A 57,066-nucleotide genomic window follows, 5' to 3' on the forward strand; every position below is an offset into this window, starting at 1 on the left:
CAATAAAAAGTTAATGAGGTTATTGAAATGGCGAAGGAAAAATTTGAGCGTAAAAAGCCACACGTAAATGTGGGGACGATTGGTCACGTAGATCATGGTAAAACAACTTTGACAGCTGCGATTACAACAATCATGGCGAAGAAGTATGGTGGTACTGCTAAAGCGTACGATCAGATTGATGCTGCGCCAGAAGAAAGAGAACGTGGAATCACCATTTCTACAGCACACGTAGAATATGAATCTGCTAACCGTCACTATGCGCACGTGGATTGCCCAGGACACGCTGACTATGTTAAAAACATGATTACCGGTGCTGCGCAGATGGACGGAGCAATATTGGTGGTATCAGCTGCTGATGGCCCTATGCCACAAACTAGAGAACACATTTTGTTGTCTCGTCAGGTTGGTGTACCCTATATCGTCGTATACATGAACAAAGCGGACATGGTAGACGATGCCGAATTATTAGAACTGGTTGAAATGGAAGTTCGTGATCTGTTAAGCAGTTACGAGTTCCCTGGTGATGATATTCCAATTGTTGTTGGTTCAGCATTGAAAGCATTGGAAGGCGACACGAGTGAAATTGGTGTACCTTCGATTGAAAAACTGGTTGAGACACTAGATTCATACATCCCAGAACCAGTACGTAATATTGATAAATCATTCCTGTTACCGATTGAAGACGTATTCTCTATCTCTGGACGTGGAACAGTTGTTACTGGTCGTGTTGAGAGTGGAATCATTAAAGTTGGTGAAGAAGTTGAGATTGTTGGTATCCATGATACTCAGAAGACAATCTGCACGGGTGTTGAAATGTTCCGTAAACTTCTTGATGAAGGACGTGCAGGGGATAACGTAGGTGTATTGCTACGTGGAACCAAACGTGACGAAGTGGAACGTGGACAAGTATTAGCTAAACCAGGTACAATCAAGCCGCACACCAAGTTTGAAGCTGAAGTGTACGTATTGTCAAAAGAAGAAGGTGGACGACATACACCATTTTTCAATGGATATCGTCCTCAGTTCTATTTCAGAACTACCGACGTAACAGGTACTTGTGATCTTCCATCTGGAATTGAAATGGTAATGCCAGGAGATAACGTACAATTAGTTATTAACCTGCATGCACCTATTGCGATGACAGAAGGTTTACGTTTCGCAATTCGGGAAGGTGGCCGTACAGTAGGCGCCGGTGTTGTCGCTAAAATAATCGAGTAATTATAATGAGTAGCAATCAAAACATTAAAATAAGATTAAAATCCTTTGATCATCGGTTGATTGACTTGTCAACTCGAGAAATCGTTGAGACAGCTAAGCGTACAGGTGCTCAAATTCGTGGCCCTATACCTTTGCCTATCAGAAAGGAAAAATTTACTGTATTGACTTCACCGCATGTGAATAAAGATGCACGAGATCAATATGAATTACGTACTCATAAACGCCTGGTCGTTATTGTTCATCCAACTGAAAAAACAGTAGATGCATTGATGAAATTGGATCTGGCTGCAGGGGTTGATGTTCAGATAAGCCTTGATGACTAAATGTTAGGGTGAAGGATATTAAAGAGGTGTTACAATGATGATCGGTTTATTAGGCCGTAAAATCGGTATGACGCGTGTCTTTACAGCGGAAGGAGTTTCAGTTCCTGTGTCTGTTGTAGAAGTACACCCAAATCGTGTTTCTCAAGTTAAAACTGCTGATGTAGATGGTTATTCAGCGGTTCAATTAACTGGCGGAACAAAAAAAGCAAGCAAAGTAAGTAAGCCTATGGCTGGTCATTTTGCTAAAGCTGAGATTGAAGCTGGTGATATGCAAATTGAATTTCATATTGACTCAGAAGATGCCTATGCACTTGGGCAGGTTATTTCTGTGGCTGATGTATTCAGCGCAGGTCAATATGTTGATGTTTCAGGTGTTAGTAAAGGTAAAGGGTTTGCTGGTACTGTTAAACGATATAATTTCAGAACACAGGATGCAACTCACGGTAACTCCAGATCGCATCGTGTACCAGGTTCTATAGGTCAAAACCAGACTCCAGGTCGTGTATTTAAAGGCAAGAAAATGGCAGGGCATATGGGTAATGTACGTTGTACAACTCAAAGCCTGGAACTTGTTCGTGTTGACACTGAAAGAAATTTACTACTGATTAAAGGTGCTATTCCTGGCGCTCCAGGTTCACGAGTAGAAATTAAGCCTGCGACCAAAAAGCAAGCAAGAGGTGAGTGATGGAAATTACTACTATAGATACAAAAGCTCAATTACAACTCAATAAAGATGTTTTTGCATATGCATATAATGAAGGTTTAGTGCATCAAGCAGTTGTAACATATATGAATAATGCGCGAAGTGGCAACAGCGCACAAAAAACACGCTCTGAAGTTAGAGGTGGTGGAAAGAAACCATGGAACCAAAAAGGTACTGGTCGTGCAAGAGCAGGAACCATAAGAAGTCCGATTTGGAGAAGTGGTGGAGTAACTTTCGCATCAAAAAAACGAGATTACTCACAAAAACTTAATAAAAAAATGTACAAACGTGCATTACGTAGTATAATCTCCGAACTTTGTCGTACAGGCAACCTGGTAGTCGTTAGTGATTTCCAATGTGAGAGCCATAAGACTAAAGATTTCATCACTAAAATGGCTCAGATGGATATTAAAAATGCTCTGATCATTATGAATGAAGTTGGTGAAAGTGAATATTTAGGTTCTAGAAATCTAATTGACTACGATATCTGTGATGTTACAACTATAGATCCTGTTTCCTTACTCAGATTTGAAAAAGTTGTTGTTACAGAAGCTGCAATTAAAAAAATTGAGGAACAGTTACAATGAATGCTGAGAGATTGATGATGGTTCTTCGCGAGCCACATACTTCTGAAAAGGCTACTGTCATGGCCGATAAGTTTAAGCAGTTCACTTTTAAAGTATTGAAAACTGCAACTAAAACTGAAATTAAAATGGCTGTTGAGCACATATTTAATGTAAAAGTTAAGCATGTATCTGTTATCAATGTTAAGGGTAAATCAAAACGCTTTAAACAAACCAGCGGTAAAAGAAGTGACTGGAAAAAAGCATTTGTATCCCTTCACGCTGATCAAGATATTGACTTTACAGTTACCGAATAAGGCAGATTAAGATGGCACTACTAAAATCGAAACCGACTTCGCCTGGTAAACGCGGCGAAATACGTGTTGTTCATCACAATATCCATAAAGGAAAACCCCACGCAGCATTAGTTGAAAAGCTAAAGAAAACTGGTGGAAGAAATAACCAGGGTCGAATAACAGTACGACATATTGGTGGTGGACAACGTCAGAAATATAGACTTGTGGATTTCAAACGTGATAAAGATGGAATTCCAGGCCGAGTGGAGCGATTAGAGTACGATCCTAATCGGACTGCACTAATTGCACTGATTGCATACAATGATGGTGAAAAAAGATATATAATCGCCCCATCAAATCTTGAAGTGGGATCTACTGTACTTAGTGGTGCGGATTCTCCAATCAGCGTAGGAAATTGCCTTCCGCTCAAAAATATTCCAGTTGGTACTACAATACACTGCGTAGAAATGAAAGCAGGTAAAGGTGCCCAAATGTTAAGAAGCGCTGGATGTAGTGGACAGATTGTAGCTAAAGAAGGTATATATGCTACTTTGAGATTGCGTTCTGGTGAAATGCGTAAAATACATGTTTTATGCCGAGCTGTAATTGGAGAAGTAAGTAATAGCGAACACAGTTTACGTTCTTTAGGTAAAGCAGGTGCAAAACGTTGGAGAGGTGTAAGACCAACTGTTCGTGGTGTAGCTATGAACCCTGTTGATCACCCACATGGTGGTGGTGAAGGTCGTACTTCTGGTGGACGTCATCCTGTTTCTCCCTGGGGTGTTCCAACTAAAGGTTATAAAACCAGAAGTAATAAGCGTACTGATGGCTTTATTGTCAGAAGACGTAAAAAGAAATAATTATTGAGAGGATATCAAGTGGCTCGTTCTATTAGAAAAGGTCCATTTATTGACCATCATTTGATCAGCAAAGTAGAAGCTGCAATCGAATCAAAATCAAAAAAACCAATTAAAACCTGGTCTAGACGTTCAACAATCGTTCCTGAAATGATTGATTTAACTATTGCTGTGCATAACGGCAAAGATCACGTACCTGTATATATTACAGATAATATGGTTGGTCACAAACTAGGTGAGTTTGCCATGACTCGTACATTCAAAGGCCACTCTGGAGACAGAAAGGCTAAAGGCAAGTAAGAGGATATGATGGAAGTTACAGCTAAGTTAAAAGGTGCTCCTTTATCCGCTCAGAAGGGCAGATTGGTAGCCGATATGATACGTAACATGAACGTATCTGGTGCACTTGATGTCCTCAAGTTTACACCAAAAAAAGGTGCTCAATTGATGTTGAAATTATTAGAATCAGCAATTGCTAATGCTGAAAATAATAATGGAGCAGATATTGATGATCTAAAAGTAGGTATGGTATGCGTTGATGAAGCGGCGACTTTAAAACGTATTAGTCCCAGAGCTAAGGGTCGTGCAAATAGAATTTGTAAACGTACCTGCCATATCACGATTAAAGTGTCTGACGAGGAATAGCAATGGGACAAAAAGTAAACCCGATAGGCATACGCCTTGGAATTATTAAAGATTGGAACTCTAAGTGGTTCGCTGGAAAACGCTATGCTGAGTTCTTAATTCAGGACATCAAGTTACGTACTGAACTTAAGAAAAAGCTGATGGCTGCGGCAGTGAGCAAGATTTTGATAGAGCGTCCTGCAAATAATGCTGTTGTTACAATACTAACTGCCAGACCAGGAATTATAATTGGTAAGAAAGGTGGTGGTATCGAAACATTGCGTAAAGAAATTTCTGCAAAACTTGGTGTACCAGTTCATTTGAATATTGAAGAAATCAAGAAACCAGAACTCGATTCAACTCTTGTTGCTGAAGGTATAGCTCAACAGTTGGAACAACGCGTTATGTTTCGAAGAGCAATGAAGAGAGCAGTTACATCAGCTCTTAAAGCTGGTGCTAAAGGTATTAAAATCTGCGTTAGCGGACGACTTGGTGGTGCTGAAATAGCTCGTTCTGAGTGGTATAGAGAAGGTCGTGTACCATTACATACATTTAGAGCTGACATCGATTACGGTACAGCAGAATCTAAAACCACCTACGGAATTATTGGTGTTAAAGTCTGGATCTTCAAAGGCGAAATATTGCCTCAAAAGAAAAGATTATCTGACAGCGCCCAGTGAGTGAGGAATAAGTATCATGTTGCAACCAAAGCGTACTAAATACCGCAAACAGATGAAAGGCCGTAATAGAGGTTTAGCTTTACGCGGTAGTAAAATTAGTTTCGGTGAGTTTGGTCTGAAGGCATTAGAGCGTGGACGTTTAACAGCTCGTCAAATTGAAGCTGCTCGTCGAGCGATGACTCGTCATATCAAACGTGGTGGTAAAATTTGGATAAGAGTATTTCCAGATAAGCCCATTACACAAAAACCTTTAGAAGTCAGACAAGGTAAAGGTAAAGGTAGTGTTGAATATTGGGTTGCTCAAATACAACCTGGTAAGGTTTTATTTGAAATGGAAGGTGTTTCAAGAGAGCTTGCAATGGAAGCTTTCGACCTTGCCAAAGCAAAACTTCCTTTCAAAGTAATATTTGAAGAACGGACGGTAATGTAATGAAAAAAATCGATGAATTGCGCAATTTGACTCTAGAAGAATTGCAAACTGAATTGCTTTCATTACGTAAAGAACAATTTAATTTACGAATGAAAAAAGCAAGTGGCTCACTAGATAAAACACATCTCATCACTCTGGTGCGTAAGTCAGTGGCAAAAGTTAAAACAATGTTGACTGAAAAGGCAGGTAAGTGAAATGTCTACTAATAGTGAATCGAACGCCAGAACAATGGTTGGAAAAGTAGTTAGTGACAAAATGGATAAAACAATCGTAGTAATGATTGAACGTACTGTGAAGCATCCTAAGTATGGTAAAATCATGAAACGCAGAACTAAATTACATGCGCACGATGAAAATCAAGTATGTCAAATAGGTAATACTGTGAAGATCCGTGAGTCAAGACCGCTCTCTAAAACGAAAAGCTGGGTATTAGTCGAAGTAATTTCTTAATCAACTCGGTTGATATACTTTTAAAACCCTAAAAGGCCTGATATAATCAGCAACCTTTTTCTGGTCGAAATTAGAGCTGGAGAATATAATGATCCAAATGCAGACAGTGCTCGAAGTTGCTGATAATAGCGGAGCACGAAAGGTAATGTGTATTAAAGTACTTGGCGGATCACACAGACGGTATGCCCGTGTAGGTGATGTTATCAAAGTAAGTATTAAAGATGCGATACCAAGAAGTAAAGTTAAAAAGGGTGCTGTAATGAAGGCTGTTGTTGTACGTACCGCTCAAGGCGTACGTCGAGATGACGGCTCTTTAATTCGATTTGATGGAAATGCAGCTGTACTTTTGAATAACCAAAACGAGCCCATTGGAACTCGTATATTTGGCCCTGTTACTCGCGAGCTACGAGAGAAATTTATGAAAATAATTTCTCTGGCTGCTGAAGTTTTGTGAGAAGGATTAAAGTATGAAACGTATTAGATCAGGCGATGAGGTAATAGTAATCGCCGGTAAAAGTAAAGGTCATGTGGGTAAAGTCCTACGAGTAATTGGTGACTCAGTTGTTGTTGAGGGTGGGAATTTAATTAAAAAACATGTTAAACCCAATCCTCAGAAACCAGAGAATAAAGGTGGAATTATTACACGTGAGGCTCCACTACACGTTTCAAACGTTGCTCTATACAACCCTGTTACTAAAAAAGCAGATAAAGTAGGCTTTAAGTATCTTGAGAATAGCGGCGTTAGTAAAAAAGTTAGATACTTCAAATCTAACGATGAAATAATTGACCGTGTTTAATTAGGTGATTGAAATGGCGAGACTTAAAGAGTTTTACAAGAAAGACGTCGTCACAATGATGATGAAACGGTTCAACTATTCAAGTGTTATGGAAGTTCCACGAATACTAAAAATCACTCTGAATATGGGAGTAGGTGAAGCTGTTGGTGATAAGAAAGTTATGAATCATGCTGTAGAAGATATGACTCTGATTTCTGGTCAAAAACCAGTGGTTACAAAAGCAAAAAAATCACTTGCTGGATTCAAAATCAGGGAAGGTTGGCCAATTGGATGTAAAGTAACTCTTAGACGCGAACGCATGTATGAGTTTCTTGACAGACTAATTTCTGTTACTTTACCACGTGTGAGAGATTTTCGCGGACTAAATCCAAAATCTTTTGATGGAACGGGTAACTACAGTATGGGAATACACGAGCAAATCGTATTTCCAGAAATTGATTATGATAAAACAGATGGTATAAGAGGTTTAGACATTTGTATTACTACAAGTGCTAAAACAAACGAAGAAGCTAAAGCTTTATTAGAAGCATTTAATCTTCCATTGAAAGATAGAGATAGAAAATAAAAGGGTGAAATTGTGGCTAAAAAATCAATGCTTGTGCGAGAGTTAAAGCGTGGAAAACTGGTAGCAAAATACAGACAACGCAGAAACGAATTAAAACAATTGATTAAATCATCTGATGATTTCCAAGTAATAATGGAGTGTCAGGCAAAACTAGCAAAATTACCAGTTAATTCAAATCCTGTTCGTCATAGTACTCGATGCCAATGTTGTGGAAGGCCACACGCAGTCTATCGTAAATTCAGTCTGTGTAGAATTTGCCTCAGACAACAGCTTATGGTTGGCAATGTACCCGGCGGAAGAAAATCGAGCTGGTAAATTATTTTGATTGGAGAACGATTGTGAGTATGCATGATCCAGTTGCTGATATGCTGACTAGAATAAGAAATGGTCAACAAGCTAAACATCAGCAGATAACATTAGTTTCTTCTAAGTTAAAAGAAGAAATTGCTCGTGTTTTAAAAGAGGAAGGATATATTGAGAACTTCTTCGTTGAAACATTGGACAATAATCTTAAGTCCATAACTGTAAAACTGAAGTATTATCATGGTAGACCAGTTATTGAGTTGATTAAAAGAATTAGCCGACCTGGACTAAGAGTTTATAAATCTTACAAAGATTTATCATCAATCCCTGGATTTGGTGTGGCTATATTATCTACATCTAAAGGTATAATGACTCATATATCTGCTAAATCAAAAGGTGTTGGTGGCGAAGTCATTTGTGAAGTGGCTTAATTCTTGCGAGGAATGATATGTCTAGAGTAGCAAAAGCCCCTGTTGTTCATCCTGCAAATGTTGAAGTTACATTTGTTGATGGAACAATCACTGTAAAAGGGCCTAAAGGAACACTAACCCAAAAAATTAACAGGTTAGTTAGTATTACTAAAAGCAAAGAGTCTAACCAATTAGAGTTTGCTCCAGCAGCAAATGATCCAAAGGCATGGGCTCAAGCTGGAACAGCTAGAGCATTGGTAAGCAATATGGTTCACGGTGTTACTGATGGTTTTACAGTAACTCTTGAATTGGTTGGTGTCGGTTATAGAGCACAGGCCAAAGATAAATCCATTACCTTATCTCTAGGATTTTCTCATCCTATTGAATACGATTTGCCAAAAGGTGTGAGTGTTGAGACGCCAAACAATACAACTATCGTGCTGAAAGGTGTTGATAAACAAATTTTGGGACAAGTAGCTTCTGAAATCAGAGCGTTCAGACCACCTGAGCCTTATAAAGGTAAAGGAGTACGGTACGCAGGTGAAGTAATTGCTCGAAAAGAAGCTAAAAAGAAATAAGGTATAAGTTATGAATAAGCAAAACTCGCGTGATAGACGTGGATTAAAAGCAAAAGCTTTAATCCGTAAATCGGGTAGAGCAAGATTAGTTGTTTATAGAAGCGGAACGCATATCTATTCTCAAATAGTTCAAGCTGATCAACTCGGTGATAAAGTATTGGTAGTATGTTCTACTAATGATAAAGAATTACGAGCCAGTTTATCTGGAAAATGCAAAGTAGAACAAGCTACTTTAGTTGGCAAGTTACTTGGTAAACGAGCCAAAGAACAAGGCATTAGCCAAGTTGCATTTGATCGTGCTGGTTACAAATATCATGGCCGAGTGAAAGCACTTGCAGAAGGTGCTCGCGAAGCTGGATTAGATTTTTAAGGAACGATTATGGCATTCGAAGAATCACCCAAGTCAGATGGATACCAAGAAAAATTGGTATCAGTAACACGTACCGCAAAAGTTGTTAAGGGTGGACGTGTTTTTGGCTTTGCTGTTTTGGTCGTTGTTGGTGACGGAAAGGGTAAAGTTGGTTTTGGTAGAGGTAAGGCACGAGAAGTTCCAATAGCGATTCAGAAAGCTATGGATCAAGCTAAGAAAAATATGGTTTATATTCCTCTTTCTGGAACTACAATATTCCATGAAATTACCTGGAACTATGGCGCATCTAAAGTATTTATGAAGCCAGCTAGTGAAGGTACCGGAATTATTGCCGGTGGCGCAATGAGAGCAGTACTTGAAGTATTAGGAGTTCAAAATATTCTTGCAAAAAGTATTGGTTCTACTAATCCAAGTAATATTGTCCGTGCGACTATTGGTGCTTTAACAAGCATTGGTACACCAGATTACGTTGCTGCCAAACGTGGTAAAACAGTTAATGAAGTAATGGCGGGCTAATTATGGAAAAGAAAATTAAAATAACTTTGGTTAAAAGTACCATAGGTAGAAAACCGAAGCATATTCATATTGCAAAGCAGTTAGGTTTAGGTAAAACAAATTCAAGTGTATGTCATAATGACACACCAGCAATACGTGGACTTGTAAATGCAATTAATTACCTGCTGCTAGTCGAGGAGAGTGTATAATGAATCTAAATTCACTATCACCAGATCCTGGTTCAAGACCTCCAAAGAAACGTTTAGGCAGAGGTATTGGTTCTGGTCTAGGTAAAACTAGTGGTAAAGGACACAAGGGTCAAAAGGCGAGAGCTGGCGGATTCCATAAAATTAATTTTGAAGGCGGTCAAATGCCAATTCAAAGACGTCTTCCTAAAATGGGATTTAAATCTCGTATAGGTCGTACTGTCGATGAAGTGTGCCTGAGCGAACTTGCCAAATTAACTGCTGAAGTTATTGATCTAAAAGTTTTGCGTGAAGCAGGATTAATTAATAGTTCAATAAAAGATGTTAAAGTTATTCTTTCAGGTGAGTTAACTACAGCCATCAAGCTTAAGGGTTTAAGAGTCACTAAAGGTGCTCGCCAAGCTATCGAAGGCCTGGGTGGCAGTATAGAAGAGTGACTATGAAAAACCAAAAACATAATGGTAGCCAATCACGTGGTGGATTGGCCGAACTAAAATCAAGATTGATATTTGTTATTCTCGGAATTCTAGTTTATCGGTTGGGTGCACACATTCCAGTTCCTGGATTGGATCCTACCAAGTTAGCTAATTTCTTTAATGAACAACAAAATACAATATTTGGCTTATTTAATATGTTTTCTGGTGGCGCATTATCTCGTGTAACGGTATTTGCTATTGGAATAATGCCTTATATTTCTGCCTCTATTATCATTCAGCTCTTTTCTGTTGTTTCTCCTAAGTTAGAACAATTGAAAAAGGAAGGTGAGTCAGGACGTAGGAAAATAAATCAGTACACAAGATACTTAACTCTGTTGTTATCAATTTTCCAATCATTAGGTATGGCTCGATGGCTGGCGGGACAACAGATAGCACTGCAACCGGATTTTTCCTTTTACTTTACGGCAGTCGTTACATTAGTTACAGGAACAATGTTCTTAATGTGGCTCGGAGAACAGATTACTGAAAAAGGTGTAGGGAATGGTATCTCTCTAATCATTTTTTCAGGTATCGTTTCCAGTATGCCAACTGCTATTGCCTCGGTTCTTCAACAAGTTAAAGAAGGACAGATGCAGGCATTAACATTGGTAATAGTTGCTGTGGTTGTGGTTGTAGTTACTGGATTTGTAGTGTTCATGGAACGAGCGCAAAGGCGAATACGGGTAAATTACGCGCAAAGAACGCAAGGTAGAAAGGTATATGCTGCTCAAACCAGTCATTTACCTCTTAAAATCAATATGTCTGGAGTGATACCACCTATTTTTGCATCCAGTATTATATTGCTACCAGCAACTTTAGCTCAATTTTTTTCTCATAGTAAAGGTATGGGGTGGTTGTCTGATGTAGGTATGGCTCTGTCACCAGGTCAACCTTTATATTTGATTGTATATGCCCTTGCGATTCTGTTTTTTGCTTTCTTCTATGCGGCGTTAGTATTTAATCCGAAAGATACGGCAGAGAACTTAAAAAAATCTGGAGCTTATATACCAGGAATCAGACCAGGAGAACAAACAACTAAATACATTGATTCAGTTATGACTCGATTAACTCTGGTTGGAGCTTTATATCTGGTACTGGTTTGTTTATTGCCTCAGATCTTAATGTATACATGGCATGTCCCTTTTTATTTTGGTGGTACGTCATTGCTAATTATAGTTGTAGTTATTATGGATTTTGTAGCTCAGATACAAGCTCATTTAATGACCCAACAATATGATTCTTTAATGAAAAAGGCTAATTTTAAAGGTACGAAACTACCTGGTCTATTATGATTTTTATCGGAGTTCGGAATGAAAGTAAGAGCATCAGTAAAGCGAATTTGTCGCAATTGCAAAATAATTAAAAGAAGTGGCACTATACGAGTAATTTGTAAGGATGCCAGACATAAACAAAAGCAAGGTTAATATCTGCTTGATTTAATTTTATAAAAATAGTATTCTTCTGTCCCTTTCGACAGAACAAAATAACGTTCGGAGAAGCTAATGGCTCGTATTGCAGGAGTGAACATACCTGATCACAAACATGTGGTAATTGCTTTAACAGCTATATATGGTATTGGTAAAACCACATCTTTAAAATTATGTAAGGCAGTTGATGTTGATCCTTCAGCTAAAGTTTCGCAATTATCAGATGCTCAGTTAGAGTCATTAAGAATTGAAATTGCAAAAATTACTGTAGAAGGTGATTTGCGTCGTGTTGTTACAATGAACATTAAACGACTGATGGACCTTGGCTGTTATAGAGGCTTAAGGCATAGAAGAGGATTACCCTTACGCGGACAACGTACGAAAACTAATGCTCGTACTAGAAAAGGCCGTAGAAAAGGCACTAGTAATTGATTTTTCATGTAGGAAAATAAGATGGCAATAACTAAGTCAAAACAGCAAAAAGTACGAAAAAAAGCAAAACGTGTTGTATCAGATGGTATAGTTCATGTTCATGCATCTTTCAATAATACAATTGTTACCTTTACTGATAGACAAGGTAATGCATTATGTTGGGCAACATCTGGTGGATCCGGTTTTAGGGGTTCTAGAAAAAGTACGCCTTATGCTGCACAGGTTGCAACAGAACGTGCCGCAGTTGTTGCTAAAGAATATGGTATGAAATCTGTAGCAGTATTTGTTCATGGTCCTGGTCCTGGTAGAGAGTCCACTATTCGTGAATTAATATCCCAGGATTTTAAAATCGTTGAAATTACCGATGTTACTGGCATACCCCATAATGGTTGTAAGCCACCTAAAAAACGTCGTGTATAAGACTCAGGAGTAATTAATGGCTAGATATCTTGGTCCAAAATGTAAATTATCGCGACGTGAAGGTTGTGATTTATTACTAAAAAGTGGCGTACGTGATCATAAATCCAAGTGTAAATCTGAAAAGTTACCTGGACAACATGGTGATAAAAAACCACGTTTGAATGGCTACGGAATTCAGCTTAGAGAAAAACAAAAAATCAGACGATTGTATGGTGTTCTTGAAAAGCAATTCCGCAACTATTATAAAATGGCTGCTCGTCAAAAAGGTTCTACAGGTGAGAATCTGATGTCTCTTTTAGAAAGACGTCTTGATAATGTTGTATATCGTATGGGTTTTGCTAGTACGCGTGCAGAAGCTAGACAACTAGTAACTCATAAGGCAATACTTGTTAATGATAAAATAGTTAACGTACCTTCATTTTTAGTAAATCCTGGCGATGTTATAACAGTTCGTCAAAGAGCTAAAAGTCAGGGTCGGGTTCAGGCTGCTTTGGCTTTATCTGAACAACGAGCTCCTTGTGATTGGATTACTGTAGATTCTACTGCGTTTAAAGGTACTTTCTCTACAGCACCAACGTTAACTGACTTATCTTCAGACTACAACGTAAATCTTGTTGTAGAACTTTACTCTAAGTAAGCTCGGAGAAATAGCTGAATGTATACTGAAATCAATGAAATGCTAACGCCTAAAGTGCTTAAGGTACAGGCTGAGTCACCTTATAAAGCTAGAATTGTTCTAGAGCCTTTGGAGAGAGGTTTTGGTCACACCCTCGGCAATGCGTTGAGACGTATATTATTGTCATCTATGCCTGGAAGTGCCATTACTGAAGCCTCAATTGACGGTGTTCTCCATGAATACAGTACAATTGAGGGTGTTCAAGAAGATGTTGTTGATTTGTTGCTTAACCTGAAACTGGTAGCTATCAAATTAACAGTGGGTGAGGAAGTTTATCTTACACTAAATAAACAAGGTCCTTGTCAGGTTACTGCTGGTGATATTCAACTAACACACGGCCAGGAAATTGTTAATCCTGAGCTGGTGCTTGCCAATTTGAATGAAAAGGGCAAATTGAATATGACCCTGAAGGTAGAACGTGGCATTGGTTTTCATAATACTGATTCCTTTGTTAGTCACCTCGATGATGAGATTGAAAAGAAATCAGTTGGTAAGTTAAAAATTGATAATAGTTTCTCTCCTGTAAAGAAAGTTGCCTATTTTGTTGATAGTGCACGTGTCGAAAATCGTACTGATCTTGACAAGTTAACAATAGAATTAGAAACAAATGGTACAATTGACGCGGAAGAAGCAATCCGTATATCAGCAAGCATTCTTCAAAGACAACTTCATTCCTTTGTCGACATGAAGTTTGAAGAGTCACGAACTGATAATAAAGAACGCAATGATTTCGACCCTGTATTATTACGTTCTGTTGATGATTTAGAGTTAACTGTTCGTTCTGCAAATTGTTTAAAAGCAGAAAACATTCATTACATTGGCGATTTAGTTCAAAGAACTGAAAATGAGTTGTTAAAAACACCAAATCTTGGTAAGAAATCACTAACCGAAATTAAGGATGTTTTAGCTTCTCGTTCTTTATCGCTGGGAATGAAACTTGAGAATTGGCCGCCAGCAAGTCTTGGCGAGTAATATTTAGGAGTCTTTGTTATGCGTCACCGTAATTCGGGCCGTAGTTTTAGCCGTACAAGTAGCCATCGTAAAGCCATGTTTTCAAACATGTGCTGTTCTTTAATTGAGCATGAGTTGATTAAAACAACTTTACCAAAAGCAAAAGATTTACGTCGTTACATTGAACCTTTAATTACTGTTAGTAAGGCTGATTCAGTAGCATCTCGTCGTCATGCTTTTGATATTTTACGTTCTAAAGTTGCAGTGGGTAAACTGTTTAACGATTTAGGACCACGTTTTGTCGAAAGACCAGGTGGTTATGTACGTATAATCAAATGTGGTTTCAGAGAAGGTGATAATGCCCCAATGGCTATTGTAGAGTTATTAGATAGACCAGTGGCAAATGCTGAAGCAGATGAATAATTTTTAATATAGCTTCAGGAACCCGCTTTAAGCGGGTTTTTTTTTGCATCCTGTAACCCTCTAAAGAGGCATATTTTCTATTGTGGTATAACCGCGTTGACAGGTATTGATCAGGTGAATGTACCTAAATGCTTTAATAAAATAGTACCTTTATACCTCTAAATTTTCCTATTAAATTTATTCAATTCTCGAAGGATGTATCGCGTGTAATTCCGATTGCTCACATCAAAATGGGTGAGGATATGTTCTTCACGTATCACTTTGTCCGTTTGATAAGGAACAAACCAATATTGTTCCTCTATGGAGGCGGATTGTAGATTTCTGTGTTCTAAATATTGCTCTTACTTTTCATACTATTCATAGTAAATTACACACAGGTCATCCCAGATGGGGGAATTTTCTTGGATATCATTGATTCCTGATCAGTTGAATGAACTTACTTCAATACACTTGCGATTTGCACATTGAATTATAAATCCATTAAATGCATCATATATACAGAATATGATTCACACCGGACACTTATTAATAGCCTCGATAAAGAATTATGTTCTCTAGTGAATTCAAAACCTGAAGTTAATCCGCCATTAACAAATGAGTACAGTATTACTTTAGGTATAATTGATAATGTTGGGCAAATAACTCAAATATTGTTCTCATGCTGTAATGCGACGTGTTATTAATTTGAGTTTCGTATTAAATCAGTATTTTGAACGTCGTTTCAGGATGAGATGAATACTCTGAATAAATTTGACAAATTTCCCTTAGCTTCTCCAGATAGTGCGGTGAAGCTAAGGAAATTACGTAGGATTATTACTTAAGATTTGTTGTGGGAATTTCGTGTTGTTTTTCAGAAACTTCCTTCACAAAATGCTCACCATGGCTTGGTTTAAAGAATTGAGGTGCTTGCCCCGTAACCATGCGATAGAATCCAACACCGCTAACTAGTAGAGCAATAATTCGAGTACAATCTCTTATAAATCTTTGCCATAGTGGATCGCGATGTTCTTTAATTTTTTCCTTATTTTCTACTAATTTACTATTGAATGCCGCTAATTGCTGAGAGGGTAACTTTTCATTATCTTCCAGGCAGACAATAAGGGCTTGTACCGCAGCTTTTTTTGCATTCAACAATTCATTTTTATCTTTAGATTTATTCAAATGACTCATATAATCTTTCGAAACTTTCAGCAATGAGTCAATCGTAACCATTGCAGCTCTTTCTTCAGGACTTTGAAGTGCTTTTACATAATTTTTTAATTGTAAATTTTCTTCTTGAAGTACTGCAGTTTGGTTTATTTCATTTTGATGGGCTAATTCGTCTTCTAGTCCTTTAATCCTTAAACCCGCCACACTCAGTTTATTCCTTTCTTCTTTTAGTTCTGCGGTAATGGATGCAATATCTTGTTTTGCAGCCTCCAGAGATGATTGTTCTTTTTCTATTGATGCTTGGAGTAGCTCCAAATTTTCCCTCTGACTTTCGATTGTCTCTTTCAGATGGAGTATATCTCGTTCGGATTGATTTAATGGCCCCATAAGAAGTGAATTCTGACGTTGAGTTTTTTCAAGTTCTTCTTTTACTCGTAATAATTCACTGTTCAATTGTTCCACTGAGCTATTGGCTGTTTGCAGTTTTTCAATTTCAGTCTTAAGTTGGTCTTGTAGAACAGAGATCTGTTGTTTAAGGTCAGTAATCTGAAGTTGAAACTCTTCATTTGATTGAACAGCGCTTTGCAACGTTTGATTGGTTTTTGCTTCTCGCTCTCCAATTTCAACAAGCAGCTGTTCTTTTTCACGGAGTTGTAGAATTAATGATTGATTTAACTCTGCTTGTTTTTGAATATTAAGTATTTCTAGACCAAGCTGTTCGGATATTGATTGAAGTTCGCTCTTTAAATCCTTTACTTCTAAAAGTAAAGAAGCTTGTTGGCGGGTAGCTTCATCAAGTTGTTTTGTTCTTTGATCTAGATCTTTCTTCGCTGCAAGAAAATTTGTTTCCAATTGGTCAACATTGGCGAACTTATGGATGAATAGATAAAATTCCTCGTTAAGTTCTTCAGGTTTAGTTTCCAACGCATCGGGCATTTTATTTAAGATTTTGCTGGCATTAGTAAGCAGTATTAACTGTTGTTGTTTAATAATATGAAATAGATGTTCTTTAAATTTCTCAAAGGGAATCTCTCTCGCATTTGCTCCTATAATGGGTAAAACGCTTGACCAACGTTCCACGAGCATATTTTTATCGCACCAAGTCTCTAATCCATTGATTTGTTCTATAAGTAAATCAAGGTCTGCAAGCAGTTTTTGGGTGCCCATGAGCCATGAGATGGGGGTTTCTTCAGTATCTTCAGGACTGTTTGGATCGGTTTGATTTTTTAGTACAGCTTCTGCATCGCGAGATAGCTTATATGCCATTGAAAACAGAGATTGTTGATGTTGAAGCATGGTTAACGTTAAATCTCTGCTTATTGCCCCAATAAAGTTTGAAGCCAATTTAGCAATTCTCGGATCTATTCCGGTCGTACCAGTGGCTGCTTCTTGAAGAGTATCAAAAGTGTTGGCAACACATGATCTGCATTCTAATCGTTCTTGATCTGATAAATGATTTCTCAAATAGGTCTGAGTGACTGTATTGACTAAATAGGATAAAGATTCTTGTACCAGAGGATAATTGCTTTCTTCCATCAGAAGCCGTGAGATCATATGGGTTTGATCTGACACGGATTGTGTTAAATCTACTGGTTTAAATGCATATTCAATATTGTCTTTAATCCATTTAACCTGTTGTACCAAATTCAACTCGAAAAAGTTGGACATTTTTAATTTGTTTGTCATCCATAATTTAACGTGTTGAAGATTTAGAAAGGTTTTTCCATCACCGTGTGCATCAAGATCCGTAATAGGTGTATTTCCTCGTTGACGGAAGTGGACCTGACGTTGCGCCATATAGCGACCCAATCCCGTATAGTTTCGGGTTGCAAGCCATTCAAACGCAGGGTAGTTTTCCTGAATTTTCTGGTAGTTATCGAGGAGTTGCATATTGCGATCTGTTGAATTTGCTGGAAGATATGCATTAGTCACAGCATCTAGTTCTGGATGTCCTAAATCAATTGCATTATCCAATTGAACACCGTTAGGGAACATAAAATCGAGCCATCGTCTTAGTACAAGATCCTGAACACCAGAAAGATCCCTATTTTTTAATGTATCAGGAACTGGGTAACCATTATGATCGAATTGGTTACCGTCCCCAGTTCCATGACAACCTGGGATGATTTCATAGGGCATACCCAATGGAATAATTGGTTTAAAACAATTGGAAGTTTCATGTTTTTGCACAAATTCGTGCTTTTGCACTACGAAATCAGGGAGGGTGTAGAAACTTTCTTCTTGCCATCCAATTCGAACTATTTTGCCAAAATTACCACCAGGCACGGGATCCAGAACAAAGAGTTTAACTTGCAAGGCTTTCAGTTTATTTAAGAGATTTAATTTAAGCTCTTGCTCATCATCCAGCTTTTCATTCGTGACTAATCCAGTTAGTGCTTTGCGTGTATAGCTGGGATCATTGATTAGAGCAAGGCCTGGGACACTTTTACTGTCACTTATAATGGCTGCAAAAGATCGGCGCTCCGATGGATTTTCAATTTTTAAGTCTCTTTCTAGAGCTTCACGGACTCGTGCTAGTTCATGAGTTAATACAATAGACTCTACTCCTCCGCGGCTAAATCCGGAAATATTTAATTGGGTTTTACCTGCGGCAACAGCTCCAAGAGCTAACATGAGAGCCTTTGCTAATCTATCTCCTACTTCATATCCAGGTGTATCCGCACCATTAATAACGTCAACTGAATCTGAATGATAGGAGTGGGCATAATTGGGGGACTTGGGGAGGTGCGAGTCAGGAAATTTTATTGTGGACTCTTGTTCACCAAGTAACCCGGTCATAAGCTGGGCAGTGTAAGAAAATGTTTCGCCACGTATGTATGATTTGTTTATACTTGGATCAGTTGGTCGGTCAACATAATTAACAGCAGTACCTAATAGGAATAAATGGTGTTCTAGTCCAGTCACATCACTTGGATTTCGTAATTTTGTAATAAGATCTTTGAAGTAGTAAGTCATTAAATTGTTCCTGAAATAAACAAATTCTGTCTGATAGTTTAATCCATTAAGCTTAAGAGAATATTATCAAATTAAAGCATAGTGTTTTTTTTATGAACTTGAATGGCGCAATCTTTGCTCATGTGTCTGCAATGTTGCGTAGGGAGTGCGGAAGTGTTTGAATTGATTTAGTTTTATTGCATTTGTATCCTGATGAGCGTTTGGTGAGGAAATACTATTTTAAATGAAAAATGCATTCTAACCCGCAGCGCCCTCGTTACGGGTTAGGAGTCAAATTAGAAAGGAATATCATCATCTAGTTCATCAAAAGCATCTTGAGCTGCTTGAGCAGGTTGTTGTCTATTGGCACTTGGGTATTGGGTTGGGGCAGATTGTTGTTGTGCTTGAGCTTGTGGCATGTCTTCATAAGACGAAGCACTGCTACCTTTACTGTCAAGCATTTGAATATCAGAAGCAATAATTTCTGTTGTGTATCGGTCCTGACCTTGCTGATCTTGCCACTTACGGGTACGCAAACTGCCTTCTACATAGAGTTTTGAACCTTTACGAACGTATTCACCAGCTATTTCACCTAAGCGATTAAAACAAACCACACGGTGCCATTCTGTTCTATCTTGTTTCTCACCCGTTGTTTTGTCTTTCCAGGATTCACTGGTAGCAACAGATAATGTAGTTACCGCATTTCCGTTTGGTAAATAACGAACCTCAGGATCAACCCCTACATTACCAACCAAGATGACTTTGTTTATTCCTCTTGCCATTTTTTAATCTCCTGTATGCGAAAGTTAGAGAGAAAGATTATACCTAAATTAAGAGGTATTGCGTAGCAACTGATTTAAATTAAACCGATCTGTTCTGAATCGATGAGAGTATTTGCTCAGCAGTACCCGGTTGATATTGATCTTTGTCTATACGAACATAAATCACTTGCTCTTCTTGTGAAATAACGGCTTCTTTAATTCCCTTTACTTGTAACAATTCATTGACTAGAGAATCATTAGTGTCAATTTGAGGTGAGTAATGCAGTATCAGGGTAGACACATATACATCAGGTTTCATATAAATGGCTACACTCAGCCAAATAATACCCAGAAGGGCATTAATTATAAATATACCCTGACTGCTATGCCATTGGTACAAAATACCAGCAAGGGAGCCGCCGACAAAAATTCCTAAAAATTGGCTTGTAGAATATATACCCATAGCAGTACCTTTGCTGTTGGGATTTGCCTGTTTCGATATGAGTGAGGGTAACGTTGCTTCCAGGATATTAAACGCGATGAAATAAACAAACATCAATAGGCAAAGGCTATACCAATCCTGGCAAGTCAGAGCCAGGAGAAATTGCGCGGCAGTTGAAAACAGAACTGACAATACAAACACTGTTTTCATTAATTTTTTCTTTTCAGCCATGACAATAAAAGGAATCATGAGTACGAATGAAAATAACATCAAGGGTAAATAAAAATGCCATTGTTGGGTTAAATGCCCTTGTTTGATATGGTGGCTCAGTAAAATAGGTATAGCAAAAAATGTTGAAGTTAAAATAAAATGTTGGCAGAAAATACCCACATTGAGTCTTTGCAAATGCCGGTTACTGATGACTGGTTTAAATAAAGAAAGATTCGCTTCACTGTCTGCGTGAAAACATTCTTTAGCCGGGTTGGGTATAACCACATGAAGGAGGATAATACCGAAAATTGCCAAAACCGCAGTGAGATAAAAGATGCCTGAAAGTCCAGAGTAGTGTGACAGAGCGGGGCTGATAACCATAGCCAGACTAAAGGAAATACCAATGGTCATGCCAATTACGGCCATTCCTTTTGTTCGTTGTTCATCTGGGGTCAAATCAGCTAAAAGGGCAATGAGTACACTACCTACTGCACCAGTTCCCTGCAGTGTTCGCGCGAGAATCATACCATATATAGACTCTGTCATGGCTCCAAGTAAACTGCCCAGAGTGAATAGTAATAAGCCGACAGTTATCATTGGCTTTCTGCCAATCTTGTCTGAAAGCATACCAAAAGGCATTTGCAGTAAGCCCTGAGTTAATCCATAACCACCTAATGCCAGGCCAATGAGCATTGGTGTTGCGCCCTGAAGTTTCTCAGCATAAACAGAAAATACCGGTATAAGCAGGAATAAACCTAACATTCGGAAAGAAAAAATGGCGGCAATTGGAAAAACTGTTTTTGACCAGGAATACTTCATTGATACGATTAATTAATATAGTGGTGTGCAGATGGTACAAAGTTAAGGCTTTAGAAACAAGGTATTTTACTATTCCAATACGTATTAGGCCATTGACAGATTTTAAGAATCCCGGTAGTTTGGTGCCTTTTTATACTAGAGGATAACTCTATGAGTTCAGTATTTGCAGGAAAAGTGGCGTTAATTACTGGTGGAGCAAGGGGCATAGGGAAGGCGACTGCCCTAAAATTGGCTCAGGCAGGAAGTGATATCGCTATCGTTTACTACAACAGCTCCGATGAGGCTCAAGCTCTGGTCCAGGAAATACAGCATTTAGGGCGCAAAGCCGTCGCGCTTCAGGCCAATGTTGCAGATCACCAATCGGTTAAAGAACTGTTTGGTCAATTCAAAGAACATTTTAATCATCTTGATTTTCTCATCAGCAATGCGGCCAGCGGGGTATTAAAGCCTGCATTAAAAATGTCGACCAAGCATTGGCGTTGGTGTATGGAAACCAATGCTCTAGCGTTAAATCATCTAGTGAGCGAAGGTCGTGAATTGATGCCTAAAAACAGCAGGGTTGTCGCTTTATCCAGTCTTGGCGCCTCCCGGGCAATACCCAATTATGCGTTTATTGGTGCATCCAAAGCTGCTCTTGAGGCGTTAGTCCGTTCATTAAGTTTGGAGCTGGCTGTTTTTGGCATTACGGTGAATACTGTTTCTGCTGGAGTTGTTGATACTGATGCATTAAAACATTTCCCTAACAGAGAACAGTTGCTTGACGAATATCAGTCTCATGCTCTTGCTGACAGGCCATTGACTCCTCAAGATGTGGCTAATGCGGTGTATCTTCTGTGTTTACCCGAAGCGTCTATGATCAATGCTCATACCTTGTTTGTAGATGCAGGGTACAGTCAGGTTGGATAGAGCATCATTATATATAGATGAATAATGAACTTTTTATGATATAATTTCTAGCTTTGTGAACTTGGTTAGCACTGGGGAAGAATTATGAATGTAGCTGGCGTTTACCCTAAAGTTAGGGAAATTATTGCTGATGTATTAGTTATTGATGCTGAGGAAGTCTCTTTAAATAGTCGATTAATTACAGACTTGGGTGCAGAGTCCATTGATTTCCTTGATTTGGTTTTTCAATTGGAAAAAGAATTTAAAATTAAAATTCCTCGTGGACAACTGGAAAAAAATGCGCGTGGTGCACTGGCTGAAGATGAGTTTGAGAAGGGCGGTACATTGACTCCTGCAGGACTGGAGGCATTAAAAAATTATTTAAGTGAAGTCCCTTCAGACCAATTTAAAGCAAATATGAAAGTTAATGAAATTCCCATGCTGTTTACAGTAGAAACATTTTGTAAATTGGTCGTTGCTGCGGTGGGTCAACAACAAAACGCGGAAACTGTTGCCTGATGCGTTTTTTATTCGTTGATAAAATTGTGCATATATCTCCCGGCGAATGGGTTGGGGGGATTAAACACATCACCAGAGACGATGCCTATGTAACCCTTGATGAGCAAGGAAAAACGTGTTTTATTCCTTCATTAATCGGTGAAACTCTTGGGCAGTTAGCTGCCTGGAATGTGATGCAACATAATGATTTTACTTTAAGGCCCGTTGCAGGTGTTGTTGCCAGTGCTCGCCTTCATCGCCCTGCATATGTGGGCGAAACTCTGCTGCTCGAGTCTCATATAGATTCTCTGGATGACAGGGCAGTTCAATATCATAGTGTTGCGCGAGTAGGCGAAGAGCTGGTCTTTAGTATTGAAGGCGCTTTAGGTCCTTTACTGCCGATGGCTGATTTTATTGATGCAGAACTGATTAGACAGCAATTTACTGAAATATTTCATCCGTCAGACTGGGCCGAAGTGTGCCGCAAGAATTCTGCAGTAGACGTTGACGAACCGATTACTCTTGGGCCGACCATAGCGCCTATGGTATTTGATCGGATCATGTCAAGTGAAGCGGGTGTCAGTATTGTGGCAGAAAAAAAAATTTCTTTAGCTGCTCCATATTTCCCCGATCATTTTCCTAAGAAACCTGTCTTACCTATGACGGTCTTGTTGGAATGTAAATTAAATCTGGCGCGTGAATTTATTGTGCGAGCAGGACTTCCAATACAATATCAAGTCAGTGAGTTGCGTAAAATTAAAATGAGTGATTTTGTTCAGCCAGGTGATGTTGTGGTGTGTCATGTGAAAATAAAACAACAAACTGACGAAGAAATTATTCTGACTTATCGCAGTGAAGTAGATGGTAAGCGGGTATGTGTTGTGGATGTAGTGCTTATACCTAAAGGTTGATAACATGAATAAAAGACGAGTTGCAATAACAGGGTTAGGTGCAGTTTCACCTATAGGGCATGATGTTCATTCCACCTGGAACAATTTAATTGCCGGGCAATCTGGGATAGGTGAAATCAAGCAGTTCGATGCCAGCGCTTTTCCAACCTATATTGCCGCAGAAGTGAAAAATTTCATTCCCAATCCATCTGTTAAGGGCAAACATACACGTTTTGCGATGTCTTTTACTCATTATGCTTTGGAAGCAGCACGTCAGGCATTTGAAGATGCTGCTGTATTGCCAACCCAACAGAACTCTTCTCGATGGGGTGTTGTGACGGGTAGTGGTATGATGACCGCTGAGTTTGATTATTTGAAGCGGTTTCAAAAAGTGTGTGCTGTGAACGGTGAAACCGATTGGAGCGCTCTTCAGGCCAATTCCAGGGAGTTTTATAAATTAACCGATTTTGGCAAAACCACTTCTAACTCAGGATTGTCGTTACTTATCCAGCATTTTGGTATCACGGGTTATGCATCATCAGTACATACCGCTTGTGCCTCAGGTGGACAAGCTTTAGGTTTGGCCATGCAGGTTATTCGTCGTGGTGAAGCTGATTTTATGTTGGCAGGTGGATTTGATTCCATGATTAATCCATTGGGTCTCTCCAGTTTTTGTTTGTTGGGTGCTTTATCTACTTATAATGATACGCCTCATACCGCCAGCCGGCCGTTTGATGCAACTCGTAATGGTTTTGTCCTGGGTGAAGGTGCTGCTTTTTTAATACTCGAAGAGTGGGAAAAAGCAAAAGCACGAGGCGCTCGTATTTATGCTGAATTAGCTGGCGAAGGTAATTCATTAAGTTCTTACCGAATTACTGATTCTCATCCAAACGGCGATGGCGCAATTCAGGCCATTGAGCGTGCTCTTAAAGATGCAGGGGTTCAAGCTCGTGATGTGGATTATATAAATGCTCATGGTACTTCAACCAAAATGAATGATCTCAGTGAAACCAATGCAATTAAGGCAGTATTTGGAGATCGAATTGCTACTTTACCAACGAGTTCTACCAAGAGCCAGACTGGTCATTTGATAGCTGCTGCAGGTGCTCTTGAAGCGGTTTTATCAGTAAAATCGATAGAGCAGGCGCAAATTCCTAAAACGGCTAATTTAACTAACCCTGATCCAGAATGTGATTTGGATTATGTTACAGAAGGACCTCGTGAAAAGTCTCTGGGTGTTGTTTTATCCAATTCTTTCGGTTTTGGTGGTTCAAATAGTTGCCTGTTGTTCAAGCATCCTGAGTTTGAAGGAGCACGTAAATGAGCGATTTAAACAGAGTATTTATTACAGGACGAAGTGCTTTAACTGCTTCAGGAAATACTGCTGCGGATACCTGGCAGGCAATTCTTTCAGGTGATAGTGGAATAGATGAAATTAAATATTGGGATTTATCCCAATGGTCACATCGCTTGGGCGGTGAATTGAAAGAGTTTCAACCGGCCAAAATGTTGCCCGATCGAAAATTGATAAAAGTTATCTCCCGTCAGGATGTTATGGGCATTAATGCTGCTGTGCAAGCTGTAGAACACAGTCAAATGCTTAGCTATCGTGATGCTCTCGATTCAGCTGAATTATTTAATGAGCAAACTGCTGTATATGTCGGCTCACCAGGAAATAAATATTTCCAACAATATGATTTTTTGCCATTATTAGCTAAAACTCAAGATGACATGCAAAGCTTTGCAAAGCAGTTGTTTGATGAGGTACATCCTATGTGGTTGTTACGGATTTTACCTAATAATGTGCTTGCATATACTGGCATAACCTATGGTTTTAAAGGACCAAACCATAATGTTACCAACCATGCAGTGGGAGGCACGCAAGCCATATTGGAAGCTTATCATGCCATACGAAGTGGTCAGGCGGACAGAGCTGTAGTTGTTGCTTATGATATGGGGGTTGAACCACAATCTTTGTTTTATTATGAGAAATTGGGTGTAGTAAGTAATCGACATTTAAAACCCTTTGATGATGAGCATGATGGAACGTTGTTGGCAGAAGGAGCCGCAGCGCTTGTTCTGGAAAGTGAAGCCAGTGTCCGTGCTCGTTCTGCAACGTGTTACGGTGAAATTCTTGGTGGTCTATCTGCCAGTGAAGCTACGGGGTTGTTTTCCATAGAATCTGATGGGCAACATTTAACGACGTTAATGGAGCGAACACTGGAAGCAGCCGAAATAGAACGGGAAAATATTGGATTAATCGTTGCCCATGGAAATGGTAATAGCAAATCTGATGATAGTGAAGCTCAATCAATTAGAACCGTTTTTGCTGATCATCACGTCCCTGTCACTGCGTTTAAATGGTCTATGGGACACACCTTATGCGCTTCAGGTGTATTGGATGCGGTACTGACAACTTATGCCTTGGAATCTCGTTGTGCCCCAGGTATCGCCAATTTGGAACAGGTTGCGCCCAACTGTGAGGGATTATCTTTAAGTGCAGGTCATCAGAAGATACAAGCTAATTCATCTGCGTTGATGATTAATAGAGGTTTTGCCAGTATGAACGCCTGTTTGGTGATTAAATCCTGTGACTGAATTAGAACAACAAATCCAATCATTACCGATTAGTCTGGCTGGAAAATTTATTTACAGATTTTTGCCATACCGAAAGCGATTAGTCTTGGCAAATATTAATCAGGTCTATTCTAATCAAATCAGTGACGCTCAAAAAATACATTTAGCAAAAGCCTACTATTCACACATCGCCACATCATTAAAAGAAGCGTTGCAATTGCGATTTATGAGTGAAAAAAAGCTGCGTAATCAGGTACAAGTCATTGGTCACGAAAAAATGTTGGCAGTGGTTGCCCAGCAAAAAGGGGTATTAGTTGTAACAGGCCATTTTGGGAATTGGGAGTTTGCACCTTTAGGTGGGGTACTAAGTTTTAAGGAATTTCAAGGGCAATTTCATTTTATCAGGCGTACTTTAAGGTTTAAATTTATTGAGCGCTTATTGTTTAAAAATTATTATAAAGTCGGTTTAAACGTTATTCCTAAAAAGAATTCCCTCGAGCAAGTCTGTGTAGCCCTGGAAAAAAATCATGCAGTAATTTTTGTGCTGGATCAACATGCGTCTCTGGCTAATAGAGATGGAATCGCAGTAGAGTTTTTTGGTAAAAAAGCAGGAACTTATAGAAGTTTGGCTACGTTATCACGCCATACCGGTGTGCCAGTAATTCCAGCAGCAGGGTATCGTTTGCCTAATGGCAAGCATGTTCTGGAGTTTCATGATCCCATTCCCTGGGAAGATCATGATTCTACGCAAGAAGCCCTTTATCAAAATACGTTGAAATATAATCAGGCTTTAGAAAAAATTATTTTGGCTCATCCTGAGCAATGGAACTGGCTGCACCGCCGTTGGAAACTCTCCTGAACGGGGGGCTTTGGCACATCTTGAACGAAAGGGAACTTAAAAAAATGCTCATGTACCTGATGTACACTCCGCTTTTTTTAAGTTCCCTTTCGTTCAACCTGCACTCAAATCCCCCCGTTCAGTGCCGGGACTGTTTTGGGTAAGACAGTTAAAAAATGCTCATGTACCTGATGGGCCCTCCGCTTTTTTAAGTCCCCTTTCGTTCAACCTGCACTCAAATCCCCCCGTTCAGTGCAGGGATTGTTTTGGGTAAGCCAGTTAAAAAATGTTCATGTACCTGATGGGCACTCCGCTTTTTTAAGTCCCCTTTCGTTCAACCTGCACTCAAATCCCCCGTCCAGTGCGGGGATTGTTTTGGGTAAGCCAGTTAAAAAATACTCATGTACCTGATGTACATTCCGCTTAGTGATGGGGCGTGCGCGTCCGCCTCTCGTCCCTTAGTTGTTTCAGGGCTATAAAAAGCCGATCAATCTCATCGTCATTAGTAAAATTTAAGATGGTTGTTTGTTTTTCGACCCTTAATATTTTGTAGCTTATATTGATAGAAAACCGATTAATTGAGATTTCAATAACTCCTTGTTTTGGCAGTAGGCTATTATTTGTTAAGCGTACTCCGGAGGCTGATATATCTATGACTTCAAAAGATAGATTTGCGATTTTAGCCAGAATTTCGCCTTTATTATTTATTCTGAAAAACGTTCGCCGCTCATCCATTTTACTTGCCAAATCATGGTGTTAATTTTTAATTGTAGGTTCGTCTTGAGGCAAACGTCAAGCTGCATGAGTGTATCATGGCCAAATCATTGATGGTTTATGATGTGTTACAGTATAAAAAAGCCCAGCAATGCGCTACTGGGCAAGGGTATTATAAAGACAAGGATTGAGTCGCCAGTGTGTTGGAGGGCGTATTGTCTGATGGAACACTATTAGAATTGGGCGCAAAAAAACTGCCGACATTACCTTTTGTCCAGTTCCAGGCGTCAGTTACTAAACTAGAAACTTTATCCAAGGTAATCGGTTCAGACGTACTAATAGAAGAGTTCCTTTTCGATAACTCCGTCTCCGCTTTAAGTTCTGGCAAAATGACACTAAATTCATCCACTATCGATTCTAAATTCGAGCTATTATGAATAAGTTGCGAATAGGATGAATCTTCATTTATTTGTTTGATGAGTAACTCCAAATCCTGTGGAGACCCCATAATCAGCATAAGCTCCAAAAGACGATACCGATTGGCATTAAGAACCTGATGATTTTTACTCAGCCAGGATTCTATCCCTTTATTATGTTGACTGTCTAATAACAGTTCATGAAACAACAGATTGATACGGGCTCTTAAATTCAGTTCTTCGTGAGCGTCCGTATTAAACGGATTTTTGCTCATATCTTCTATTAATTCATCAAGTTTTTGTAAAGAACATTGTTTTTCAAGGTTCTTTAGGAGACTGGGAAGTTTATAATCTGGTGTTTTAATAATGGTTCTATTTTCCTGTTCTAAGACTACTCGCTCCTCATCTGTATCCATTGGTTTACTCCATGAGGGAGCAACATACATCGGCAAGTTGGGGGAAAAGAAGCCTGTCCAACCGTTTATCCAGCAACGTTTAATACGCTGTATCAACAGAGCGAAAAAACCTTTATCTTCACTAAACGACAATTCCTGTTTGGCTTCAGAATAAGCTTTGGTTGCAATTTGAATAAGCTGTTCGTCTTTTTTGGGATCTAATTTTTTTAGCGCATCCGTGCATATCTCCATTACCAGTATATAATTTGGAACTCCTCCTTTTAAACCAAAATGCTGCAGGGTTCTTTGGGCATCGTATTTGAACATCCAGTAGCTTATGTTTTCATCATATAATTCCGGGTATTGTAAAAATGAGGTATATATTGCCTCTCTTACAGATTTGTTGACTTCAGGACGAATCATTAAAATTGCCGTATGATATATCGTTTTACGACGTGATTCGGAACAGCCTTCCTGCACATAATATCCCAGATAATTTCTAATGGTTTTACAAATCGTCTCCGTTTTCCCTTTAAAATGTAATAAAAAATAATCAAAAGCCTTGGTTGATTTTTCTTTTTTTGCTAACAGCTGAATTAGTGGATTTTCCGGAATGGTATTGTGTTCATCCATAGATTGAGGTTCTTGCTGCTCAGCTGGATGAATCCATCGGATAATGCCTCCTTTTTCTTCTTCTTTTTGAGGCAATGGCGGTCTTAATTGAATCAATTGAGTCATATTGTGAATGATTAATGTGCCCTCCTTATAAAATAGTTGGGTATCACCCGATTGAGCCTTGAGCCTTAAATAATAATTGGTGAGGTAACCTGTTTTATTTGTTATATCACTAAATTCTGTGCTGCCGTTTAAATGCATTAATAATTGGATGGTTTCCACGGATAGTGGTACAGGTTTTGATAATAATTTTTTTGCCAAAAGTTTGATATAACTCACATAATGGTCGTGATTTTTGCCATTGAGGTAGTGGTTAATTGCTGTTTTAAGATGCTTTTCTTGTTCATTTTCATGTAATAGTTTGAACCTTGGGTTGTATAAATCCAGGTGCTCTAGCATACAGTTGATTAAGGTTTCCTTTTTTTGATGATCCATCTTGTGTATTTCGGTTAGTACATGTGAGTCAACCAGTTTGCTAAGATGAGCCAGGATATAGTATGCATTGGGCATTAACGCATAATGATTCATCCAATACTGGATCACACCGGGATTTGGATATTGACCTAGAAGCTCATTAATTTGATCTTCGTTTAAAAGATGAAAATGTGGTATTGAACACAGAATACTGATTGCAGCCTCTGGCTGGAGCCTTTTGATTTGCTCTATAGTTAGGTGAGTGATATCCAGCTGATGTATCAGCGGATTGAGTCGCGATGGAGTGTGGGATTCATTATTGGTTAATCTGTTCAGTATGGAATTACCCATAAGGTTATTTAAGTATTCCTCCATGCTTAACAGATGAGTAATTAACAAGGATTTTACCAATTTATCCTGAGTACTATGAATTAATTCAATAATTTCATGATGTGTATATTGGTTGATTTGTAACGTGTTGATAAATGCGTTTTGAGCTTCTTGAGTTTCAGTGATTGATGTTTGATATTGCGTCGTATTTATCAGTATTTTCATTAGATTAAATTTGATATCGGCATTACTTTGCATGTTCATCCTCCTTGACCATAAATTCACTGAAGTTTGGCTTAAACTCATGCCTGAGAATTTATCTCGATATCAGTAATGGTTTTCAATTCCGTGGATTATCCAGCCTTCAGTTCACTGATTCGGAACAGCTGGATTTGCTCAGCATAACTGTTTGAAAAAAAAATTCAATAGCTGTCTTATTTTTGTGAACATTGTTATTAAAACAGCTTGCCTTCGTAAACAAAAGTGGCTGGACCTGTGAGAGTAATATGATCATTAATATGAGGCCAATCAATGATTAAATTTCCTCCGGGGAGCGATACGGTGATTTGATCCGAGAGACCATAGAATAAACGACCTATTGCAGCTGCTGCAACAGCACCGCTACCGCAGGCTTGTGTTTCTCCACAACCTCTTTCATAAACCCTTAGGTTAATGTGATCTTTATTTAAAATGTGCATGAAGCCAGTATTGGTTTGTTCTGGAAAACGAGGATGGGTACTGATTTGTCTACCTAGTTCGAGCACTGGGGCTGATTCTAAATTGTGTACCAAAAGTACTGCATGAGGATTCCCAACGCTAATGGCATGAAGAGGAACAGCAGTGTGCTGATCCAGCTCCAGTGAATATTCGTCTGATTGATGATCTGCCAGGAATGGAATATCTTTGGGCGCCAGTTTGGGTTTACCCATGTCTACACTGACACTATTATCATCATTAATGACTAACTCCATAGTAGTGGATTCAGTAGCCACTGTCATTTTACTTTTTGAAGTTAAACCGTAATATTTGGCAAACAGTGCAAGACACCGTGCACCATTACCACATTGTCCAACTTCTTGCCCATTGGCATTAAAAATACGATAAGTAAAATCCACTCCTTCAGTTTTCGCTGGTTCAATTAGCAGACATTGGTCAAAGCCTATTCCAGTGTTACGATGAGCCAATAAGGCTATTTGCTGCGGGAGCAGGTTTATTTTTTGATTGACACCATCAATCACCATAAAATCATTACCTAAACCATGCATTTTTGTAAATTGAATATTCATAATTAAACTCTTTAGGATGATTTAGCGGTTGGTGTGGCCGTTTCAGGTGCCGGGAGATATAAAGGCCCCTTTTGCCCGCAAGCAGTTAAAAATAATACTGTCGCACAAACTAATAATGCAAAATATCGCGTCATTGTACAGGCCATTGGTTAAAACATTATTATATGAAATTTATCAATGAAAGAGAACTGAGCGTTGAGTTCTCTTGTTCAAGAAACAAGCCTGTCTTCTGGCAGATTAAATAGTGATGCTAGATGAAGGGGTGGAATCCTTTGGCATATCAGTTCTATTTTCTCTAAGTACCTCAATTGAACTATGCATGCTTTTCGTAATGCGTTGATATGACTGAGGATTAATATAGAAAATTTCGCTGTGTTTTTGATTATGGTTTTCTATCCAGGAGAGGGTGTAAATGAGCATATCCGGGATAAAAGAATCATCATTGTATTGTGGTTTTACTTTGATAAGAATTTCATCCGTATCCTCGTCTATCAGCTTTTTTCTGACAAAAAGTTCAACTGCTTCAAGGGTATTATAATTTGCAGCATCCGTAGTTGGAACCAGATTAATGATTTCTTTTTGGGGATCGGGAGTGATGAGTTCCTGAGTGTCTCCTAAAAAATGAGCGATCAGATGCGACCAGTGATGCGCGCGGCCATCAGCAGGTTTAATTTCTATGCCATGAGCTCTGAATACATCACTGGCTTTTACTTTGGTTATCGAATATTGGCTTTGTCTTCTGGACAATCCGGAGCGTTCATTGATACCCTCCAAAGTAGCTATAAATTGTACTTCCTCAGCTTGCGGGATTTGTAATTTTGGCAGTGTATCCATCAATTTAATTCGTGATACTTTTTGAAGGTTCACTCGTCCTTCTCTGGGGGCTTTGCTTTCAGGTGTCAAATGTTTATACAGGGTATGTTCATCTATAGTACAAAGGGGTCTTGCTTTACTTCCACCTGGAGTTTTTGCAACCTTAGGGTATCGTTTATCGGGTGTGGCAGGGGATAATTTACTGTATCGTGCTCCAGTAGCTTCAATTGGGAGCTGTAGATCTCTATTTTCATCTGTTTCTTCGAGGATTAATGGATTTATCCCCTCGTCTTTACGAAATGACTGAAATGTTCTTTTTGCTGGTCGTTCTTCGCCAAAAAAACTTCGTTTGGCCTCACGTCGCGGTTGTGGTTTGGTTATAGAATGGGTTAGATCATCATATTTTACTTTTCTAATGGAACTTAAGGCATTGAAAAAGAAATAGGGGGTAACATGGAGCCGATCTTGTTGCTCATATTTCCTTATAATAGTTAACCATTCCGCACGGGAGATGGATAAGGATTCCAGATCGATATTTTTAAAACAACGGCGATTCTTCATATTGAAGATTTTTTCAGAGGCAATTTCCTGGGCTTTAAACAGTTCGGAGAGCGAGTCATTTTGCAGCTCCAATGATACGTTTTCTTGATTAAGGTTATTTAACGCAATTAAAATCTCTGTTGGTGAGGCACCACTGTGGTTTACAAGAGCGTTAATAAACGCGGGACGTAATGAAGAGTCTAACTGACTGTATTGTTTACTGTACAGGAACCATTCATAGTTGTTCAGTATACTGGCACAGGGTCTGCTGGCAAGTTCTTTAATTAGTTGCTCTATCATTCGTTTATGTCTCAATATTCGTTTAACGTCATCTGTTCTTTTGAACTATGCAGTATTCTTTAGCATGTTCAGACAAGATTTTGATAAAACTCAGTGCATTTAAATTAATTGGTTCAAAAAAGTTTTATGACAATTTAAATGATTAAGTGACACAAATCCTATCTTAATGACAAACACTATGATAAAATTTTATACATAAAAATGCAAGAGATTATTAACCACATTCATACTCAATTTATTAAATATTGAGTGATTTCAGTAATGATTGCTCCTTTTTTATTTTCAAATACATTGATTTTATTCCCTTCTGAATATTCACAATTAATTCGTTTAAATGGAAATACTAAACTTGCACTGCTCCTTTGCATTGGCGATAATTTGTATTTTTTGGTGGAGAACCAATTTTGGGCATATATATGAATGATCCGCAGGAAAAGGCGCAGGCATGTGTCATTTGGCTGCATGGGTTAGGTGCTGATGCTTCTGATATGATGGGGTTGGCAGATCAGTTAATGATTAAGGATGTGGCGATACGTCATGTATTTATCGATGCGCCTTCACGTCCTGTTACTCTGAATGGTGGTATGGTCATGCCAGCATGGTATGACATTATTGGAATAAAGTTGTTGGATAGAGAAGACAAGCAAGGAATTGAACAATCAGAAGAACTGATTCGACACGTCATGGATTCACAGCTCAACGATGGTTTTCAGTATTCACAAATTTATCTTGCCGGGTTTTCACAAGGTGGGGCAATGGCTCTTCACACCGCGCTTCATACTGCACATACTTTAGGTGGAGTCATTGCATTATCTGCATATTTACCATTGGCAGGAACTAATACTCCACAATTGGATAAACATACCCCAATATTTATGGGTTTCGGTCAGTTTGATCCTCTTGTTTTACCTGTATGGACTCAACAAAGTAGGGATTGGTTACTGAATAAAGGATATAATGATATCTTTTTTCAACAGTACCCAATGGAACATTCCATTTGTTATGAAGAAATCAAAGACCTTAGTCTTTGGCTTAATAAGCAGGTTCAAGGAGCTGTGTAATGCCTATTGTAAAAAGATCACGAATAGTCAAGTATACTTGTGAGCAAATGTATGGTTTGGTTAATGATGTTGACCATTATGCGGAATTTCTACCTTATTGCGCAGAAAGTACAGTACATCATCGTGATGATGATGAAGTGCAGGCTACTTTAGTTATCGGTGCTGCCGGGATGAGCAAATCATTTACTACCCGTAATCGTTTACAAATCAATAAAATGATTGAAATTCGTCTTGTAGATGGTCCTTTTAGTCATTTGGAAGGCTTTTGGCGTTTCGATGAAGTAGAAAATGGCTGTAAAATTTCCTTTGACCTTGAGTTTGAATTTTCTGGAAAAATATTTTCCATGCTTCTTGGCCCTGTGTTCGATCAAGTAACGGATAAAATGGTCGATGCATTTTGTGATAGGGCAGAGGTTGTATATGGTAAAAGTTGAGGTGGTTTATATCGCCAGGGAAGGCACTGTTTTTCACCATGATTTGGAATTAAAACCTGGTTCATGTGTTGCTGATGCTTTAACGGCATCAGGGATCTTCGATTCAAATCCAGAAACCAGAGACTTGCCTGTAGGAATATTTGCGAAGCAGATTTCTATGGATACCCTCCTTAAAGACGGCGACAGGATAGAATTATATCGGCCATTGGTGTGTGATCCTAAAGAAAAAAGACGTCAGAAAGCTCGTTTGAGAAAATGAATCAGGTTGAGCCTTGTGATTTAAGGTAGATCTTCCAGATCCCGCAGAAAATCTGCGGGAGTCAGGAGGTAAAGCTGAACTGAATTTTCGAAAAGGTGTAGACAATTCAGCACTGCGTTCAGGATGACGACACTTGATATGGTGTCGATTATGTTTAGGGTCGGTGTTCAATTCGGCTTATTGAGTTACCTTTAAAATAAATAACTACGGTTCGAATTGCCATACTGCCTGTACCTCTACGCCAGGTATATGCATAATCCCATCGATCATTGTTAAATGTGGGGCTCATTAAGCTGGTACCCATTAAAATGGCTGCATCATTTTTACTCATGCCCACTCTTAATCGTTCTACTTTTGATTGAGGAAGTAAGTTCCCCTGCTGAGCGATGCGTCTGGCAAAATCATATGATGCACATTGAGTTAGAGTTAATGATAAAATGAGTGTTACAAGAAGGGTTATTATTCGCATATTTTTTGCCTACCGTGAAAAATTTCGCCATAATAACATGCCATTTATTTAAAGACACCACTAAACGGGTGCAAATTCATTACTGCTAAGGAGCACAAGTGGAAGAGAGTCAGCAGTTAAAAGATGCCGGATTAAAAATTACCTTGCCGCGCTTGAAGGTATTGCAAATTTTAGAGCAATCTCGTAATCATCATTTAAGCGCTGAGGATGTCTATAAGGCATTATTGGAAACAGGTGAAGATGTTGGTCTGGCTACTGTCTACCGAGTTCTTACTCAGTTCGAAGCTGCCGGATTAGTATCCCGTCACAATTTTGAAGGGGGATATTCCGTTTTTGAATTGTGTCAGGGGGAACATCATGATCATTTGGTTTGTGTAAAATGTGGCCGAGTAGAAGAGTTTGTTGATGAGATTATTGAACAGCGTCAGAAAGTCATTGCTGAAAAGGCTCAATTTAAAATGACGGATCACGCACTTAATATCTACGGCATCTGCCCACAGTGTACCTGAATTTCGCCGCTCAATAAAAGTTAAAACAAGAGTGCGTCATAAGAACCAGCCGTTTAATCCATGGATATCATGAGTATGGAATTTGATTATATTATTGTAGGTGCGGGAAGTGCTGGTTGCGTACTCGCCTCACGGTTAAGTGAAAATCCAGCGAATCAAGTGTTACTTGTAGAAGCTGGTGGTAGTAACAAATCCCCTCTGATTCAGATACCGTTTTTTACGGTGCTGACCATGCCTTTTTGGCTGAAGAACTGGCATTATTGGACTGTTCCGCAACCAGGGCTTTACAATCGATGTGGGTATCAACCCAGGGGTAAGGCGCTTGGTGGTTCCAGTGCTATTAATGCCATGATTTATATCAGGGGGCAGGGCGAAGATTACGATGAGTGGGCGCTAACTACATCAACGGATTGGTCTTATGATTCCGTGTTACCTCTTTTCAAAAAATTTGAACATAATTACAGTATTCACGACTCATATCATGGGCAAGATGGGGAATTGGCCGTAAATGATTTGGTGAGCCCAAATCCCATTTCTCAAGTGTTTGTTGAAGCCGGGAAAGCCTGCGGATATGACTATAACCCTGATTTTAATGGAGCAAGTCAATCTGGTGTTGGTTTATATCAGGTCACTCAAAAAGCAGGTAAGCGACATTCGGCAGCAGATGCATTCCTGGACCCAATATCAGATCGAGCCAATTTGACGGTATTAACCCGGGCGCATGTTTTAAAATTATTGATTAGCGGAACGCATTGTCACGGGATAAAGGTACAACATAAAGGCAAAAAAATCGAGTTTAGCGCCAGAAAGAAAGTAATTTTGAGTGCTGGAGCTATTAATTCACCGCATTTATTATTGCTATCAGGAGTTGGGCCGCGAGAAGAGTTGTCTCGTCATGGAATAAACTGCATTCATGAATTACCTGGAGTTGGCGAGAATTTTCATGATCATCCTGATTATGTGCATGTATACAAAGCCAATAATCCCAATCTTTTGGGTTTTGGCCCTTCTGCGCTATGGGATATATTTAAAGCGTATCGTGTGTATAAAAAAAATTCAACAGGAATGATGGCTACAAATTTTGCAGAAGCGGGTGGTTTTCTTTCGACAGATTCACAACAGGAACGACCTGATATCCAATTGCATTTTGTTCCAGGCATTGTTGATGCTCATTGTCATAAGTTTCATTTTGCTCGAGGAATGTCACTACATTTTTGTGTACTTCGCCCTAAAAGCCGTGGTCGAATCAGTTTGAAATCCGCCAATCCATTCCACGCTCCGGCTATTGATCCTAACTTTTTAGCGCATGACTACGATTTGGAGATTATGCTACGCGCTTATAAAATGACTCAAGAACTGATGGAACATGAACTGTTTTCTTCATGTAACGCAAGACCTATATATCAAGCAACCTCAGACGCAGAAATCATTCAATTAATACGGCAACGTGCTGATACGGTGTATCATCCCGTCGGAAGCTGTCGTATGGGTCATGATGATATGGCTGTGGTGGATTCACGGCTGAATGTACATGGTATTACCGGGTTGGTTATAGCGGATGCTTCCATTATGCCGCAAGTTGTATCAGGTAATACGAATGCGCCAACGATGATGATTGCAGAACAGGCCGCACGATTTATCCTGGATTAAAGCAATGTCCGAGGTTTAAGATTATACTTAAGATATTTGGTTCATAAGGACATTTTTTATGTATGAAGATTTACGTATTCCCTATCAGGCGGGAACCTTGCCTTCGTTGCAACTAGGCGGTATTGAAGTTGAAAATCAACTCATTACTGATGCCCCAGTAAATCTGGTTTTAAAATCGTTTAATCGGCATGGTTTGATTGCAGGAGCTACGGGTAGTGGGAAAACCAAAACCATTCAGGTCTTGAGTGAACAACTCTCTTTGGCAGGCGTCCCAAGTCTGGTTATGGATATTAAAGGGGATATTTCTGGTCTGGCCATGCCAGGAGATGCATCAGAGACCATGATCTCACGAAGTAAATCATTACATCTGGATTATATTCCTCGTGGTTTTCCAGTTGAATTTTTGACCTTGAATGAGTCTCATCCTGGAGTACCACTACGTTCGACTGTTTCTGATTTTGGTCCTGTATTGTTTGCCCGTATGCTTGATGTTAATGAGACTCAGGAGGGGGTGGTAACTGTTTTGTTTGAATACGCCAAACAGGAACAACTGCCTTTGATCGAGTTGGCAGATCTGAAAAGCTTATTACAGTTCGTGCAGACCGATGCCGGAAAAAAACAAATTGAAGCGCGATTTGGCGGGGTCGCCGCGTCCTCCGTTGGCACGATTATGCGTAAAATTATTGAGCTGGAGACTCAAGGTGGAGATATGTTTTTTGGTGAACCCGCATTTGATGTTTTGGATTTGGTTCGAACGAATGCTCAAGGTTTAGGAGTCATTTCAATTTTACGGCTCTTGGACATGCAGGATAAGCCTAAATTATTTTCTACCTTCATGTTGAAATTATTATCCGATGTCTACCGAAAAATGCCAGAATTGGGTGATCCGGACAAGCCCAAGCTTATCTTATTTATTGATGAAGCCCATCTGATTTTTAGTAATGCCAGCAAAGCCTTGCTCAGTTTGCTGGATACTATGGTGAAATTAATTCGCTCTAAGGGCGTGGGGTTAATATTTTGTACTCAAACACCTAATGATATTCCAGAAAGCGTCTTAAGCCAGTTAGGCTTAAAAATCCAGCATGCTTTACGAGCTTTTACTGCAAAAGATCGAAAAGCGATGAAATTGGTCGCTCAAAATTTCCCACCATCCGAGCACTATGATACCGAGCAGTTATTAACCGCTTTGCGAATAGGTGAGGCTTTAGTCAGCAGTTTGGATGGTAAGGGCCAGCCAACCCCGTTAATCCAGTGCATGATAAGAGCGCCTGAATCCAGGATGGGGATTTTAAGTGATCAGGAGTTACATCAGGTTGTAGCTGCTTCAACTTTATACCCGCGTTATAGTCAACGCCTGGAACGAAATTCAGCTAAAGAAATTTTGGCTGCTCAAAACAGTACAGCAGAGCAACAGCAAAACTCAAAGACTGAGATGAATAAAGAAACAAATGAACCCTCAGTAATTACTGTTGTTACGAAAAACACTTTATTTCGGCAAATAGTACGTCAGCTTGTGCGCGATATGACTCGCGCACTGATGTCGGCTCTGGGGATTAAAAAACGTTAATTGGATCTTAGTCCAGATTAATCGAGTATGAATAACTTCCAAAACTGTCGTAGCTAAGACCTAAATAGCGTATTCCCTTGCAGGATGCGCTAACAGTTGGGGTGTACATAAATGGGCCGTCTTTAATGTCCAATACACACCAGTTTTCATTATCATATGCTACTGTCACATGGGCATAACCAGAGCGACAATCAAAACCGTCTCTAATAATAAAGCTACGTGGGCCTACGCGTTCCAAAATAACATCTGATTCACTATAGCCACTAACTACGTAAATACCGGGATGTGCTGTATCGCTCAAATGAAAATAATCTTTGTATCCACAAAAACCCTCATTTGCATAGGCATTAAACATAACCATGCTGCTTGCTGCTGCTAATATCCATTTTTTCATATGAAATTACCTTATTGTTATTGGAGTTGATGCCGATTATAAGGAAGTGATGGATATAAAACAATCATGTTGATTTTATTATCTCTGTTTGTGCTTAAAAATACATGAGGGGATTATGTAACTAATGAGAATTTATTACAGATGCCTGTTTATTATAGATACTTACTTTTTGGTATATTTAACCTAAGTTCAATTGTTGAACTTAGGTTAATAATGTCTGGAATATGATTTTTTCTTTCTTGGACAATAATAAATTCGGTTGTCTTAAACAGGGTGGTATAACATGAAAGTTACACCAAATCAGGCAGTACCTCCTTGACCTCTGTGTCAATAACCGATTCAGTTACATGATGATACGCATTGTTTGTTACCATCAGCGATTGAGCTGGAATTCCTGCCCATTGGGTGTTTTCTGGCAAACGCTCTCCCTTCATAACCAGAGATAAGCTTCCCAATGTTGAGTTTTCTTCCATCAAGGTATTATAAAGTACGATTGATCCAACTCCTATATTACAACCAGAGTTAATAGTCACATTGGACACTTTGAATATTCTGTCTTCATAAAGATGGGTCTGAATAATAGTATCCGTGTTAATGCAGACATCATCGCCGATAGTAATTAAATCAAATTCAGAAAACTCGGCACTGTCTGTGAAAATCCGCTTACCTGCCTTGGTTCCTAAACAGCGGTGCACAATCAATGCGAAGGGTGTCCCCAAAATTTTGTTATTAAAGTGGGGGTTGATAAAATAGTTATAAGAATATTCAATTATATCGTTTTTCCAGATGAATACATCCCATATGGGCTTGGTTAATGATTTCAGTTTACCTAACATCGCCCATTTCAATCCAACCAAAACACCAATTAATCCTACTGTAATGAATAACTCAGCAAATGGTAATACTAAAGCGGCCATTTCCCATGAGTGTTTATTGATCATATAATCCAAAACATAAAGCATGTTAAATAAAACTATAAAGGAAAAAGTAGTTGGAATGATGATCCTGATAAATTCAATGACTAATCTGATTAAATACAATTTCCTTGGCGGACTATAAGTTTGTTGTTCAGAATATCCTGCGAAAGTTTCCCTTTTGGGTAAAAATACCGCTGGAGAACCAAGCCAGGCAGTATTTGCCTCTGATGATTGGTTGCTTTCTGGAGGCAAAGAGAGGCAGCCTAATAATCCACCATCACCTATAGTTTTTCCTCCAGGCAACAAACTGACGTTACCAACAAACCCCTTTTTGCCTATATAAGATGGAGAGAAGGTAATATAGCCTTGGTGAACTGTGGGCCAGGCAAGAGCCACAGAACTTGCAGTAAATCCACCGTCTTCTATCGTCACTAAATCAGGAATAATATGCGGTGTCTCGCCCATTTCCACCCCTTTTCCAAGTTTGGCTCCCAGAAGGCGCAAAAACATGGGGAAATAAAGAGTATCTGCCATGACAAATATCTCGTCCTCATCCAGCATCTTCACCATAATCCAATGTCTCAGATAGTACATGCTCTTCAAGGAATAACTGCCGGGCTTAATTTTATTCAAGAGTATTTTTTTACAGAGAATAATGCACAAATAGTGCAAAAATAAAAAGAGTATGGTGCCCATGGGAACAGCAAAAAACATTGTGATAAAATAATGTCCTTCATCATAAAAATAGGTCATCAAAGAGATGCCGGGTATGATGCACATATAGTAAGCGACCATTACCAAAACTAAACCTAGATAGTGTAGAAGACCAAACACAGTGGAATCCAATAGGCTGTACTCCTCCACTTTGGCTTTTCTTTTTGTAATGTGATCTTTAGGTAAACTCGCAGGCAGAGCCGGTGAACCTGAGTAATAAGCGCCTTGAGGGATCAAGCTGTTATCCGGAAGCATGGACATATCTTCCAAAACAGCATTATCTTCAATCACTGTATTTAATCCAAGCACCGCTCTGGAACCAATGTAACAGTTATCTTCGATCTTGATAGTGCCAATTTTTAACCACCCGTCTTCGACGATATATCCATTTAATTTGCTGTCACTCCCTAAGGATGAATTCTCACCAATTTCGAATAAATCGGGTGTTAAAATCTGCATGGTTCCAATGTAGCTGTTCTTGCCAATTTTTGCTCCCAGAACCTTATAATAAAGATTGATTAATGGAGAGCCAATTAAATACTTATTTAAATGAGTATTCTTTTGAAGTCGTTGAACCAACCACCATCGATAGTAAAACCAGCCCCATAGGGGGTATATTCCTGGTTTTACACGTCCTAGCAAGAGCCATTTCATAGTCACTGTAATCGCTATCGATATAAGTGGCATGGATAAAAATAGCCCTAAAAATGCAATTTGTGCTTCTCGGGAAATGAATGAATACTCCGAGGTTATCCAGGTGTAAGCCAAAATAATCGCTAATAACTGCCAAGCGCCTACCGCATATTGAAAAATACATCCGAAAAACTGACCTACTCCACAAAGATAATACTTCCATGCAGGTGCTCTGTATTTTTCTCTAGGCGGACTATTTTCTTGAATTTGCTCGTCTTTATTAGAATTACCAAAAATCAGAGCCAATTGTTTAATGGTTGGATGTTTATACAGATCCAAAATGGAGATGTTTTTTAATTCGGGTATTTTTCGTAAATTAGATATGGTTTTTGCGGCAAGCAATGAGTGACCACCTAAATCATAGAAAAAATCTGCTGTTACAGAAAGAGAATTACACCCCAGGGCTTGTTCCCAAACAAAAGCTATTTTGCTTTCCAGCTCTGAGCCCGGTGCTTCATATACGGTGCTCGTTTTTTTGGGGGTTGGTTTGGGGAGTTCCTTTCTGTTCACTTTACCACTAGACAATAAAGGAAATGCTTCTAAAATCTCAATAAAAGCGGGAATCATATAATCTGGTAGTCTGCTTCGCAAAAAGGACTGGAATGCATCAAGGTTAAAGAGCTCTTTATTCTCTAACAACAAATAAGCTACCAAAGCAGGCTGGTCCAGTTTTTGCAAAGAAACAACCGCTTGACTGATGCCATGATAATCTAGAATAACCGTTTCAATTTCGTTTAATTCGATACGAAATCCTCTTAGCTTCACTTGATCATCAATTCTTCCAGCAAATTGTAAATCTCCATTCGCCGTTTTTTTCGCCAAATCGCCGGTTCTGTATAAACGTTGATTGGGATTATTGGGATTGAAAACAAATTTTTCTGCAGTAGTTTCCGGTCTATTAACATATCCACGAGCCAATGCGGCGCCTCCGATACATAATTCACCTTCTTCACCATCTTTAACTTCTTGTAAATGTTCATCAACAAGCAATACTTCATATCCTGGTAATGGTTGTCCAATCGTCACTTCGCTCTCTGGATGACATTCAAAATAGGTGGCGATAACTGTTGCCTCAGTTGGGCCATAGGTATTCATAATTCTCAAACCAGGTCTACTCCAACGTTTGACCAAACTGGCCGAGCACATTTCTCCGCCCAAAATTAATAATCGTAAATCAGGTAGTTGCCCTTCAAGAGTGGATAGCAGGGTGGGAACTGTTGAAAATACACTAACCTGGAGTTGTCGTAAAAAGGAAATTAAACCGACTCCAGAACGTACTTCTTTTTCAGTACAGGCAACTAAGGTAGCACCATTAGCAAAAGCCATCCACAACTCTTCCAATGAGGCATCAAACGCCAGGGAAAATCCTTGATAGACTCTGTCTTTATCCGTCATATCGTACAGCTTGCTTGCAACTGAAACATAATGACAAATACTGCTATGTGGTATTTCTACACCTTTAGGTTTACCTGTAGATCCGGAAGTATAAATGATATAACAGAGGTTATTTTCATCAGTTTCGTGTTCATCAATTGTTAGACGAGTGCTTGGTTGCTGTGACAGCTGATGGCCGATTTGATCCAATATCAGTACAGTTGGCCAGTTTAATGTCTTTTGGTTGAATTGATTCGATGAAGTCAGTACTGCATCAAATGGAAGATCTGAAAAAATATAATTGATGCGCTCTTCTGGATAATCAATTTCAATAGGCACATAAGCCGCTCCTGATTTTAATACTGCTAAAATGGCTATATAACATTCTATTGATCGTTCTAAAAGTATACCAACAATACTTCCATTTTTTATTTGGTTTTGAGCTAAATAATGAGCAAGTTGATTGGTTCGTTCTTCTAATTCTTGATAAGAAATTAAGGCATCATCACAAATTAAAGCGATGTTGCTTGGATAAATTTCGACTGATTTCTCAAAATAATGATGAAGCTGCCTACATTTTTCCATTTTTAAGTCCTTTTATTGGTATATTTCTACACTTCAGCTGTGTAAATAAATCAAGTAATTGATTTATAGTAAAAGATCTAAATAATAGGTGGCAATAGACAAATAAGCAATCGAGATTATTTAATAAAGAGTCCTGCCTTTAAGTGATTAATAAATGGGAATAGTTAACAATTTAGGGGCTATTGAGCATTTCTCCTTTACTTTAGGGGAGGGCTGGACAATTAACACGGAACTTTTTATTGAAACCTTTGAGCATGATGTAATAACAAATGAATAAACAGTAAAATCATTATTAATCATAAATTTGGCTTGGATATGGTGAATAAATAAATTATTCTTGCTGTTCATGTTCATAAAGCCAGAAGTATTAATTTAATGAATAAAATGAGTATGAATCGCCTGTTACATTTTAAAAACCGGATGTTGTTTGTATTCGTTTTATTGATAAACGCAAGCAATGCTTCAGCTACTAATTTAACCCCCGAGCAAATTGATGCGTTGATAGAAGAAACACGCTCTTTAAGAAATGAGGTTGTGCAATTAAGGCGACAACTTTATGAACATACAAATACTCATAAAAAGACACAAACCCATAAAGGTACAATTAAGGCAAGACAGACATTAGATACTGTTTTAAAAAAATCATCAAATAACAAAAAGACTTCTACGAAGCAACAAGCAAAAACCCGTACTTTAAATGCACCAAACCATCAAGGTACTACCAAGAATATAATTCTCTCAAAATCGGATAGTTCTTCAAACCCGAATGCGAATAAGTCTAATTCGTCAGGGCACACTGATAATGCAGTGAAACAAAACCATAATGTATTAACCCTTGGAGGAATACCCGTCGTTATTTCACCCTATTTAGGCTCACCCTCAGCTTATGATGGTTCTGATTTGCTCACCAACATATCGCAACAAAATGGAGATTTGCTCGCCCTACAATATCGACAAGAGATTGAAAATGCTTTTTCGGACGCCAAGGCTAAGGCATCTGAATATTATCTCGTTTTAAGTGGTTCTTTAGGTGCTCAAATTTATAATACCAGGCCTTATATAGGTCCGCCTACAAATGATATTGATCTGACCACTGCAAACATCACCGCATTAGCCGGTATGGGTTCATGGGTGACTGGTTTTTTTAGTTTTGATTACGATAATCAGCCGCCAGATGGATTGACTCCCCCTCAAATTGGTCCCAGAGCAGCAAATTCAAGAGTATATCTGGAACAAGGGTATTTAAGTATTGGTAATCTGAATAAATCCGATTGGTATGGATCGATTGGACAAATGTACCTCCCTTTTGGTCAATATAATGGCTTTATGATTAACAGCCCATTAACTTCCTCACTTTTTTCAACTATTGAGCGTCCTATATTGCTCGGTTATACCCATAGTACCGACAAAGCAGAACTTGATTTAGATGCTTATGGCTACCAAGGGGAAACGGTGACCTCTGTAATAGGTAACAACACAATTAATGAGTGGGGTTTAAGTGCCCAATACACGCTCACTGAAAGTAATTGGAATGGGGGTATAGGAATTGGTTATATTTCCAATATTGCAGATGCAGAGGGAATGCAATTAAACAGTCAAGACTCTCAATTTTGTACGGTTTTTGGCGGATTTGCTTATCCTTGCGGTAAAGGCAACATATTAAAACATAAGGTTCCTGGATTCGATCTTAATGCCAGTTATTCAATAAATGCATACAGTTTTGTTGCTGAATATCTAACGGCAACAACAGCTTTTGCGGTAGAAGATTTGTCCTATAATCGTCATGGAGCAAAACCACAGGCTTTCGATATTGAAGCAGCATATTCATTTACACTATTCAACAAACCGAGCAGTATTGCTATAGGTTATACCTTAACTAGAGAATCCTTGGCTTTCTTATTACCTGCTCGGGAATACTCTTTTTCCTTGAATACTTCATTATGGCGCAATACAACTGAGAGTTTAGGCTTTCAGCATGATGTAAATTATGGTATCGATGATTTTGCAACGGGACAATTACTCCCTGTTTTTTATACAGCAAGTCGAGCCAACTTAGGTAAAACCAGTGATACGGTATTATTTGCAATTAATGCGAGCTTTTAATGATTTCTTAGAATTAGTGTCATGTTGGTCTTGTGACGTGTTTCGGGTTGGTTTAGGTGAATTATCATATCTTGTAGAGAGCATAAATTTTGTCGTTTGAGCTTGATTTCTTTATGTAAAGCTCGTTTTTGATGTACAGTGAGCTATAGTGTAGGAGTGACTTGCAGATTCCAGGATATTTTAATCGTGCTGAAGGAGTTTTTTCGATGGTAAATCAGAAGGTATTGCTATTATTTTGTACTTTAGGATTTCTTGTTTCGTGCACCCCTTTGACAGGAGTAACACCAAGCGCGGCTTCAGGATCTACCCAAGCAACCGACAACCAATTATCGTCCAATAGTTCTATTAGATTAAAGACGGGAAAAAAATTTACTAAATATCGTGCGGCACAAAGAAGAGCTGTACACAGAGCACATGGCCAGCATTAATTTGACCAGGTATTTTTTTGAGGCTTATTTATATTGGCTTTCACTGGTAGAAATTTAATATTGAAAGCTGATAAGCTACAATCGTCTTGGTCTAATCCATTGTAATGAAACGGCACTATGCTTAATGATCCCTTGGTTTTAAAAAATCTCATTGGCCAGACCATTCATCTTGAATTATTGGATAATATTCATTATGAATCTTTGCGTATGGCGGCAAATGATGAACGAATTTGGACCTATATGCCTATGAAGGCTCATAATGAGTATTTTGATGATTGGTTTCATGAGAGTTTAACCAAACACAAAAAGGGACTTCAGATTACCTATGCTATTCGATGTATCAGTGATGGTCAGGTTGTTGGTTGTCGTTCTTATTATGATATAGACATACAGCACAGGCGTTTGGAAGTTGGCTACGGTTGGTTTACTCCCAATGTTTGGGGGAGGAAAATCAGTCTTGAGTGTATGTGGTTATTATTTCGTCAGGCAATTGAAGATTGGCACTTTAATCGTATTCAAATCGCTACAGATCCCAATAATGAGCGCTCCTACAACAATCTGAAAAAATTGGGCGCCAGAGAAGAGGGAGTGCTTCGTGAGCACATGATTCATCATAATGGAGCCGTTACTGATACGGTTATTTTTAGTATTTTATCCAGCGAGTGGCCAGATATAAAAGAGGGAATTTTAAGGCGACTCGAACAGCAGTAATGGTTCTGCTCCGTAGAGCACTTTATGATGTCAGCAGTATGAACGACTATCAACCGAGGTTCCTTTAAATCAACAAACTGCCGTTGCAGGTAGATCTTAATTAAGGGTAAAAGTTAATCTGAGGAACAAATGGAGAAATAGAGTTTATTGTCAATTAGATGCTTAACATCATTCACTCTCTTTTTTTATAAAATGACAGAGGCCGTTTATTGTTGCGAAATCATCAAGGCTGTAAGCACGAGATTGAGCGTTTTCGGCAAGATACATTGTTTTTAATGAGCTTCCTGCTCCCAACTCCAGGAAGATGTCGACTCCATATTCTGGCACTAACTTGATGACTTTGTTCCAATGCAGTGTTTGCGATAGTTCTTTAGCGAGTATCGAAATCATTTCTTCTGATGAAGAAATAATTTCGTTTGTTAATGAATTCAGTATGGGAATGTGCATCACGTTATGTTGATAAAGTTTCATGAAATTAAAAAAAGCGTCTGTTGCTTTAATCAGTAAGGGCGTATGTGAAGGTAAATTCACTGCCAATCGTTTGGTTGTGCGAACTCCTAGCGATTTTGCTTCATTAACTAGTAATTCCAAATGAGTTGCAGGACCACCAAATATATAATGATCGTCTGTATTAATGATGGCAATGGGGCAGTTAAACTGTGTAGAGAGACGCTGAGCAATATTCAGGTCTATGTTTCCTTTCAATGCAGCCAACCCACAGGGTTCTCCTGCTGCAACTTCAATTGTCGCTTGTTGCATCAGTTCTGCTCTTTTATAAGCAAGAGAGCATAATTCTTTAATACTTAATTTGGCGCTGGCAGTAAATGCAGATAATTCCCCCAGGCTATATCCGCAAAGAAGTTGAGGACTTAAACCCGTTTTCTGGATGAGCGCCTGGTACGAACCAACGCTCAGGAGAGTTAAAAAAAGTTGAGAATATATTGTGTCATGGCAATACTGCTCGACAATTTTATTATCCAGAAGTTCCAGTCCAATCTGTTGCGATGCATCATTTAACCATTGTCTGCCAAAATCATCTTCTGATAGAATTTTAAACATATTGGCATTCTGTAAACCTTGCCCTGAGAAAGCGATTATTAATGACATAAAAGAGGCTCACAAAACAGTTGGCTAATAAATAATAAGACACTGATCAAATCAGCAACACCACCCGGGCTGATTCCTTCCCTGGAAAAAAGTGCATGTGTTTTTAATGCTTCTTGCAGACGTCTATTAATGCACTCAATATCTAACAACTCCTGTGCTTTCATTTTTGCAAAATTCAGACCATCCATACCCTTTCTGAAGAGCACATTGGTATCATCAATTTTAGTTAAAAGTACCAGATAAGCAAATAAACAACAGTGATCCAGGGATTGGGTCCTGGTAAAAAGAGCAGTAAAAGAGGAGCATAATTCGAATAGGAGCTCATAACCATTGATGGCCATTTGTCTTGCATCTACAATAGAATATTTGCTTCGAACTAATGCGCCATTACTGTTATGGTTGCGGTGTTCTTGTAAATTGTTTCTCCAGTCTTTGATGAGTTGATCATAAAGATCCGTTTGGTTAAATGCCGTCTTTTCTTTACTTATTCGGGCTGCTGAAACACATAAAATACCAAGAGCAAAAATTGCACCGCGATGGGTATTAATTCCATTTGTTGCTTTCATCATTAGGCTTTCTGCATTAAGTGCCGTCTGCCGTAATTCAGCAAATGTTCTATTTTCAAGTCCTTGCCGAGTAATAAAATAAAAATAATGGCGTAAGGTAAACAGGCTGCGATAAAAGGTTTCACCATTCATATCAAGATGAGCGCCAGAATCAATAAAACTAACCAGACCTGGCTTGGGATAGGCTTTAATTTCAAAATACAGGGAACGAACCGCTATTTTAGCCATTCGGTGCGCAATTTTATGGTTAGAGTCTGGATAAACTGGGATACTGTTCATAAAGTTCATGTCGTGTGATCAATCCGATGTCTTTAGAATTTTTAAACAAAAATTGATTTGCAGAAGAATTCATTAGTTCATTGAAGGCAATATCACCTATATCATGAAATCGTACTTCTCCATCGATATGAACTCCGAAAATCTGTGCAAAATGGGTTATTTTTCGATTCAGTTCTGGTAGAGAAAAGTTGTCGTAATCAATGAGCAAGTCCAAATCTGAATGTTTATTGACAAAAGGTTGGTTTGAAAGATATTCGAACAGATAGGAGCCGTATACAGAGGTGGATTGAAGATCTGATTGGTCCAGTTGGGAATATCTGTTTTTTGAGGGTTGCTCCAACTTTTTGTACCAATAATCGCTCATCTCAGAGAGGGTTGGCAAATTATGAATTGTAATGAGATCATTTTTGTTCAAGGTAATACTGGCACGATACTTTTTATTTCCAAGAAGCAGTGACAAACCTGCATGAACTTCTAACTCATCATTTATTAATTGTCTTGTATAGATACAAGGTAACCCTTTATTAAGCCATGAAGCTACTGAACCTATAATTTCTTGATTGTTCTCATGGCTCGAATTAATTTTAAATGAAGCGTTAGGAGTAACATAGATAAGTTGATGCCGTTGATTCATAATGGCATATTCTCTACTGTATTAATGACAGTATATGCCAACGTTCTTCCTCCACGCTCCTTTCCTAATTGTGCGCGTACATCATTCTTGTTGTCTTGTTTAATTAATTGCTCCAGTGTTCCAGGTATCTGAGATAATTCAACGATTTGATGCAATCCACCAAGCTTATAGAAATTGTTAACCCCAGGAGCAAATATGGGTAAGGATTTGCTTAACTCCTCCAGTGTGCCTAATTCGATTTTAGTAACTTTAGCAATTCCTTCAAGCCACATTACGGCTAACTCCGCATCTGGCAATGCTAAAATTGTGTCAGCCATTAAACCATAAGCGATAAATCCTCCTCCAACTGCTTGATTATAAACTAATGAAATGAGTTGATTTCCTTGTTGGCGAAGACACGCCAGTCCAGTGAGTAAATGACCAAAATATTGATGCATTCCCAGCCATTCATCGCGCATGGTTAATTGTTGCCCAGCCACATCAACCAATAATAAAAGAGGATCTTTTGATTTTTGTTCAATGAGGTCAATAATTTTTTCTGCCATAATTAATGCTTGTTCTGCGCCCAAATAAGTAGACTCTTTTACGCCCAGAACCTGGAACTGTTGTTTGCCAATTTGACCTTTACCGAAAATAACGGAGCTTTTTTCGTTAAGCTGATAATGAGTCCCGAATATTCCATCCATCACTTCATTTAAACGAATCATGGCATCTCCTTTTTAATGTGTCTGGCTGCCTCTAAAAAGCTTTTTTCATCCATGTTAAAAAGAGTAGGTGCAAGTTGAGGGAAATTCATTGTTAAATATTCACCTTCCTCCTGACACGATTTTGTGTGTTCCAAACGGTTTTTTAACAGTGCATGTTGTTTTTTTAGCTCGTCTAATGTCAGAAGAGCTTTATGCTGCATGACTGCTTTGATGGTTTTCTTGATTGATTCAACGGATGAGTCTACATAGGATTGGGCTATGTGTTGTAGGTATCTGGTTTTTCCCCCATAAACTCTCCAGACTAATGCCCTGTCTTCTGCATCAAACGCTTCAATACCCTTTACAGCCTGAATGACCTCAGCTCCAGATACTCCTATGCGAGCAATTTCATTGACAATAATGTAGTCCAAACAGGCAGATATGATACCCATTCCGCCAAAGGCGCCATTTTTTCCACAAACAACCCCCAGGGTCATTATTCCTTTATTCCTTGCTTCAAAGATTGCTCTAATCGCTTCTGAAATAGCGATTTCCCCGCCATTTGCTTCGTGCAGTCGAACACCGCCACTGTCAATTAATAAAATGACGGTTTTAATGTCCCGTTTGATTGCTGCTTTGAATAGTCCAGTTAATTTTGCACCATGTACCTCACCAACAGCGCCACCCATAAAGTCTTTTTGTTGAGCCGCTATTAGAACGGTTTGCGAGTCCAGTTTTGCCTGCCCAATTACGATGCCATCGTCTGCTTCAACGGGTAAGCCCAAGGTCGGCAAATGGGGACTACAGAACTTCTCATTATTGAGCCATTCGGTAAAGGATCCGGCATCGGTAAGCGCCGTAATTCGTTCGCGTGCATTCAGTTCTAAATAATTACAGGCCTCTCTTTTATATCCGTAAAACTCCTCAAGTGCCTGTCTTAGTCTTAATGAAACTACAGGGGGTGTTGCTCCATTATCATTGATTGTAAATTTGAGTCCCACCGGTTGATATTCCTTAACAAAATCATCGATGACCATAGACCAAATCTGTTTGTAATTCTCAACCGCAGTATCAATATGAAATTGTGTTCGCTGGTGATTATTTTCTTCAATAATCACTTCAAGATTACCTGAACCTACAACGCCACAGACGACTCGTTTACCTTGTGCCTTCTGACCTTTTAATTCAAAATTAAATTCAAGGGATTCCATATTTATTCCTTACCAATTTCTATACTGTGCCGGTGGAACATAAAGTCCCTTTGAGTAATCGACCAGTTCGCGCATGGATTTTGCTGCAAGTAAATCTCTGGTTGCATCAGACAGTTTGATACCCAAGTCCTCTGGTCTTTGTATAACACCGCGATGGCGTAATTCATCAACTTTATTTTTATCCCTGTTTCTTCCAACTTCGGTATATCCGGCGACACCTCTTATGGCCTGTTCACGCTCGTCCAGATTACGACACATGAGCAGATTGGCGATGCCTTCTTCCGTGACAATATGACTGATATCATCGCCGTAAATCATGATAGGTGGGAGATCCGCCTTCATGGATTTTTGTAACGACCAGGCATCCAGATGTTCTACAAAGGTTGGTTGGGTGACGCTTTGAAACGTTTCCACCATTTGAATGACCAGTTTCCTGCCTCGCGGCATTTTGCTGGATAAGGCCTCACCACGCTCCTTGCCTGCTTTCAACCAGGCATAGGATGAGTGTCTTCTGCCCGGAGCATCACAGCCCATATTTGGAGCTCCTCCAAAACCGGCAATTCGACCGTCCAGTGCGGTTGAGCTGTTTCCTTCTATATCAATTTGCAGAGTAGCCCCGACAAATGCATCGCAGGCATAATGTCCGGCCAGTTGCCCTAACATGCGGTTGGAGCGTAACGAACCATCCTTTCCAGTAAAGAAAATATCTGAACGTGCTCTGATGTAATCATTCATGCCAACTTCTCCGCCAAAGGCATGAATGGATTTTACAAAGCCATGTTCAATTGCCGGAATCAATGTAGGAACTGGATTTAATATCCAATGTTGGCAGATTTTATCTTTTAAACCTAAGGATTCGGCATAAGTTGGGAGGAGTAATTCGATGGCGCAGGTATTAAATCCAATTCCATGATTTAAAATATTAACTTGATAAGGGCCATAAATCCCTTTAATTACCATCATGGCCATGAGTATTTTAATTTCATTAATTTGTGCCGGATCCCGGGTAAACAAAGGTTGTATAGTAGAATATTCAGGTCCCTTAACGATGATATCCACCCAATCGCCGGGAATATCAATTCTGGGTAATTTATCTACGATTTCATTTACCTGGACAATGACGACGCCATTTTTAAACGCAGTGGCTTCAATAATGGCTGGTGTTTCTTCTGTATTCGCACCTGTATATAAATTCCCATGATGATCCGCTTGATCAGCCATAAGTAAGCACACATCAGGAGTTAAATCACTGACCAGACGCGCAAATAATTCATTATAAGTATGTATGTTACCAATATGAATTTTATTATTTTTGACCATAGTGGCCAGACGAAGGGACTGAGGGCCTGAATAGGCAAAATCAATCTTTGACGCAATACCTTTTTCAAAAAGAGTCAAGTGTTCCGGTAATGCTATTGCTGATTGGATCATATGCAGATTATTAATCTGATTTGAGTCCAGCTGCGTCATGGCAGTTGCCAGGTAATTTGCTTGTTTTTGATTGTCACCTTCGATGCAAATTTTATCGCCGCATTGGATTACTTTTGAAAGCACTTCAACGAGATCCTCAGGTGCAATAAATTTCTTATTTTTTATATAAGATTTAATTTTATCGATTTGGCTTAAATAGTGTTTTTTATTGGTATCCCACATAATTCTTCCTGAATTTACTTTATGAATTTCATTTACATAATCCCATCGGTAAAGGCTTTTCGGGTTGTGAGGGTTCTGGCTCGCTTGATGTTGGTCTTTCTTTGTTAAATAAACTGAATACCATGGAAGAACTGGATGACGAACAACAGCTTTGTGATTCGAGCTCTGATTCTTTTTCGTTTTGTTTCTTACTTTTTTTGTTTCGTTCTGCGGGCAAACCCAATGCTGGATTATGGTTAAAAAAACCAAATGGCTTTAGTTCAAACATGACCGTTGCAGTTGGCATGACGGGAAAGTCTTCCGGCCTTGGCAAATGAGTGGCTCCAAATGTAGCCCATAAAACGATGGGTTTATTAATGATGGGCCGATTTTGTTGCACGTATTTTGATACACCATCCCCGCCTGCATGCTGGTTAGGATAATCGCCTGATGCATATTTTTCGCGCGGGTTATATTGTGTTACCCACAGACCATGGGTTGCATAACCAGCACGTTGATAAATGCAACTGCTTGGGTGAGCAAGCAATAACGGAGTTTGAGGTAACTCCAGTTTATAGGCTGTTGGCTCCCCAACATGATTAATCATTGTGGGATTGAATATTTTCCAGGTACGTTGAGTGGCCGCATTGGTATCTCGAGCTCCTTCACTTTCTGTCTCGAGTAATGTTTGACTCGTTCCAAAACCTACACCATCAGGATTGTCTGCGCTCACTGGCAGTGAGGTGAATTCGCTTTCACTTACTGAATTATTGACGCCATCGACCATCATATGCAATCGGGCACTAAATAAGTGTTGATGGGAAGGTCCTGCAATTTCATGGGTTAATTTACTACCCCATGAATAGCTCGTCCCCGGAATAATTGCCGCCGTTTGAACGATTCCTGTGAGTTTTGCTTCCAGTTTTAAACTGCCGTCCTGGCCAAAGCGCCAATAAAATCCGTAGTCGTAATTATCTATTGTGGTAAAAAAACTAACGACCAATTGTCGAGCTCTTCGTGTTTCATAAATGCCAGTACGGGTTTCATAGTGTTTCCACAGAATGCCAGCATCTTCCTCATGCATGCATACGGCATGTTTCAAGAGTTTTGCTTCACCATGTTCTGTCGCTATTGGAACATCAAAATAATAAATTTGCCCCAGGCAATCACAACCTAACTCTAATTGATTTGCAAATCGGCCAAATCCATTTTCTCCTGAGTCAAAGGCTGATTTAAAGTAATGACTGATGCTGGGATCAGCATAAGGAACAACCATGTCAACGATACTGGCACGATAAAGTATAGGTCGCTCCTGATCGTGATCCTGATAGTTAACCGCATGCAAAACCAAACCCTCTCTGGGAGTAAAACCTACTCGAAATCGCCATTGTTGCCATTCAACTTCCCAGCCATTTACTTTAAAACTGGGACCTTCTGCTTGAGTGATGTCAAGTGGTTTTGGGCCTTCACGAAATTCTTGAATAGAGGCAGAATCATAGTTGATAATGGTTTTAGGTATTGGCGTATTGAGACCGTCATCATCCAATCGTAGAATGCATTCGTTTACCAAATCAACAACAGCAATCACTCCCTCAATAGGGCGTGCATAAGCGTTATCAGTCAGTTTTTCTCGATAATAACTTACTGCTCTGACCAGGCGCTTTCCCTTTTCATCTTCTTTATCGAAATATCCTGGGGCAAAGGGATCAATCTGGATCAGTTCTATTTCTGAATCGGACAAACCTCGTTTTTTCATTGCTTCCCGCCAGGCCATATCCGATTTTACAATACGTTCACATTTAGGATAATCGCTAGGTAAAATTGGAACTTGTCCATAGGGGGGCTTGTCAAACGGCAGTAATTCCCAACGTGTAATCTGTTCTTTTGTCAGGTTTACATTACCTTCATAGGTTTGGTTGGTTTTTGAGTCCAGTACACAGACAAATGCAATACGATCAAGAGTTTGTTCCTTCTCTGCATTAAGAATGTCAGATTGAGACGGTTCTTCAAGAACTACATAAGCAAATTGATGGTGATGCTCCAGAGATAGTTCCTTTTTCAGAAGGGCGCAAGCTTGTTGGATTTCTTCCATACTTAAAGGATCAAGTGGATGAGACGGCATAATTCACTCCTTGAATACAGTTCAACGCAATGCGTTTTGCTGCCATCTTATATTGATATGAAGGGTTTTGCTATATATCCGTATCATTATGCTTGTATAGATTGTTGGTATCTAATCGCGTTAAACTACTCCCGATTTTGATTTAACCTGGCTTCTGATTTTTATGTACAATCCTCAAAATAAAAGATTGATTTTACGCTTCGTTGGCTGGTTTTTTTTAATCAACAGTATTTTATTTTGGATTGTTGGCTCAATTTATTTAAAAAAAATTCTTCTTTCACCCTCACTTTTCGCTAATTTTCTGGCGGACTACTCAACTTTTTCAGGAAAAATTCTGGTTGTTTCTTTTGCTTTGGTTAATTACTTAAGTTATATGATGGTATTAGCCTTTATTCCGGCTATTCTAATATGGATTCTCGCCTATATCCTACCGGCTAAACGGTTTATCTGGTTCTTGAGTGTATTAACGGCGACCTTAAGTCTCATGCTTCTTATTATTAATAATTGTGTGTTTTCAATGTTCAAATTTCATTTGAATATGGATATCTTCAATCTCTTTTTTAATGGGCAATGGCATGATGTTTTTGATTTTTCTGGACGTGAACTTAAAATCTCAATTTCGGCTTTATGTCTTGTCTGGGTTCTGCAAGTTGCTATTGCTTTTTTTGTTTGGAACAAAATTATAGTAACCGATAAGTTTCTGATCGGGCGAACCATCGGGCTCTTTTGGTTGGGTGGATTTCTGTTCAGCTATTTCACCCTCCTGCAATCTATAGATGATAATAATAATTTATTCAGCCAACAAACGCCTAATTTACCGTTTTATAACCAATTAATCGTTTATTTAATCCCGGATAAAAATGCTGAGGAACTGCTCGATCGTTACGGAGAAGGGCATTTTTACCAACCTGTATTTTCTAATGATCCATTGAATTATCCTCTCCATTCATTACGGTGCTCGAGACCTGAGAACCCCCCTAATATTATTTGGATCATGGTTGATTCATTGCGGTTTGATAGTTTACAACCTGAGTATATGCCCAATGTAGCTGCATTTGCAGAACGAAGTTGGCAGTTCAAGAAACATCTGAGTGGGGGGAACTCAACTCAGCCGGGATTATTTTCTTTATTTTATTCCATTCCAAGCAGTTATTGGACGTCAGTATTGGAGCAGAACATCCCACCTGTATTTACTCAGCTACTTTTAAAATATCATTATATGATCCGGGTGATCTGGTCTAGTGAAATGATTATTCCTCCATTTGATAAAACCATCTATGGGGGAATATCTAATTTAAATCTATTTGGTGCATCAGGGGATGATATAGGAAATAGAGACCGATTTGTCACCGAGGAGGCAATTAAATTTTTAACCGAGAAGAAGTTGAAGCAACCGTTTTTTCTTAATTTGTTTTATGATGCGCCTCATGGGTATTGTCGGGACCAAAGTTATCCCGCGCCTTATCAACCTGCTATTAAGGAATGTTCACGAATAGCCATGACCAATGACGTTGATCCCATTCCTTATTATAATAGGTATCTGAATTCAGTACGTTTTATTGATGGAGAATTAGCTAAAATATTAACCCGGATTGAAGAACAAGGTTACTTGAAGAACAGTATTGTTTTAATCACATCGGATCATGGTCAGGAGTTTAATGACAATAACCTTAATTATTGGGGGCATGCCGGTAATTTTACTGCGGTACAAGTACAGGTCCCGCTTATTCTTTATTGGCCTGGTCAATCACCACGTGTGATTCATTATGAAACCAGTAGTTATGATGTTGTTCCTACACTGTTAAAAAGAGCTTTTGATTGTCAAAATCCTTTTGTAGATTACAGTATTGGTCAAGACTTGCTGGATGAAAAAAATCGTTTACCTTTTGTTTTAGCTGGGAGCTACAGCACTATGGCTCTGATAGAACGAGATCGTCAAACTACTTTACGTACCTCAGGCGGTGCTCTTATTACCAATGTTCGTGGAGAACCCATTCCGGATGCCAAACCTCGAATGCCCAATTTAAAGAAAGCTCTTGAGTTAATGAGGCTTTATTACAGTCGATAGGATTACTCGAATTGGGGTCTTTGTTTTATATAGACGGTGTAGCACTAGGCGCTGAATCGTCTCTATCTACTTCATCATTGGTTTGGACTTCAGGCGTTCTGGAAGGTAGTGTTGGTGTTTGAGATGTGGCAAATAGACCAAATCGTTTTGAGAGCTCATTAATTTGAGGCTTATTATTTACTGATGTTTGTAAATCGTTATATAGCTTTTTCCGTGCTGGAGTATATAGGGAAAGTGCTTCGAGTATCGATACCACGCACTGTATCAAGTAAGTAAAACTAAAATGATCTTCCTGTTTGTGGGCGAGTATTAT

At 39.0% G+C, this 57,066-nt stretch carries 65 protein-coding genes (2 of these 65 running past the window's edge); 46 read left to right on the plus strand and 19 right to left on the minus strand.

Annotation, left to right across the window (positions count from 1 at the left end; genetic code table 11):
- The 30 genes from fusA to rplQ all read left to right on the plus strand — a co-directional run.
- A protein-coding gene (gene fusA, locus IZU94_RS12760; RefSeq protein ID WP_203111117.1) for an elongation factor G crosses the window boundary here: on the plus strand, positions 1–6 show its end. Its footprint begins 2,079 nt before the window's first position; 6 of the gene's 2,085 nt are visible here — the last part of the coding sequence; its start codon lies beyond the left edge, outside the window; the stop codon is at positions 4–6.
- Positions 7–27: 21 nt separating this feature from the next.
- A complete protein-coding gene (tuf, locus tag IZU94_RS12765; RefSeq protein WP_203111109.1) occupies positions 28–1,218 on the plus strand; it encodes an elongation factor Tu in 1,191 nt (396 codons plus the stop codon).
- Between the two features lie 5 nt (positions 1,219–1,223).
- Entirely contained in the window at positions 1,224–1,541 is a 318-nt protein-coding gene (gene rpsJ, locus IZU94_RS12770) for a 30S ribosomal protein S10 (protein WP_003633094.1), read from the plus strand.
- 34 nt (positions 1,542–1,575) lie between these two features.
- A complete protein-coding gene (gene rplC / locus IZU94_RS12775) occupies positions 1,576–2,226 on the plus strand; it encodes a 50S ribosomal protein L3 (protein ID WP_203111119.1) in 651 nt (216 codons plus the stop codon).
- Positions 2,226–2,831, plus strand: coding sequence for a 50S ribosomal protein L4 (gene rplD / locus IZU94_RS12780; protein ID WP_203111121.1), 606 nt, complete (start codon positions 2,226–2,228; stop codon positions 2,829–2,831). Before rplC ends, rplD begins: the two co-directional genes overlap by 1 nt.
- On the plus strand, positions 2,828–3,124 hold the full coding sequence (gene rplW, locus IZU94_RS12785; protein WP_028385542.1) for a 50S ribosomal protein L23: 297 nt from the start codon (positions 2,828–2,830) through the stop codon (positions 3,122–3,124). Before rplD ends, rplW begins: the two co-directional genes overlap by 4 nt.
- 11 nt (positions 3,125–3,135) lie before the next feature.
- Complete coding sequence (rplB, locus tag IZU94_RS12790; protein ID WP_203111123.1) at positions 3,136–3,963, plus strand: 50S ribosomal protein L2; 828 nt, start codon at positions 3,136–3,138, stop codon at positions 3,961–3,963.
- Between the two features lie 18 nt (positions 3,964–3,981).
- Positions 3,982–4,260, plus strand: a complete 279-nt coding sequence (gene rpsS, locus IZU94_RS12795) for a 30S ribosomal protein S19 (RefSeq protein ID WP_018577115.1) — start codon at positions 3,982–3,984, stop codon at positions 4,258–4,260.
- A gap of 9 nt (positions 4,261–4,269) precedes the next feature.
- A complete protein-coding gene (rplV, locus tag IZU94_RS12800) occupies positions 4,270–4,605 on the plus strand; it encodes a 50S ribosomal protein L22 (RefSeq protein ID WP_028385540.1) in 336 nt (111 codons plus the stop codon).
- Positions 4,606–4,607: 2 nt separating this feature from the next.
- Positions 4,608–5,264, plus strand: coding sequence for a 30S ribosomal protein S3 (rpsC, locus tag IZU94_RS12805; RefSeq protein WP_058472282.1), 657 nt, complete (start codon positions 4,608–4,610; stop codon positions 5,262–5,264).
- 16 nt (positions 5,265–5,280) lie between these two features.
- The gene (gene rplP / locus IZU94_RS12810) at positions 5,281–5,694 is read left to right on the plus strand and encodes a 50S ribosomal protein L16 (RefSeq protein WP_028385538.1); all 414 of its coding nucleotides are present in this window, start codon (positions 5,281–5,283) and stop codon (positions 5,692–5,694) included.
- The gene (gene rpmC / locus IZU94_RS12815; RefSeq protein ID WP_203111125.1) at positions 5,694–5,888 is read left to right on the plus strand and encodes a 50S ribosomal protein L29; all 195 of its coding nucleotides are present in this window, start codon (positions 5,694–5,696) and stop codon (positions 5,886–5,888) included. Before rplP ends, rpmC begins: the two co-directional genes overlap by 1 nt.
- Before the next feature lies 1 nt (position 5,889).
- Complete coding sequence (gene rpsQ / locus IZU94_RS12820) at positions 5,890–6,144, plus strand: 30S ribosomal protein S17 (protein WP_028385536.1); 255 nt, start codon at positions 5,890–5,892, stop codon at positions 6,142–6,144.
- An 88-nt stretch (positions 6,145–6,232) separates the two neighbouring features.
- The gene (gene rplN, locus IZU94_RS12825; RefSeq protein ID WP_028385535.1) at positions 6,233–6,598 is read left to right on the plus strand and encodes a 50S ribosomal protein L14; all 366 of its coding nucleotides are present in this window, start codon (positions 6,233–6,235) and stop codon (positions 6,596–6,598) included.
- 13 nt (positions 6,599–6,611) lie between these two features.
- Complete coding sequence (gene rplX / locus IZU94_RS12830; protein ID WP_058472284.1) at positions 6,612–6,941, plus strand: 50S ribosomal protein L24; 330 nt, start codon at positions 6,612–6,614, stop codon at positions 6,939–6,941.
- Positions 6,942–6,954: 13 nt separating this feature from the next.
- Entirely contained in the window at positions 6,955–7,506 is a 552-nt protein-coding gene (rplE, locus tag IZU94_RS12835; protein ID WP_203111127.1) for a 50S ribosomal protein L5, read from the plus strand.
- A 12-nt stretch (positions 7,507–7,518) separates the two neighbouring features.
- Positions 7,519–7,821 (plus strand): 30S ribosomal protein S14, encoded by a 303-nt coding sequence (rpsN, locus tag IZU94_RS12840; protein WP_058472286.1) that lies wholly within the window; start codon positions 7,519–7,521, stop codon positions 7,819–7,821.
- A 29-nt stretch (positions 7,822–7,850) separates the two neighbouring features.
- The gene (gene rpsH / locus IZU94_RS12845; protein ID WP_199741688.1) at positions 7,851–8,240 is read left to right on the plus strand and encodes a 30S ribosomal protein S8; all 390 of its coding nucleotides are present in this window, start codon (positions 7,851–7,853) and stop codon (positions 8,238–8,240) included.
- A gap of 17 nt (positions 8,241–8,257) precedes the next feature.
- Positions 8,258–8,797, plus strand: a complete 540-nt coding sequence (gene rplF, locus IZU94_RS12850) for a 50S ribosomal protein L6 (protein ID WP_058472287.1) — start codon at positions 8,258–8,260, stop codon at positions 8,795–8,797.
- A gap of 10 nt (positions 8,798–8,807) precedes the next feature.
- Positions 8,808–9,167, plus strand: a complete 360-nt coding sequence (rplR, locus tag IZU94_RS12855) for a 50S ribosomal protein L18 (RefSeq protein WP_203111129.1) — start codon at positions 8,808–8,810, stop codon at positions 9,165–9,167.
- Between the two features lie 9 nt (positions 9,168–9,176).
- The gene (rpsE, locus tag IZU94_RS12860) at positions 9,177–9,683 is read left to right on the plus strand and encodes a 30S ribosomal protein S5 (RefSeq protein ID WP_058472289.1); all 507 of its coding nucleotides are present in this window, start codon (positions 9,177–9,179) and stop codon (positions 9,681–9,683) included.
- A gap of 2 nt (positions 9,684–9,685) precedes the next feature.
- Positions 9,686–9,871, plus strand: a complete 186-nt coding sequence (gene rpmD / locus IZU94_RS12865) for a 50S ribosomal protein L30 (RefSeq protein WP_028385527.1) — start codon at positions 9,686–9,688, stop codon at positions 9,869–9,871.
- Positions 9,871–10,305, plus strand: coding sequence for a 50S ribosomal protein L15 (rplO, locus tag IZU94_RS12870; RefSeq protein WP_203111131.1), 435 nt, complete (start codon positions 9,871–9,873; stop codon positions 10,303–10,305). The genes rpmD and rplO overlap by 1 nt, the downstream gene beginning before the upstream one ends.
- A gap of 2 nt (positions 10,306–10,307) precedes the next feature.
- A complete protein-coding gene (gene secY / locus IZU94_RS12875; RefSeq protein ID WP_203111133.1) occupies positions 10,308–11,636 on the plus strand; it encodes a preprotein translocase subunit SecY in 1,329 nt (442 codons plus the stop codon).
- An 18-nt stretch (positions 11,637–11,654) separates the two neighbouring features.
- Entirely contained in the window at positions 11,655–11,768 is a 114-nt protein-coding gene (gene rpmJ / locus IZU94_RS12880) for a 50S ribosomal protein L36 (RefSeq protein ID WP_010946099.1), read from the plus strand.
- Between the two features lie 78 nt (positions 11,769–11,846).
- Positions 11,847–12,203, plus strand: a complete 357-nt coding sequence (rpsM, locus tag IZU94_RS12885) for a 30S ribosomal protein S13 (RefSeq protein ID WP_203111135.1) — start codon at positions 11,847–11,849, stop codon at positions 12,201–12,203.
- A gap of 21 nt (positions 12,204–12,224) precedes the next feature.
- Positions 12,225–12,623 carry a 30S ribosomal protein S11 gene (gene rpsK, locus IZU94_RS12890; RefSeq protein WP_028385523.1) on the plus strand — a complete coding sequence of 133 codons (399 nt, stop codon included), beginning with the start codon at positions 12,225–12,227 and terminating at the stop codon, positions 12,621–12,623.
- 16 nt (positions 12,624–12,639) lie between these two features.
- Positions 12,640–13,260, plus strand: a complete 621-nt coding sequence (gene rpsD / locus IZU94_RS12895) for a 30S ribosomal protein S4 (protein WP_058472292.1) — start codon at positions 12,640–12,642, stop codon at positions 13,258–13,260.
- A gap of 18 nt (positions 13,261–13,278) precedes the next feature.
- A complete protein-coding gene (locus tag IZU94_RS12900; protein WP_203111137.1) occupies positions 13,279–14,271 on the plus strand; it encodes a DNA-directed RNA polymerase subunit alpha in 993 nt (330 codons plus the stop codon).
- A gap of 18 nt (positions 14,272–14,289) precedes the next feature.
- Complete coding sequence (gene rplQ, locus IZU94_RS12905; protein ID WP_203111139.1) at positions 14,290–14,673, plus strand: 50S ribosomal protein L17; 384 nt, start codon at positions 14,290–14,292, stop codon at positions 14,671–14,673.
- An 813-nt stretch (positions 14,674–15,486) separates the two neighbouring features.
- Here the strand turns inward: rplQ and IZU94_RS12910 are convergent.
- From IZU94_RS12910 to IZU94_RS12920, 3 genes are all read right to left on the minus strand, one after another.
- Positions 15,487–18,798: a coiled-coil domain-containing protein gene (locus IZU94_RS12910; RefSeq protein WP_203111141.1), complete on the minus strand. Its 3,312-nt coding sequence runs from the start codon at positions 18,796–18,798 to the stop codon at positions 15,487–15,489.
- Between the two features lie 275 nt (positions 18,799–19,073).
- Positions 19,074–19,559, minus strand: a complete 486-nt coding sequence (gene ssb, locus IZU94_RS12915; RefSeq protein ID WP_203111143.1) for a single-stranded DNA-binding protein — start codon at positions 19,557–19,559, stop codon at positions 19,074–19,076.
- 79 nt (positions 19,560–19,638) lie between these two features.
- A complete protein-coding gene (locus IZU94_RS12920) occupies positions 19,639–21,009 on the minus strand; it encodes an MFS transporter (protein ID WP_203111145.1) in 1,371 nt (456 codons plus the stop codon).
- A gap of 150 nt (positions 21,010–21,159) precedes the next feature.
- On the opposite strand from IZU94_RS12920, the gene fabL reads away from it, so the two are divergent.
- From fabL to IZU94_RS12950, 6 genes are all read left to right on the plus strand, one after another.
- Positions 21,160–21,915 carry an enoyl-[acyl-carrier-protein] reductase FabL gene (fabL, locus tag IZU94_RS12925; protein WP_203111146.1) on the plus strand — a complete coding sequence of 252 codons (756 nt, stop codon included), beginning with the start codon at positions 21,160–21,162 and terminating at the stop codon, positions 21,913–21,915.
- Between the two features lie 84 nt (positions 21,916–21,999).
- Positions 22,000–22,413, plus strand: a complete 414-nt coding sequence (locus IZU94_RS12930; protein WP_058472299.1) for an acyl carrier protein — start codon at positions 22,000–22,002, stop codon at positions 22,411–22,413.
- Positions 22,413–23,303, plus strand: coding sequence for an ApeI family dehydratase (locus IZU94_RS12935; RefSeq protein ID WP_203111148.1), 891 nt, complete (start codon positions 22,413–22,415; stop codon positions 23,301–23,303). Before IZU94_RS12930 ends, IZU94_RS12935 begins: the two co-directional genes overlap by 1 nt.
- Before the next feature lie 4 nt (positions 23,304–23,307).
- A complete protein-coding gene (locus tag IZU94_RS12940; RefSeq protein WP_203111150.1) occupies positions 23,308–24,606 on the plus strand; it encodes a beta-ketoacyl-[acyl-carrier-protein] synthase family protein in 1,299 nt (432 codons plus the stop codon).
- Entirely contained in the window at positions 24,603–25,880 is a 1,278-nt protein-coding gene (locus IZU94_RS12945; protein WP_203111151.1) for a beta-ketoacyl-[acyl-carrier-protein] synthase family protein, read from the plus strand. Before IZU94_RS12940 ends, IZU94_RS12945 begins: the two co-directional genes overlap by 4 nt.
- Entirely contained in the window at positions 25,873–26,718 is an 846-nt protein-coding gene (locus tag IZU94_RS12950) for a lysophospholipid acyltransferase family protein (protein WP_203111152.1), read from the plus strand. The genes IZU94_RS12945 and IZU94_RS12950 overlap by 8 nt, the downstream gene beginning before the upstream one ends.
- Positions 26,719–27,120: 402 nt before the next feature.
- On the opposite strand, the gene IZU94_RS12955 is transcribed toward IZU94_RS12950, so the two are convergent.
- The 5 genes from IZU94_RS12955 to IZU94_RS12975 form a co-directional block, all read right to left on the minus strand.
- Positions 27,121–27,432: a PilZ domain-containing protein gene (locus tag IZU94_RS12955; RefSeq protein WP_203111153.1), complete on the minus strand. Its 312-nt coding sequence runs from the start codon at positions 27,430–27,432 to the stop codon at positions 27,121–27,123.
- A gap of 151 nt (positions 27,433–27,583) precedes the next feature.
- Complete coding sequence (locus tag IZU94_RS12960) at positions 27,584–29,899, minus strand: type IV secretion protein Dot (RefSeq protein WP_203111154.1); 2,316 nt, start codon at positions 29,897–29,899, stop codon at positions 27,584–27,586.
- A gap of 197 nt (positions 29,900–30,096) precedes the next feature.
- Complete coding sequence (gene dapF, locus IZU94_RS12965) at positions 30,097–30,927, minus strand: diaminopimelate epimerase (protein ID WP_203111155.1); 831 nt, start codon at positions 30,925–30,927, stop codon at positions 30,097–30,099.
- An 11-nt stretch (positions 30,928–30,938) separates the two neighbouring features.
- Positions 30,939–31,061, minus strand: a complete 123-nt coding sequence (gene lptM, locus IZU94_RS12970) for an LPS translocon maturation chaperone LptM (RefSeq protein WP_203111156.1) — start codon at positions 31,059–31,061, stop codon at positions 30,939–30,941.
- A 103-nt stretch (positions 31,062–31,164) separates the two neighbouring features.
- Complete coding sequence (locus IZU94_RS12975; protein ID WP_203111157.1) at positions 31,165–32,580, minus strand: hypothetical protein; 1,416 nt, start codon at positions 32,578–32,580, stop codon at positions 31,165–31,167.
- A 416-nt stretch (positions 32,581–32,996) separates the two neighbouring features.
- On the opposite strand from IZU94_RS12975, the gene IZU94_RS12980 reads away from it, so the two are divergent.
- From IZU94_RS12980 to IZU94_RS12990, 3 genes are read left to right on the plus strand one after another with little or no spacing between them, the layout of a single operon-like run.
- Complete coding sequence (locus IZU94_RS12980; protein WP_203111158.1) at positions 32,997–33,641, plus strand: alpha/beta hydrolase; 645 nt, start codon at positions 32,997–32,999, stop codon at positions 33,639–33,641.
- The gene (locus IZU94_RS12985) at positions 33,641–34,075 is read left to right on the plus strand and encodes a type II toxin-antitoxin system RatA family toxin (protein ID WP_203111160.1); all 435 of its coding nucleotides are present in this window, start codon (positions 33,641–33,643) and stop codon (positions 34,073–34,075) included. Before IZU94_RS12980 ends, IZU94_RS12985 begins: the two co-directional genes overlap by 1 nt.
- Entirely contained in the window at positions 34,062–34,334 is a 273-nt protein-coding gene (locus IZU94_RS12990; RefSeq protein ID WP_203111161.1) for an RnfH family protein, read from the plus strand. The genes IZU94_RS12985 and IZU94_RS12990 overlap by 14 nt, the downstream gene beginning before the upstream one ends.
- Before the next feature lie 154 nt (positions 34,335–34,488).
- Here the strand turns inward: IZU94_RS12990 and IZU94_RS12995 are convergent, their stop codons facing one another.
- Positions 34,489–34,803 carry an outer membrane protein assembly factor BamE gene (locus IZU94_RS12995; RefSeq protein WP_203111162.1) on the minus strand — a complete coding sequence of 105 codons (315 nt, stop codon included), beginning with the start codon at positions 34,801–34,803 and terminating at the stop codon, positions 34,489–34,491.
- A gap of 98 nt (positions 34,804–34,901) precedes the next feature.
- Here IZU94_RS12995 and fur point away from each other — a divergent pair, with 98 nt between their 5' ends.
- The 3 genes from fur (at position 34,902) to IZU94_RS13010 (ending at position 38,529) form a co-directional block, all read left to right on the plus strand.
- Positions 34,902–35,312 carry a ferric iron uptake transcriptional regulator gene (gene fur / locus IZU94_RS13000; RefSeq protein WP_203111163.1) on the plus strand — a complete coding sequence of 137 codons (411 nt, stop codon included), beginning with the start codon at positions 34,902–34,904 and terminating at the stop codon, positions 35,310–35,312.
- Between the two features lie 69 nt (positions 35,313–35,381).
- Positions 35,382–36,962 carry a GMC family oxidoreductase gene (locus IZU94_RS13005; RefSeq protein WP_238400372.1) on the plus strand — a complete coding sequence of 527 codons (1,581 nt, stop codon included), beginning with the start codon at positions 35,382–35,384 and terminating at the stop codon, positions 36,960–36,962.
- A 58-nt stretch (positions 36,963–37,020) separates the two neighbouring features.
- Entirely contained in the window at positions 37,021–38,529 is a 1,509-nt protein-coding gene (locus tag IZU94_RS13010; RefSeq protein ID WP_203111165.1) for a helicase HerA-like domain-containing protein, read from the plus strand.
- Positions 38,530–38,536: 7 nt separating this feature from the next.
- Here IZU94_RS13010 and IZU94_RS13015 read toward each other — a convergent pair whose 3' ends face one another.
- On the minus strand, positions 38,537–38,923 hold the full coding sequence (locus IZU94_RS13015; RefSeq protein ID WP_203111166.1) for a hypothetical protein: 387 nt from the start codon (positions 38,921–38,923) through the stop codon (positions 38,537–38,539).
- 290 nt (positions 38,924–39,213) lie between these two features.
- Positions 39,214–43,206: a Pls/PosA family non-ribosomal peptide synthetase gene (locus IZU94_RS13020; protein WP_203111169.1), complete on the minus strand. Its 3,993-nt coding sequence runs from the start codon at positions 43,204–43,206 to the stop codon at positions 39,214–39,216.
- 375 nt (positions 43,207–43,581) lie between these two features.
- Between IZU94_RS13020 and IZU94_RS13025 the strand changes: the two genes are divergently transcribed.
- The 3 genes from IZU94_RS13025 to IZU94_RS13035 all read left to right on the plus strand — a co-directional run bounded on the left by IZU94_RS13025 (position 43,582) and on the right by IZU94_RS13035 (position 46,448).
- Entirely contained in the window at positions 43,582–45,309 is a 1,728-nt protein-coding gene (locus IZU94_RS13025) for an LbtU family siderophore porin (RefSeq protein WP_203111172.1), read from the plus strand.
- 206 nt (positions 45,310–45,515) lie between these two features.
- Positions 45,516–45,737, plus strand: a complete 222-nt coding sequence (locus IZU94_RS13030; protein ID WP_203111175.1) for a hypothetical protein — start codon at positions 45,516–45,518, stop codon at positions 45,735–45,737.
- A 117-nt stretch (positions 45,738–45,854) separates the two neighbouring features.
- Positions 45,855–46,448: a GNAT family N-acetyltransferase gene (locus IZU94_RS13035; RefSeq protein ID WP_203111178.1), complete on the plus strand. Its 594-nt coding sequence runs from the start codon at positions 45,855–45,857 to the stop codon at positions 46,446–46,448.
- 168 nt (positions 46,449–46,616) lie between these two features.
- Here IZU94_RS13035 and IZU94_RS13040 read toward each other — a convergent pair whose 3' ends face one another.
- The 7 genes from IZU94_RS13040 to IZU94_RS13070 are packed head-to-tail and all read right to left on the minus strand — an operon-like array spanning position 46,617 to position 54,685.
- Positions 46,617–47,555, minus strand: coding sequence for an acyltransferase domain-containing protein (locus IZU94_RS13040; protein ID WP_238400371.1), 939 nt, complete (start codon positions 47,553–47,555; stop codon positions 46,617–46,619).
- Positions 47,546–48,349, minus strand: coding sequence for a triphosphoribosyl-dephospho-CoA synthase (locus IZU94_RS13045; RefSeq protein WP_203111184.1), 804 nt, complete (start codon positions 48,347–48,349; stop codon positions 47,546–47,548). Before IZU94_RS13045 ends, IZU94_RS13040 begins: the two co-directional genes overlap by 10 nt.
- Before the next feature lie 19 nt (positions 48,350–48,368).
- Positions 48,369–49,034, minus strand: a complete 666-nt coding sequence (gene mdcG / locus IZU94_RS13050) for a malonate decarboxylase holo-[acyl-carrier-protein] synthase (protein ID WP_203111187.1) — start codon at positions 49,032–49,034, stop codon at positions 48,369–48,371.
- Complete coding sequence (locus IZU94_RS13055) at positions 49,031–49,741, minus strand: biotin-independent malonate decarboxylase subunit gamma (RefSeq protein WP_203111191.1); 711 nt, start codon at positions 49,739–49,741, stop codon at positions 49,031–49,033. The genes mdcG and IZU94_RS13055 overlap by 4 nt, the downstream gene beginning before the upstream one ends.
- Positions 49,738–50,931 carry a biotin-independent malonate decarboxylase subunit beta gene (locus IZU94_RS13060; RefSeq protein WP_203111194.1) on the minus strand — a complete coding sequence of 398 codons (1,194 nt, stop codon included), beginning with the start codon at positions 50,929–50,931 and terminating at the stop codon, positions 49,738–49,740. The genes IZU94_RS13055 and IZU94_RS13060 overlap by 4 nt, the downstream gene beginning before the upstream one ends.
- Before the next feature lie 9 nt (positions 50,932–50,940).
- Positions 50,941–52,584, minus strand: coding sequence for a malonate decarboxylase subunit alpha (mdcA, locus tag IZU94_RS13065; protein WP_203111198.1), 1,644 nt, complete (start codon positions 52,582–52,584; stop codon positions 50,941–50,943).
- Between the two features lie 28 nt (positions 52,585–52,612).
- Positions 52,613–54,685 (minus strand): primary-amine oxidase, encoded by a 2,073-nt coding sequence (locus IZU94_RS13070; RefSeq protein ID WP_203111201.1) that lies wholly within the window; start codon positions 54,683–54,685, stop codon positions 52,613–52,615.
- 163 nt (positions 54,686–54,848) lie between these two features.
- Between IZU94_RS13070 and IZU94_RS13075 the strand changes: the two genes are divergently transcribed.
- Positions 54,849–56,753: a DUF3413 domain-containing protein gene (locus IZU94_RS13075; RefSeq protein WP_203111204.1), complete on the plus strand. Its 1,905-nt coding sequence runs from the start codon at positions 54,849–54,851 to the stop codon at positions 56,751–56,753.
- Positions 56,754–56,778: 25 nt separating this feature from the next.
- Here the strand turns inward: IZU94_RS13075 and IZU94_RS13080 are convergent, their stop codons facing one another.
- Positions 56,779–57,066: the 3' portion of a protein SdhA gene (locus tag IZU94_RS13080; RefSeq protein ID WP_203111207.1), read on the minus strand. Its footprint extends 4,758 nt past the window's final position; 288 of the gene's 5,046 nt are visible here — the last part of the coding sequence; its start codon lies off the right edge, out of view; the stop codon is at positions 56,779–56,781.

Source organism: Legionella bononiensis (assembly GCF_016786215.1).
GTDB lineage: Bacteria > Pseudomonadota > Gammaproteobacteria > Legionellales > Legionellaceae > Legionella > Legionella bononiensis.

Coding starts and splice junctions, on each gene's coding strand:
- tuf (WP_203111109.1), top strand. CDS start 28: ATGGCGAAGGAAAAATTTGAGCGTAAAAAGCCACACGTAAATGTGGGG.
- rpsJ (WP_003633094.1), top strand. CDS start 1,224: ATGAGTAGCAATCAAAACATTAAAATAAGATTAAAATCCTTTGATCAT.
- rplC (WP_203111119.1), top strand. CDS start 1,576: ATGATGATCGGTTTATTAGGCCGTAAAATCGGTATGACGCGTGTCTTT.
- rplD (WP_203111121.1), top strand. CDS start 2,226: ATGGAAATTACTACTATAGATACAAAAGCTCAATTACAACTCAATAAA.
- rplW (WP_028385542.1), top strand. CDS start 2,828: ATGAATGCTGAGAGATTGATGATGGTTCTTCGCGAGCCACATACTTCT.
- rplB (WP_203111123.1), top strand. CDS start 3,136: ATGGCACTACTAAAATCGAAACCGACTTCGCCTGGTAAACGCGGCGAA.
- rplV (WP_028385540.1), top strand. CDS start 4,270: ATGGAAGTTACAGCTAAGTTAAAAGGTGCTCCTTTATCCGCTCAGAAG.
- rpsC (WP_058472282.1), top strand. CDS start 4,608: ATGGGACAAAAAGTAAACCCGATAGGCATACGCCTTGGAATTATTAAA.
- rplP (WP_028385538.1), top strand. CDS start 5,281: ATGTTGCAACCAAAGCGTACTAAATACCGCAAACAGATGAAAGGCCGT.
- rpmC (WP_203111125.1), top strand. CDS start 5,694: ATGAAAAAAATCGATGAATTGCGCAATTTGACTCTAGAAGAATTGCAA.
- rpsQ (WP_028385536.1), top strand. CDS start 5,890: ATGTCTACTAATAGTGAATCGAACGCCAGAACAATGGTTGGAAAAGTA.
- rplN (WP_028385535.1), top strand. CDS start 6,233: ATGATCCAAATGCAGACAGTGCTCGAAGTTGCTGATAATAGCGGAGCA.
- rplX (WP_058472284.1), top strand. CDS start 6,612: ATGAAACGTATTAGATCAGGCGATGAGGTAATAGTAATCGCCGGTAAA.
- rplE (WP_203111127.1), top strand. CDS start 6,955: ATGGCGAGACTTAAAGAGTTTTACAAGAAAGACGTCGTCACAATGATG.
- rpsH (WP_199741688.1), top strand. CDS start 7,851: ATGCATGATCCAGTTGCTGATATGCTGACTAGAATAAGAAATGGTCAA.
- rplF (WP_058472287.1), top strand. CDS start 8,258: ATGTCTAGAGTAGCAAAAGCCCCTGTTGTTCATCCTGCAAATGTTGAA.
- rplR (WP_203111129.1), top strand. CDS start 8,808: ATGAATAAGCAAAACTCGCGTGATAGACGTGGATTAAAAGCAAAAGCT.
- rpsE (WP_058472289.1), top strand. CDS start 9,177: ATGGCATTCGAAGAATCACCCAAGTCAGATGGATACCAAGAAAAATTG.
- rpmD (WP_028385527.1), top strand. CDS start 9,686: ATGGAAAAGAAAATTAAAATAACTTTGGTTAAAAGTACCATAGGTAGA.
- rplO (WP_203111131.1), top strand. CDS start 9,871: ATGAATCTAAATTCACTATCACCAGATCCTGGTTCAAGACCTCCAAAG.
- secY (WP_203111133.1), top strand. CDS start 10,308: ATGAAAAACCAAAAACATAATGGTAGCCAATCACGTGGTGGATTGGCC.
- rpmJ (WP_010946099.1), top strand. CDS start 11,655: ATGAAAGTAAGAGCATCAGTAAAGCGAATTTGTCGCAATTGCAAAATA.
- rpsM (WP_203111135.1), top strand. CDS start 11,847: ATGGCTCGTATTGCAGGAGTGAACATACCTGATCACAAACATGTGGTA.
- rpsK (WP_028385523.1), top strand. CDS start 12,225: ATGGCAATAACTAAGTCAAAACAGCAAAAAGTACGAAAAAAAGCAAAA.
- rpsD (WP_058472292.1), top strand. CDS start 12,640: ATGGCTAGATATCTTGGTCCAAAATGTAAATTATCGCGACGTGAAGGT.
- IZU94_RS12900 (WP_203111137.1), top strand. CDS start 13,279: ATGTATACTGAAATCAATGAAATGCTAACGCCTAAAGTGCTTAAGGTA.
- rplQ (WP_203111139.1), top strand. CDS start 14,290: ATGCGTCACCGTAATTCGGGCCGTAGTTTTAGCCGTACAAGTAGCCAT.
- IZU94_RS12910 (WP_203111141.1), bottom strand. CDS start 18,798: ATGACTTACTACTTCAAAGATCTTATTACAAAATTACGAAATCCAAGT.
- ssb (WP_203111143.1), bottom strand. CDS start 19,559: ATGGCAAGAGGAATAAACAAAGTCATCTTGGTTGGTAATGTAGGGGTT.
- IZU94_RS12920 (WP_203111145.1), bottom strand. CDS start 21,009: ATGAAGTATTCCTGGTCAAAAACAGTTTTTCCAATTGCCGCCATTTTT.
- fabL (WP_203111146.1), top strand. CDS start 21,160: ATGAGTTCAGTATTTGCAGGAAAAGTGGCGTTAATTACTGGTGGAGCA.
- IZU94_RS12930 (WP_058472299.1), top strand. CDS start 22,000: ATGAATGTAGCTGGCGTTTACCCTAAAGTTAGGGAAATTATTGCTGAT.
- IZU94_RS12935 (WP_203111148.1), top strand. CDS start 22,413: ATGCGTTTTTTATTCGTTGATAAAATTGTGCATATATCTCCCGGCGAA.
- IZU94_RS12940 (WP_203111150.1), top strand. CDS start 23,308: ATGAATAAAAGACGAGTTGCAATAACAGGGTTAGGTGCAGTTTCACCT.
- IZU94_RS12945 (WP_203111151.1), top strand. CDS start 24,603: ATGAGCGATTTAAACAGAGTATTTATTACAGGACGAAGTGCTTTAACT.
- IZU94_RS12955 (WP_203111153.1), bottom strand. CDS start 27,432: ATGGATGAGCGGCGAACGTTTTTCAGAATAAATAATAAAGGCGAAATT.
- IZU94_RS12960 (WP_203111154.1), bottom strand. CDS start 29,899: ATGCAAAGTAATGCCGATATCAAATTTAATCTAATGAAAATACTGATA.
- dapF (WP_203111155.1), bottom strand. CDS start 30,927: ATGAATATTCAATTTACAAAAATGCATGGTTTAGGTAATGATTTTATG.
- lptM (WP_203111156.1), bottom strand. CDS start 31,061: ATGACGCGATATTTTGCATTATTAGTTTGTGCGACAGTATTATTTTTA.
- IZU94_RS12975 (WP_203111157.1), bottom strand. CDS start 32,580: ATGATAGAGCAACTAATTAAAGAACTTGCCAGCAGACCCTGTGCCAGT.
- IZU94_RS12980 (WP_203111158.1), top strand. CDS start 32,997: ATGAATGATCCGCAGGAAAAGGCGCAGGCATGTGTCATTTGGCTGCAT.
- IZU94_RS12985 (WP_203111160.1), top strand. CDS start 33,641: ATGCCTATTGTAAAAAGATCACGAATAGTCAAGTATACTTGTGAGCAA.
- IZU94_RS12990 (WP_203111161.1), top strand. CDS start 34,062: ATGGTAAAAGTTGAGGTGGTTTATATCGCCAGGGAAGGCACTGTTTTT.
- IZU94_RS12995 (WP_203111162.1), bottom strand. CDS start 34,803: ATGCGAATAATAACCCTTCTTGTAACACTCATTTTATCATTAACTCTA.
- IZU94_RS13005 (WP_238400372.1), top strand. CDS start 35,382: ATGAGTATGGAATTTGATTATATTATTGTAGGTGCGGGAAGTGCTGGT.
- IZU94_RS13010 (WP_203111165.1), top strand. CDS start 37,021: ATGTATGAAGATTTACGTATTCCCTATCAGGCGGGAACCTTGCCTTCG.
- IZU94_RS13015 (WP_203111166.1), bottom strand. CDS start 38,923: ATGAAAAAATGGATATTAGCAGCAGCAAGCAGCATGGTTATGTTTAAT.
- IZU94_RS13020 (WP_203111169.1), bottom strand. CDS start 43,206: ATGGAAAAATGTAGGCAGCTTCATCATTATTTTGAGAAATCAGTCGAA.
- IZU94_RS13025 (WP_203111172.1), top strand. CDS start 43,582: ATGAATAAAATGAGTATGAATCGCCTGTTACATTTTAAAAACCGGATG.
- IZU94_RS13030 (WP_203111175.1), top strand. CDS start 45,516: ATGGTAAATCAGAAGGTATTGCTATTATTTTGTACTTTAGGATTTCTT.
- IZU94_RS13035 (WP_203111178.1), top strand. CDS start 45,855: ATGCTTAATGATCCCTTGGTTTTAAAAAATCTCATTGGCCAGACCATT.
- IZU94_RS13040 (WP_238400371.1), bottom strand. CDS start 47,555: ATGTCATTAATAATCGCTTTCTCAGGGCAAGGTTTACAGAATGCCAAT.
- IZU94_RS13045 (WP_203111184.1), bottom strand. CDS start 48,349: ATGGCTAAAATAGCGGTTCGTTCCCTGTATTTTGAAATTAAAGCCTAT.
- mdcG (WP_203111187.1), bottom strand. CDS start 49,034: ATGAATCAACGGCATCAACTTATCTATGTTACTCCTAACGCTTCATTT.
- IZU94_RS13055 (WP_203111191.1), bottom strand. CDS start 49,741: ATGATTCGTTTAAATGAAGTGATGGATGGAATATTCGGGACTCATTAT.
- IZU94_RS13060 (WP_203111194.1), bottom strand. CDS start 50,931: ATGGAATCCCTTGAATTTAATTTTGAATTAAAAGGTCAGAAGGCACAA.
- mdcA (WP_203111198.1), bottom strand. CDS start 52,584: ATGTGGGATACCAATAAAAAACACTATTTAAGCCAAATCGATAAAATT.
- IZU94_RS13070 (WP_203111201.1), bottom strand. CDS start 54,685: ATGCCGTCTCATCCACTTGATCCTTTAAGTATGGAAGAAATCCAACAA.
- IZU94_RS13075 (WP_203111204.1), top strand. CDS start 54,849: ATGTACAATCCTCAAAATAAAAGATTGATTTTACGCTTCGTTGGCTGG.